Annotated in this window: 38 protein-coding genes (1 of these 38 cut by a window edge); 15 read left to right on the top strand and 23 right to left on the bottom strand. The window is 70.2% G+C overall.

The window, feature by feature from the left end; translation table 11 throughout:
* Window positions 1-2,199: the 5' portion of an MFS transporter gene (locus tag ACG83_RS38625; RefSeq protein ID WP_054571217.1), read on the bottom strand. Its footprint begins 498 nt before the window's first position; the window shows 2,199 of its 2,697 coding nt (coding positions 1-2,199); its start codon is at window positions 2,197-2,199; the stop codon falls past the left edge of the window.
* A 43-nt stretch (window positions 2,200-2,242) separates the two neighbouring features.
* On the bottom strand, window positions 2,243-3,826 hold the full coding sequence (locus ACG83_RS38620) for a N,N-dimethylformamidase beta subunit family domain-containing protein (protein WP_235498463.1): 1,584 nt from the start codon (window positions 3,824-3,826) through the stop codon (window positions 2,243-2,245).
* A gap of 853 nt (window positions 3,827-4,679) precedes the next feature.
* On the opposite strand from ACG83_RS38620, the gene fxsT reads away from it, so the two are divergent.
* Window positions 4,680-7,292, top strand: a complete 2,613-nt coding sequence (fxsT, locus tag ACG83_RS43335; protein WP_083473922.1) for an FxSxx-COOH system tetratricopeptide repeat protein — start codon at window positions 4,680-4,682, stop codon at window positions 7,290-7,292.
* Between the two features lie 416 nt (window positions 7,293-7,708).
* Here fxsT and ACG83_RS38610 read toward each other — a convergent pair whose 3' ends face one another.
* The 12 genes from ACG83_RS38610 to ACG83_RS38555 all read right to left on the bottom strand — a co-directional run bounded on the left by ACG83_RS38610 (window position 7,709) and on the right by ACG83_RS38555 (window position 24,453).
* A complete protein-coding gene (locus tag ACG83_RS38610) occupies window positions 7,709-8,818 on the bottom strand; it encodes an alcohol dehydrogenase catalytic domain-containing protein (RefSeq protein WP_054571214.1) in 1,110 nt (369 codons plus the stop codon).
* 205 nt (window positions 8,819-9,023) lie between these two features.
* The gene (locus ACG83_RS38605) at window positions 9,024-10,043 is read right to left on the bottom strand and encodes a nitronate monooxygenase family protein (protein ID WP_054571251.1); all 1,020 of its coding nucleotides are present in this window, start codon (window positions 10,041-10,043) and stop codon (window positions 9,024-9,026) included.
* 26 nt (window positions 10,044-10,069) lie between these two features.
* Complete coding sequence (locus ACG83_RS38600; protein ID WP_054571213.1) at window positions 10,070-12,232, bottom strand: 3-hydroxyacyl-CoA dehydrogenase NAD-binding domain-containing protein; 2,163 nt, start codon at window positions 12,230-12,232, stop codon at window positions 10,070-10,072.
* 11 nt (window positions 12,233-12,243) lie between these two features.
* Window positions 12,244-13,482: an acetyl-CoA C-acetyltransferase gene (locus ACG83_RS38595; protein ID WP_054571212.1), complete on the bottom strand. Its 1,239-nt coding sequence runs from the start codon at window positions 13,480-13,482 to the stop codon at window positions 12,244-12,246.
* Window positions 13,483-13,513: 31 nt separating this feature from the next.
* Window positions 13,514-14,677, bottom strand: coding sequence for an acyl-CoA dehydrogenase family protein (locus ACG83_RS38590; protein WP_054571211.1), 1,164 nt, complete (start codon window positions 14,675-14,677; stop codon window positions 13,514-13,516).
* Between the two features lie 49 nt (window positions 14,678-14,726).
* Window positions 14,727-15,299 (bottom strand): DUF4334 domain-containing protein, encoded by a 573-nt coding sequence (locus ACG83_RS38585; protein WP_235498462.1) that lies wholly within the window; start codon window positions 15,297-15,299, stop codon window positions 14,727-14,729.
* Entirely contained in the window at window positions 15,296-17,251 is a 1,956-nt protein-coding gene (locus ACG83_RS38580; RefSeq protein ID WP_054571210.1) for a long-chain fatty acid--CoA ligase, read from the bottom strand. The genes ACG83_RS38585 and ACG83_RS38580 overlap by 4 nt, the downstream gene beginning before the upstream one ends.
* A gap of 130 nt (window positions 17,252-17,381) precedes the next feature.
* On the bottom strand, window positions 17,382-19,334 hold the full coding sequence (locus ACG83_RS38575; RefSeq protein WP_054571209.1) for a GMC family oxidoreductase N-terminal domain-containing protein: 1,953 nt from the start codon (window positions 19,332-19,334) through the stop codon (window positions 17,382-17,384).
* 43 nt (window positions 19,335-19,377) lie between these two features.
* Complete coding sequence (locus tag ACG83_RS38570; protein WP_235498461.1) at window positions 19,378-20,184, bottom strand: ABC transporter ATP-binding protein; 807 nt, start codon at window positions 20,182-20,184, stop codon at window positions 19,378-19,380.
* Window positions 20,181-20,948: an ABC transporter ATP-binding protein gene (locus ACG83_RS38565; protein ID WP_054571208.1), complete on the bottom strand. Its 768-nt coding sequence runs from the start codon at window positions 20,946-20,948 to the stop codon at window positions 20,181-20,183. Before ACG83_RS38565 ends, ACG83_RS38570 begins: the two co-directional genes overlap by 4 nt.
* A complete protein-coding gene (locus tag ACG83_RS38560; protein ID WP_054571207.1) occupies window positions 20,938-23,103 on the bottom strand; it encodes an ABC transporter permease in 2,166 nt (721 codons plus the stop codon). The genes ACG83_RS38565 and ACG83_RS38560 overlap by 11 nt, the downstream gene beginning before the upstream one ends.
* 90 nt (window positions 23,104-23,193) lie before the next feature.
* On the bottom strand, window positions 23,194-24,453 hold the full coding sequence (locus tag ACG83_RS38555; RefSeq protein ID WP_054571206.1) for an ABC transporter substrate-binding protein: 1,260 nt from the start codon (window positions 24,451-24,453) through the stop codon (window positions 23,194-23,196).
* Between the two features lie 268 nt (window positions 24,454-24,721).
* On the opposite strand from ACG83_RS38555, the gene ACG83_RS38550 reads away from it, so the two are divergent.
* Together ACG83_RS38550 and ACG83_RS38545 are read left to right on the top strand one after the other, a co-directional pair.
* The gene (locus tag ACG83_RS38550) at window positions 24,722-25,411 is read left to right on the top strand and encodes a TetR/AcrR family transcriptional regulator (RefSeq protein ID WP_054571205.1); all 690 of its coding nucleotides are present in this window, start codon (window positions 24,722-24,724) and stop codon (window positions 25,409-25,411) included.
* A gap of 195 nt (window positions 25,412-25,606) precedes the next feature.
* The gene (locus tag ACG83_RS38545) at window positions 25,607-30,583 is read left to right on the top strand and encodes a diguanylate cyclase (protein ID WP_054571204.1); all 4,977 of its coding nucleotides are present in this window, start codon (window positions 25,607-25,609) and stop codon (window positions 30,581-30,583) included.
* A 79-nt stretch (window positions 30,584-30,662) separates the two neighbouring features.
* Here ACG83_RS38545 and ACG83_RS38540 read toward each other — a convergent pair whose 3' ends face one another.
* Window positions 30,663-31,307 (bottom strand): TetR/AcrR family transcriptional regulator, encoded by a 645-nt coding sequence (locus ACG83_RS38540; protein WP_235498460.1) that lies wholly within the window; start codon window positions 31,305-31,307, stop codon window positions 30,663-30,665.
* Between the two features lie 58 nt (window positions 31,308-31,365).
* On the opposite strand from ACG83_RS38540, the gene ACG83_RS38535 reads away from it, so the two are divergent.
* Both ACG83_RS38535 and ACG83_RS38530 read left to right on the top strand, forming a co-directional pair.
* Entirely contained in the window at window positions 31,366-32,613 is a 1,248-nt protein-coding gene (locus tag ACG83_RS38535) for a hemerythrin domain-containing protein (RefSeq protein ID WP_054571202.1), read from the top strand.
* Between the two features lie 213 nt (window positions 32,614-32,826).
* A complete protein-coding gene (locus ACG83_RS38530; RefSeq protein ID WP_054571248.1) occupies window positions 32,827-33,384 on the top strand; it encodes a gluconokinase in 558 nt (185 codons plus the stop codon).
* Between the two features lie 31 nt (window positions 33,385-33,415).
* Here the strand turns inward: ACG83_RS38530 and ACG83_RS38525 are convergent, their stop codons facing one another.
* Window positions 33,416-34,195, bottom strand: coding sequence for a TSUP family transporter (locus ACG83_RS38525; protein WP_054571201.1), 780 nt, complete (start codon window positions 34,193-34,195; stop codon window positions 33,416-33,418).
* A gap of 633 nt (window positions 34,196-34,828) precedes the next feature.
* Between ACG83_RS38525 and ACG83_RS38520 the strand changes: the two genes are divergently transcribed.
* Window positions 34,829-35,725 carry an alpha/beta hydrolase gene (locus ACG83_RS38520; protein ID WP_054571200.1) on the top strand — a complete coding sequence of 299 codons (897 nt, stop codon included), beginning with the start codon at window positions 34,829-34,831 and terminating at the stop codon, window positions 35,723-35,725.
* Window positions 35,726-35,861: 136 nt separating this feature from the next.
* Here the strand turns inward: ACG83_RS38520 and ACG83_RS38515 are convergent, their stop codons facing one another.
* A complete protein-coding gene (locus tag ACG83_RS38515) occupies window positions 35,862-37,094 on the bottom strand; it encodes an oxygenase MpaB family protein (RefSeq protein WP_054571247.1) in 1,233 nt (410 codons plus the stop codon).
* Between the two features lie 227 nt (window positions 37,095-37,321).
* On the opposite strand from ACG83_RS38515, the gene ACG83_RS38510 reads away from it, so the two are divergent.
* The 3 genes from ACG83_RS38510 to ACG83_RS38500 all read left to right on the top strand — a co-directional run bounded on the left by ACG83_RS38510 (window position 37,322) and on the right by ACG83_RS38500 (window position 41,863).
* Entirely contained in the window at window positions 37,322-38,068 is a 747-nt protein-coding gene (locus tag ACG83_RS38510; RefSeq protein ID WP_235498457.1) for a TetR/AcrR family transcriptional regulator, read from the top strand.
* Between the two features lie 161 nt (window positions 38,069-38,229).
* Window positions 38,230-39,468: a TetR/AcrR family transcriptional regulator gene (locus ACG83_RS38505; RefSeq protein WP_054571198.1), complete on the top strand. Its 1,239-nt coding sequence runs from the start codon at window positions 38,230-38,232 to the stop codon at window positions 39,466-39,468.
* A 448-nt stretch (window positions 39,469-39,916) separates the two neighbouring features.
* Window positions 39,917-41,863, top strand: coding sequence for a long-chain fatty acid--CoA ligase (locus tag ACG83_RS38500; RefSeq protein ID WP_152991637.1), 1,947 nt, complete (start codon window positions 39,917-39,919; stop codon window positions 41,861-41,863).
* A 95-nt stretch (window positions 41,864-41,958) separates the two neighbouring features.
* Here ACG83_RS38500 and ACG83_RS38495 read toward each other — a convergent pair whose 3' ends face one another.
* The 3 genes from ACG83_RS38495 to ACG83_RS38485 form a co-directional block, all read right to left on the bottom strand.
* Window positions 41,959-42,594, bottom strand: a complete 636-nt coding sequence (locus ACG83_RS38495; protein ID WP_235498456.1) for a TetR/AcrR family transcriptional regulator — start codon at window positions 42,592-42,594, stop codon at window positions 41,959-41,961.
* Between the two features lie 120 nt (window positions 42,595-42,714).
* Window positions 42,715-43,512, bottom strand: coding sequence for an oxygenase MpaB family protein (locus tag ACG83_RS38490; protein WP_235498455.1), 798 nt, complete (start codon window positions 43,510-43,512; stop codon window positions 42,715-42,717).
* Between the two features lie 493 nt (window positions 43,513-44,005).
* Window positions 44,006-44,911, bottom strand: coding sequence for an oxygenase MpaB family protein (locus ACG83_RS38485; protein WP_054571195.1), 906 nt, complete (start codon window positions 44,909-44,911; stop codon window positions 44,006-44,008).
* A 377-nt stretch (window positions 44,912-45,288) separates the two neighbouring features.
* On the opposite strand from ACG83_RS38485, the gene ACG83_RS38480 reads away from it, so the two are divergent.
* Window positions 45,289-46,023 (top strand): GntR family transcriptional regulator, encoded by a 735-nt coding sequence (locus ACG83_RS38480; protein ID WP_054571194.1) that lies wholly within the window; start codon window positions 45,289-45,291, stop codon window positions 46,021-46,023.
* Between the two features lie 686 nt (window positions 46,024-46,709).
* On the opposite strand, the gene ACG83_RS43330 is transcribed toward ACG83_RS38480, so the two are convergent.
* On the bottom strand, window positions 46,710-48,107 hold the full coding sequence (locus tag ACG83_RS43330) for a lysine 2,3-aminomutase (RefSeq protein ID WP_083473927.1): 1,398 nt from the start codon (window positions 48,105-48,107) through the stop codon (window positions 46,710-46,712).
* 82 nt (window positions 48,108-48,189) lie between these two features.
* Window positions 48,190-49,500, bottom strand: coding sequence for a peptide ligase PGM1-related protein (locus tag ACG83_RS44930; protein WP_152991636.1), 1,311 nt, complete (start codon window positions 49,498-49,500; stop codon window positions 48,190-48,192).
* Window positions 49,501-50,184: 684 nt separating this feature from the next.
* Between ACG83_RS44930 and ACG83_RS38465 the strand changes: the two genes are divergently transcribed.
* From ACG83_RS38465 to ACG83_RS38445, 5 genes are all read left to right on the top strand, one after another.
* Window positions 50,185-51,369 carry an LLM class F420-dependent oxidoreductase gene (locus tag ACG83_RS38465; protein WP_054571191.1) on the top strand — a complete coding sequence of 395 codons (1,185 nt, stop codon included), beginning with the start codon at window positions 50,185-50,187 and terminating at the stop codon, window positions 51,367-51,369.
* A gap of 364 nt (window positions 51,370-51,733) precedes the next feature.
* Window positions 51,734-52,405, top strand: coding sequence for an NADPH-dependent FMN reductase (locus tag ACG83_RS38460; protein WP_063793351.1), 672 nt, complete (start codon window positions 51,734-51,736; stop codon window positions 52,403-52,405).
* Window positions 52,406-52,549: 144 nt separating this feature from the next.
* Window positions 52,550-53,461, top strand: coding sequence for a sulfurtransferase (locus tag ACG83_RS38455; protein ID WP_054571189.1), 912 nt, complete (start codon window positions 52,550-52,552; stop codon window positions 53,459-53,461).
* Between the two features lie 104 nt (window positions 53,462-53,565).
* Entirely contained in the window at window positions 53,566-54,777 is a 1,212-nt protein-coding gene (metK, locus tag ACG83_RS38450) for a methionine adenosyltransferase (RefSeq protein WP_006541346.1), read from the top strand.
* Between the two features lie 101 nt (window positions 54,778-54,878).
* Window positions 54,879-56,324 carry an FAD-binding oxidoreductase gene (locus ACG83_RS38445; protein ID WP_054571188.1) on the top strand — a complete coding sequence of 482 codons (1,446 nt, stop codon included), beginning with the start codon at window positions 54,879-54,881 and terminating at the stop codon, window positions 56,322-56,324.
* 300 nt (window positions 56,325-56,624) lie between these two features.
* On the opposite strand, the gene ACG83_RS38440 is transcribed toward ACG83_RS38445, so the two are convergent.
* Window positions 56,625-57,560, bottom strand: a complete 936-nt coding sequence (locus ACG83_RS38440) for a sulfotransferase (RefSeq protein WP_054571245.1) — start codon at window positions 57,558-57,560, stop codon at window positions 56,625-56,627.
* Window positions 57,561-57,671: the final 111 nt, after the last annotated feature.

Raw genomic sequence — 57,671 nt, 5'->3', positions numbered from 1 at the left:
GGCGTGGAACCGGTGCCCGTCCCGGTACACGGCGAACTGCTCCAGGTCGGCGACGACGCGGCCGCGGCTCAGGTCGACGAGCACGGTCCTGGTGGAGTAGCTGTCGGTGTTGTAGGCGTCGCCGGCCACGAAGGTGGTGGCCGCGCCGAGCCGTCCGTCCGGGGCGACCCGGGCCCGGCTGGGCAGCCCCTCGGCGGGCAGCCGGGACAGCGCGGCCAGGTTCTCGTCGAAGACCGTGATGCCGCCCTGTGTGTGCACGCGGTCGTAGGTCAGGCAGATGCCGCGGCCCGCCCGTTCGTCCACCCGGTCGCAGACCAGTGCGGCCGGTGCCCGCGGACCGGCGGGCCGGCTCGGGTCGACCGCTTCGAGCCGGCCGAAGTCCGGCCCTTCGGCCGCGTCGAGGACGAGCAGGTGCCGCCCGGACAGCAACGCCGCCGTCAGCGGAACGGTCGGGGTGTCGCGATGCCCGCCGGCCCGCGCGGATCGGCTCACCGCCGTCCGTGCCGCGGCGCCCTCCAGCCGGGCTGCCCGCACCGTCACGCCCACCGCAGCGGTCAGGCAGACCAGCACGACGACGGAGAAGATCACAATCCGGCCACGGACAGGTCGGCGTCGCGATCCGGTCGACGTGGCAGATCCGGTCGATATGGCAGCGGTGACGGCGGTGCCCGCGGTGACGGCAAGGCCCGCGGTGACAACAGTGACAGCGGGGGCCGCAGTGATCTCACGGACGACGGGGGCGGCCGGGCCGACGACGGGGGTGGCCGGGCCGGCGTCGAGGAGCGCGCTACCGGAAAGGAACGGGCGCAGCAGCATCGCCGCGAACAGCGCGCTCACCAGCGTCGCCAGCAGCCCGGCGGTGACGGCGCCGGCCGGCCCGGATCGGGTCCAGACCGCGCCGAAACCGATCGTGGCGACCGCGCGCCCGACGGCCAGCACCAGGCCGACCAGGGCGAGCCCGGTGGTACGGGCCGGGCCGGGGACGAGCCGGCTGGCCAGCGAGGCCAGCACCCCGTCGGTGGCGGCGAAGTACAACCCGAGAAGCACAGGCAGGGCGAGCACCGGCAGCGGGCCGCCGTGCTGGCCAGCCAGCACGGCGAAGCAGCCGGCGAGCACCGCCTGACCGCCGAGCAGAACCCGGCCGGCGCCGACCCGGTCGGCGAGCCGCCCGAACGGCACGGCGAACCCGAGAAAGCACACCGACTCGACGACGAACAGGGAGGGGAACAACCCCGACGACAGGCCCGCCTCGTGCCGCAGGGTCAGGAACAGCATCGAGTCGCCGACGGCGGGCAGGCTCAGCAGCAGGGTCGCCGCCAGCAACCGGCGCAGCGGTCGTTGCGCCCACAGCACCGTCACCGGAGTCCACCATCGGCGCGGCGGCGACGCGGGTGCCGGGACCGAGGCGGCTGCGCGCCCGTCCTGGGCCGGGACGAGCCCCGCCTCCGGGATCGACCCCGGAGGCGGGAACAGGATCGGAACCGGCGGCGGGGGCGGGGGGTTTTCGACGAAGAGGGCGAGCACGGCCAACCCGATGATGGCGATCAGGAAACCCGCCGCGAACACCGTCGGATAAGAGCCGGGTGCGGCCTGCAGCAGCACCAGGGCCAGCAGTGGGCCGGCCAGCGCGCCCCCGGTGTCCATGGCCCGGTGCAGACCGAACGCCTCGGCGAGCCGCCCTGGCGGCGCGGACAGGGAGATGATCGCGTCCCGGGGCCCGGTCCGGATGCCCTTGCCGACCCGGTCGGCGCCCAGCAAGGTCAGTACCGGTAGCCAGCCGGGTGCGGCCAGCAGCCCGAGTCGGGACGCGGCCGACAGCGCGTATCCGCCACCGGCGGTCTCCCGGTAGCGCCGCCACCGGTCGGCGAACAGCGCCCCGACCAGCGCGGTGGCCGCGGCGACGATCTGCAGCAGCCCGTCGGTGGCGCCGAACCGCAGGGCACTGAATCCGAGCCGCATGGTCAGGTACAGCGGCAGCACGGACGCGACCATCTCGCTCGCGATGTCCGTGATCAGGCTGGTCAGGCCGAGGAAGAGCACGTTGGGCGCGGCGATCAGCAGGGCGGTGGCCGACCGTGTGGACGGGGTGTTCCCGGCGGTGCGCCGACGCCGCCCAGGTGGCGTGAGCCGACGCCGTCCAGATGGCGTGCGCCGGTCGCCCTCGCCGCCGGGTAGCGGTGGCCGGCCTGCCACGTACACGACGGCCCCCGCTACCCGTTCCGCCGAGGTCCGCTCACCGCGCTCAGTTCGTCTCGCCCGGGGCGGTGGCCGCACGATCGTCGGCGGGTATCGAATCCGTGGCCGGGTGGGTGCGGCCGGCCGGACCGGCGGCGAAGGCGGTCAGCAGGTTCGTGGTGATCTGGGTGATCGGGACCTGGATGGCCGGCCCGTGTGCGCCCGGCCCGCAGACGTCGGCCAGGGCGCACACCCAGGCGCTGGTTCCGCTGTCGAACACAGCCGCCCCGGACGCCGCGGAGTAGTACGAGACGTCGGAGTAGTCCTGCGCGCCGCGGCAGGTGATCGGAGAGTGGGCGATCACCTCGATCGGCCGCGGGGTGGGATAGGCGAGGTTGACGCGGTCGTATTCGGAGCCGATCAGACCGGGCAGCCGGGCCCCGGCCGTCAGGCCCGTCCCGGCCAGCAGCCACGACTGCGGCCGGACGATGACCATGTCGCCGTGGACGGGGTTGCACTGGTACATCCCGCCGGTCAGCGAGCTCTCCGGATCGGCGCGCGGCGGTGACGGCCAGTTGGCGGTGATCTGCGCGTCGTCGCGACCGTAGACGGGATCCTCCTGGGCCACCTTGTACGCGGTCTCCAGCCGGTCGGGGCCGACCGGCGACGGGTCGAGCCGGATCCGCCGGTACACGGCGTTCGCACCCAGGAAGGCCAGGTTCGTACCGCGGTCGCGGGCCGTGGTCAGCGCGGCACGCATGGCCGGCGAGTAGTACTCGTCGTGGCCCAGGGAGATCACCGCGCGGGCGCCGTCGAGCAGGTGTGGATCGTTGTGCAGGTCGACGTCGGTCGCATAGTCGACCGGCAGGTTCAGCCGTTCGGCGAGGGCGACCAGCGGCATCTCGTTGCCGGTGAAGTCGGCCGCGCCGTCGCCGTAGTCATAGGGCCGGTCGAACGACACCACCCGAGCCCGGTCGGCGAAGCCGCGCGGACCGTGGTACAGGCTGTAGCCACCCCAGGCGTTGTACGCCTGCCAGGTGGTGACCGCGTTGAGGATGACGACCCGACCGGCCGCGCCCGGCCCGCGCACGGTCAGCGGCACGTATCGGTGGTTGCCGTCCGCGGCGTCCAGGCGGAACAGGTAGTTCCCGGGCGGCCAGGAACCGGTGCTGAAGGTCGCGGTGGGCTGCCACGCCGCCGCGGAGATCGTGTTCACCCCGGCGGCATGGGTCGGATCGGCCTGCCGGACGCCGGGGATCGGGTCGGTCGTCGTGATCAGCCGACACGTTCGGCCGCCGTACCAGCCGATGCGGAACACCGAGATCGTGAGCGAGGGCGCCGTCGTCGAGGCGAACAGCCGCACCGGTTCACCCGGCGTGATGCTGACGCGGTCGGTCCAGCCTTCTACGGCGTGCTGCGGGCCCAGCTGGATCAGCCCGCAGTCGGCGCCGGGTCGGCTGTTCTCCGCCCGGACATCGAAACCGGCCGGCGTGGCGGTGGCTCCGGGAGTGGTGCTGGGGGTGGTGCCAGAAGACGGGCCCGCGGTCCGGTGGGCCGGTGACGCACCGCCCAGCGCGCAGCCGGCCACGGTGAACACGGAGACGATCAGGCCGATGCAAGCCGCCACGCGGGGGGACCAACGCCAGGACACGGCTCATCCTCGCAGGGCCTGACCGCGCCAGCTGACCGAGGCCGCCGAACTGCACCCGCTTCTCACGTCCGTACACGAAGGCACCTGGACCCCCTGGGGCCGAGCATGAGAACAAGGAGATCCCGCGGTCGCCTCGAACAGTGCGAAAGTCCAGCACCACGCGGCGGACGGTCGAACCGGCCGCCCATCACTCGAAACGAAGTCCCGCCGGCGCGGCCGGCGTCCACAGCGGACGCGGGAGCGCCAGCCGCGGTAGACGGAAGGGGAAGGCCGAGTGCATCCGGAGACCAGATCCGTTCGGCCATCGCCTGGTGAAGCTGGCCACGCGACTGGACATACGCCTCAACTGGGTCGCCGGCCTCGTACGCACGAAACCTGCTGTCCAGCCCATGCGGTTTCTTGATCCGCGACCGAGCCGGTCGGTTCACCGCGTGACTCCGACGCCGTCCTCACCGACACCGGCCGCTCTGCTGCCGAGACCCTATCCCAGGCTCAGCGAACGAATGGCCCCACGCGGAACGGTTCGTCCGAGCCGTTCGAACCGAAGTCACCGAACCGGATGTCGATCTTCTGTGAGCGGGCACCTGCGCGTTGTTCTGAACGAGTGCGAACGGCACACGACATACGACGACCCCGCCGTAGCTGCAGTCTTCAGCCACCATGGCCTGACCACGGATCCGACCCAGAGACAGATCAAGCGCCAGCCCGCCCCCCGGCGGCCTGATCAACAAATACGGCCAAGTCACTCAAAGCCCAGGTCAACACCGGTGGCCTAGTTCTGACACCCCATGTTCTACGAGACCATGCTCCGACTTACCTACTTGGGAGACTCCAACGTGGGAGCATATGAGACATGACGGACGGGGGACAGGGGTCTACGGAGGCTCCGACATCAGACTTCTTTGTTTCTTATGCACAGGAAGACGTATCCTGGGCAGAATGGATTGCCTGGCAAGTGGAATTAGAAGGATTTTCCGTAATATTGCAGTCCTGGGATTTCCTGGTGGGCCAGAATCGTGTGGCGCGCCTCGACGAGGCACTTGCCGCCTCCACACGAGTCATAGCAGTTGTATCAACGTCATACCTGAACTCTGAATGGGATCTTCTGCAGAGCTACGCAACCCTGGGCAGGGATCCAGGCGGGCGCTTGAGGATGCTTTTCCCTGTTGCAGTCGAGGACTGTAGGATCGAGGGAATCCTCAGCTCTGTAGTCGGTATCGAGATCTGGGGGATCGGCGAAAATGCCGCACGCGAACGTTTACAGCAAGCCGTGCGGTCCCTAGCGACGGATACCCGAGGGAAGCCTGATCGACTGCCTCCGTATCCACTATTGCAGTCGAGGAGCGCCAGATTTCCAGCGAAGAGTCCGATTATCTGGGGAGTTGATTGGCCGCGCAACCCGAACTTTGTGGGTAGAAGCCAAGAGATTTCCTTGCTACGCGAAAGGCTTCTTGAAGATCGCGGGACGGTTTCGGTCCTCCCGCAGGCACTTCACGGCATGGGCGGCGTGGGAAAGACTCAGCTAACAGTCGAGTACGTTTACCGACACGCCCGCTCGTATGACCTGGTCTGGTGGATCAACGCCGAGTTTCCAACCCTCTTTGTCGCCGGCCTGGCCGAGTTAGCCGAGCGCATCTCTGTTCATGTTCCAGGTCAGGCGGAGGAATCTGCAACGAGGGCCATAGAGACACTTCGACGGGGGTTTGACTACCCGTCCTGGCTGATCATCGTTGACAACGTATCCGGGCCAGACGACCTCCAGTCTCTGGATCAGGCCCGTCGCCTCCTTTCGGCGGCGTCGGCAAGCCAGGGCGGACATGTAGTCCTGACCTCGCGCGATAGTAGATGGTCGACCTTCGCTCAGCCTATCGAAATAGACGTGCTCCCACATTCTGAAGCAATTGAATTGCTGAGGGCGCGCGCCCATGAAATCGGGGCCGTAGACGCAGGCACCGTAGCAACCGCCGTGGACGGTCTTCCCCTTGCGCTGGAGCAGGCGGGTGCGTGGCTGGCAGAAACCGGCATGCCTGTCGCCGAGTATATTGGTTACCTGCAGCGACAGACAAAGGAGATCATGTCCCATGGGGCGCCGCCCGGACAGAAACCGATTTCGATGACGTGGTCCGTAGCCTTGAATAAGTTGGATGATCCCGTTGCGGCATCCTTGGCAAAACTTTGGGCCCATTTCGGTCCGGAAGCGATTCCAATAGACCTACTGAAGCCGGAGGCTGCAGAATTTCTTCCCGAGGAGCTTGGCCGGGCCGTGGAAAGTCCATTAAGGCTAAGATCTGCGATCTCGGTTCTAGTCAGGCTCGCCCTAGTGCGACGCATCGGAGATGCCGTGGTAATGCATCGCCTGGTCCAGGCGGTGCTTCGGGAGGAATCGGGCGCCTCCGAGAGGACATTACTGCGCACTGCGGCACATAAGCTACTCGCGGCCGGTCACCCTGCAGAGCGAACGACACCTGAGGGGTGGCGAAGATATGCACGGCTCTACCCTCACGTCATTGCCACAGATCTTGTCAGTGCGGACGATCCAGCATGCCGCGAACTGGTCCTGTGGGTGATCCGGTATCTGAGATCCGCCGGAGACTATACAAGTAGCATTGCGTTTGCCCGGGAAGTACATAATCGCTGGTCGGAATCCATTGGATCGGATCACCTGGATACACTGAGCGCCGAACTCGGACTCGCCCACACAATATGGTCAACAGGCGACTACAGGACTGCCAGAAAGATGGAGGAGCACGTCCTGGAGCGTCGAGTCGAGATTCTTGGAGAGAATCATCCGGACACGGTCAAGGCAGCGGCAAACCTGGGTGCAACCATACGCGATATGGGCGATTACGAAGCCGCCCGAGGCATATTTCAATGGACCCTGGAGCGTCGACGGGAAATCTTTGGAGAAGACCACCCAGACACTCTGACCTCAGCTTCTAATCTTGCTCATGCGCACAGAGTTGGGCGCGACTACGTGGCCGCTCGCGATCTGTACTCGTGGGTCTTCGAGAGACGCTCCGCTGTTTTGGGGGACCTGCACCCCCGCACCCTGAGCGCACAGAACGGACTTGCCGAGTCGCTCTACCTACTCGGAGATTTTACCGCGGCCCGCGAAAGCTATGGAGATTCTCTCGAAAAAAGTAGTGATGTTCTCGGCGAGAATCATCCGGACACGCTGAGAGCGATGGCCGGATTGGCGGAATCGCTGCGTGGCCTGGAGGACCTCACGGCTGCGCGAGCACTGTACGAACGAGTCGTCGAGCGTCGCACCTCCACTCTCGGAAATGATCACCCTGACACCTTGAAGGCAATGGTTGGCCTGGCGGAAACGCTGCGCGGCTTGGAGGACCTCGCGGCTGCGCGAGCACTGTACGAACGAGTCGTCGAGCGTCGCACCTCCACTCTCGGTGCCGATCACCCAGACACGCTGTCGGTGCACCAAAAGCTGATTGAGATAAGTTCCTAGGTTAATGATCGAACCTTCCAGGTTTGGCGGGCCGATAGGCCATATCAACAGACCCTGAAAGGCGCCGCCGGGGAGAGCACGCCGCAAACCGCCCGCCGGCACAGCGGAACGTCGCCTGCCACAATTCTGCTCCTCCGCCCAGGATGGATGTACCCAGACTTCACTACCATGAGCCGGCGTCCCACTGGGCGTGCTGCAGCGACGATCGTAGCACCGACCCCCAAGGCGGACGGTTAGATTCAGAGCACTAACGCAGCTCAGCGGGGGTACGCGGTAGACGTCCGGAGTTTCGCGTTGCTACATCCATTGCCACGCAAAGGATCTTCAATCTGTTCGACAGAGAACAAAAAAACCGGCCGAAGATGGTCGACCAGGACGGGGTCGAACCGCCGGCCTTCCACTTTTCAGGGCGCCGCTCAGAAGGTGATCACAGCTCGGCCAGGTTCGACGCCGAGCTCGGCCATCGCCTGGCCGATGTCCGCCAGGGGGTAGCGGCGGGTGACGAGGCGGTCGAGAGGCAGCCGGCCGGCCCGGTAGAGGTCGAGGATCCGCGGGATGTCGACCTGGGGGCGGATGCTTCCGTTCGTGCTTCCGGTGAGCACCCGCTGGTCGATCAGGTGGTACAGCGGGACGGACACCGTCGCCCGGGGGTCCGCGACGCCGACGACCACCGCGCGCCCGCCCCGGCGCAGCGCGTTGAACGCCGCCGCGGCGGTGCCCCCGGTGCCAACGGCGTCGATCGCGACGTCGACGCCACCACTGCCGACGCCACCGCCGGCGCGGGTCAGCGCGCGGACCCGGGAGACCAGGTTGGTGTCCTCGTCCACCACGATGCTGTCCGTGGCGCCGAGGGCCTCGGCGAGCTGGCAGGCCGCCGCGCTGCGGTCGGCCACGATCACCCGGCCGGCGCCGGCGGTGACCGCGCCGAGCACGGTCGCCAGGCCGACCCCGCCGGCGCCGATGACCAGCACCGTCTCGCCGGCCTCGACGCCGGCCCGGACCACCGCCGCGCCGAAGCCGGTGGAGACGCCGCAGGCGGTGAGGCAGGCGATGTCGAACGGCACGTCGTCGGGCACCTTCACCGCGGACCGGCGGTCGACGACCGCGTACTCCGCGAACGACGACTGCAGCGCGAAGTGGTTGATCCGCTCGGCGCCCTTGGTGAGCCGTTGCTGGCCGTGCGACAGCCGGCCGTCGATCATGTGCGGGGCGGCGACCTCGCACAGGCCGAGCGCGCCGAGCTGGCACTGCCGGCACACCCCGCACCCGGGCGTGATCGTCAGGACGACGTGGTCACCGACGCTGAGGTCGGCGACGCCCGCGCCGACGGCGTCGACCACCCCGGCGCCCTCGTGGCCGAGCACGACCGGCCGCGGGATGGGCATCTTCCCCTCGACGACCGTGAGGTCGGTGTGGCAGACCCCGGTGGCCCGGACCTGGACCCGGACCTCGCCCGGCCCGGGCTCGGGGACGTCGAGATCCTCGATCGCCAGCCGGCCCGCTTCGCGAAGCACCGCCGCTCGCATCGGCAGGTTCCCTTCTGCGCTGGGTGAGCGCCCGTCTCTGTGCTGGATGAGCGCCCGTCCGCGCTGGATGGGCGCCCGCCGATCCGTCCGTCCCGGCTGCGCTCCACGGTGCCGCGCGGATGGCAGAGTCCCGAGGGTGCGGGGCTCCGCGGGTGGCGGATCCCCGCGGAGCCCCGCGGTTCGCGGGCAGCCGGTGACGGGCCGGTCAGGCGCGGAACTTCGCCAGGTTCGCGTGGAGGGCCTCGTACGCCTCACGGACGATGCGGGTGACGATCTCCCCCGCCGGCGGCACGTCGTGGATGAGGCCCTGGACGAGGCCGGCGGTCCAGATGCCGGCCTCCAGGTCCCCGTCGTCGAACACCCGGCGGCCACGGGAGCCCGCGACGAGCCCCTGGACATCCGGGAACGTCCCGCCGTCGGCGAGGATCCGCACGACCTCGACGCTGACCGAGTTGCGGGCGACCCGCGCGGTGTTGCGCAGCGAGCGGAAGATCAGCTCGGTGTCGAGCTCGGTCGCCTCGACGATGCGGCGCTTGACCGCCTCGGCGATCGGCGACTCCTCGCTGCACATGAACCTGGTGCCCATGTTGATGCCGTCGGCGCCGAGGGCCAGCGCGGCGGCGAGCCCCCGCCCGTCGGCGAATCCGCCGGAGGCGAGGAACGGGATGGTCAGCGCGTCGGCGGCGGCCGGCACCAGGATGAGGCCGGGGATGTCGTCCTCGCCCGGGTGACCGGCGCATTCGAAGCCGTCGATCGACACCGCGGCGACACCGACCCGCTCGGCCTTCACCGCGTGCCGCACGCTGGTGCACTTGTGGATCACCCGGACGCCGTGCTCGTGGAAGAAGTCCATGTGCGGCTCGGGGCTGGACCCCGCCGTCTCGACGATCGTGACGCCGGAGTCGACGATCGCGCGCCGGTACTCGTCGTAGGGCGGCGGGTTGATCGACGGCAGGATCGTCAGGTTGACGCCGAACGGCTTGTCGGTGAGCCTGCGGGTCCGCGCGATCTCGGCGGCGAGATCGGCCGGCGTCGGCTGGGTGAGCGCGGTGACGATGCCGAGGCCACCGGCCTCGGAGACCGCCGCGGCGAGCTCGGCCCGGCCGACCCACATCATCCCGCCCTGCACCACGGGATGCTCGATGCAGAGCATCTCCGTGATGCGGGTGCGCAGCCGGGGCGTCGGGGCCACCGACTCCGGCGTTCCGGGCACCGGCAGCGGCATCGCCTTCACCGGTGCGGGCACCGCGGTCACCGGTACTCGTCCCCGCGCTCGGCCCGCTCGACCAGCGACGCCGGCGGCAGGAAACGGTCGCCGTAGGCGGCGGCGAGCTCACGGGCCCGGGCGACGAAGCCGGCGAGCCCGCCGTCGTACTGGTTGACGTACTGCAGCACTCCGCCGGTCCAGGCGGGGAACCCGATGCCGTAGAGGGAGCCGATGTTGGCGTCGGGGACGCTGGTGAGCACGCCGTTGTCGAGGCAGTCGATCGTGTCGAGCGCCTCGGCGAACAGCATCCGCTCCTGCAGGTCCTTCAACGGCAGGACGGTCCGGCCGGAGCCGAACTGCTGGCGCACGCCGGCCCAGATGCCCAGGCGCCGGCCGGAGTCGTCGTAGTCGTACCAGCCGGAGCCCTGGCGGCGCCCGGCCCGCCCCTGCTCGACCATCCAGTCGATGACCGGCTCGGAGGGGTGCAGGTCCCAGGCGCGGCCGGCGGCCTCCTGGGCCTCGCGGGTCTCGATGCGGATCTTCTGGGTGAGGGTGAGGGTCAGCTCGTCCTGCAGCTGCAGCGCGCCGACCGGGTAGCCGGCCTGGGTGGCCGCCTGCTCGACGCTCGCCGGGTCGACGCCCTCGCCGACGGCGGCGATGGCCTCGGCGATGAACTTCCCGATCACCCGGGAGGTGAAGAAGCCGCGGGAGTCGTTGACGACGATGGGCGTCTTGCGGATCTGCCGCACGTAGTCGAAGACCCGGGCAAGCGTCTCGTCGCTGGTCTGCTCACCGCGGACGATCTCGACGAGCGGCATCTTGTCGACGGGGCTGAAGAAGTGGATGCCGATGAACGCGTTCTCGCGCTTGACCCCGCCGGCGATGAGGGTGATCGGCAGGGTGGAGGTGTTCGAGCCGAGGACCGCGTCGGGCTCCACGATCTCCTGGATCTCGCGGAACACCTCCTGCTTGAGCGGCATCGACTCGAAGACCGCCTCGATGACGAGGTCGACGCCGGCGAAGTCGGCCGGGCTGTCGGTGGTCATGATCCTTGCCAGCAGCGCGTCCGACTTCTCCTGGCTGGTCCGCCCGCGGGCGAGTGCCTTGGCCTCCAGGCCGCGGGCGTAGTCCTTGCCCTTCTCGGCCGCGTCCACGGTGACGTCCTTGAGGACGACCTCGATGCCGGCCTTGGCGCTCACGTACGCGATGCCGGCGCCCATCATGCCGGCGCCGACGACGCCGACCTTGCGGGTCGTGTACTTCGGGTGACCCGCGGGCCGGCTGCCCCCGGAGTTGATGTGCTGCAGATCGAAGAAGAACGCCTTGATCATGTTCTTGGCGATCTGACCGGTGGTGAGGTGGACCAGGTAACGCGTCTCGATGAGCGAGGAGGTGTCGAAGTCGACGTAGGCGCCCTCGACCGCCGCCGCCAGCGCTGCCCGCGGCGCCGGGGCCGGCGCTCCCCGCGACTGCTTGCGCAGCAGGGAGGCCAGCGTCTGCAGCGTCGTCGCGACCTGCGGGCTGCGGACGTCGCCGCCGGGCAGGGTGAAGCCCTTGACGTCCCACGGCTTGACCGGCGCCGGGTTCGCCGCGATCCAGGCACGGGCGCGGGGCTCCAGCTCCGACGGGTCGGCGACGACCTCGTCGACGAGCCCGACCTCGGCGGCCGCGATCGGGCCGAACTTCGTGGCCGGCAGGATCACCTTCTGCAGCGCCTTGAGCAGGCCCATCATCCGCACGGTGCGGGAGATCCCGCCGCCGCCGGGGAGCAGCCCGAGGGAGACCTCGGGCAGGCCGATCAGGGTGGCGGGGACGTCCGCGGCGATCCGGTGGTGGGCGCAGAGCGCGACCTCGAGCCCGCCGCCGAGCGCGGCGCCGCCGATGAGCGCGACGACCGGCCTGCCGAGCTTCTCCAGCCGGCGCATGTCGGCCTTCATGCTGTTGATGTAGTCGGTCTCCTCGGCGGCCTGCTCGGCGGAGCCCGCGCGCAGCCGGTTGAGGTCACCGCCCGCGAAGAAGCTCTTCTTCGCCGAGGTGAGGAGCACGCCGACGACGTCCTCGCGGGTGGACTCGAGGCGGTCGACCGCCTCACGCAGCCCGAGCATGAAGTTGTCGTTCATGGTGTTCACCGGCGCGTCGGGATCGTCCATCGTCAGGGTCACGATGCCGTCCGCGCCATGGCTGTACCTGATGCCTGAGCTGACCATCTGTGTCTCTCCTAGACCCGCTGATCCGCGCTGGGACGCGCTGGGACGCGCTCGATGACGGTGGCGATGCCCATGCCCGCGCCGACGCACAGCGTCGCCAGGCCCCGGCGGCCGCCGGTGCGTTCGAGCTCGTCGAGCACGGTGCCGAGGATCATGGCGCCGGTGGCGCCGAGGGGATGGCCGAGCGCGATGGCGCCGCCGTTGACGTTGACCTTCTCGGCCGGGATCTTGAGGTCCCGCTGCCACTTCAGGACGACGGCGGCGAACGCCTCGTTGAGCTCGAACAGGTCGATGTCGTCGACGGTGAGGCCGGCCTTCGCGAGCACCTTCTCGGTCGCCGGGGTCGGCCCGGTGAGCATGATCGTCGGCTCGGAGCCGACGACGGCCGTCGCGACGATGCGGGCGCGCGGGGTCAGGCCCAGGCGCTCACCGACCGCCGCGTCGCCGATGACGACCAGCGACGCGCCGTCGACGATGCCGGAGCTGTTGCCCGCGTGGTGCACATGCTCGATCCGCTCGAGCTGGTGGTACTTCTGCAGCGCGACCGCGTCGAAACCGGCCTGGTCACCGAGGGCGGCGAAGGACGGCTTGAGCTTCCCGAGGCTCTCGACCGTCGTGCCGGCCCGGCGGTGCTCGTCGGTGTCGAGCAGGAGCACGCCGTTGAGGTCGGTGACGGGGACGATCGACCGGGCGAAACGCCCCTCACGCCAGGCGGTGTCGGCGCGTTCCTGGGAGCGGACGGCGAACGCGTCGACGTCCTCGCGGGTGAAGCCCTCCAGAGTCGCGATCAGGTCGGCGCTCACACCCTGCGGGACGAAGTACGAGTCGTACGCCGTGGTGGGGTCCTGCACGTAGGCACCGCCGTCGGAGCCCAGCGGCACCCGCGACATCGACTCGACGCCGCCGGCGAGCACCAGGCTCTCGAAGCCGGAGCCGACCTTCTGCGCCGCCAGGTTGACCGCCTCCAGGCCGGACGCGCAGAAGCGGTTGACCTGCACACCGGCGACGACGTCGGGCAGCCCCGCGACGAGCGCCGCGGTGCGGGCGATGTCGCCGCCCTGCTCGCCGACCGGGGAGACGACGCCGAGGACGATGTCGTCGATCTGGGTGGGGTCCAGGCCGGGGTTGCGCTCAAGCAGCGCCTGGATCAGGCCCACCACGAGGTCGACCGGCTTGGTGCCGTGCAGCGCCCCGCCGCGGTTCTTTCCGCGGGGGGTGCGCACGGCATCGTAGATGAACGCCTCGGACACGAGGTTTCCTTTCTCAGCAGGTCTTTTCGCGTCACAGACCGAGGTCGCGGCCGACGATCTCCTTCATGATCTCCGTCGTGCCGCCGTAGATGGTGGTGATGCGCGAGTCGAGGTAGTCCTGCGCGATGCGGTACTCGAGCATGTAGCCGTAGCCGCCGTGCAGCTGCAGGCAGCGCCCGACGATGTCGACGAGCTGCTCGGTGGTCCAGAACTTCGCGGCGGCGGCCTCCACCGCGGTCACCTCGCCGGCCGTGTGCCGGGTGATCAGGTCGTCGATGTAGATGCGGCTGACCCGGGCCGCGGTCACCATCTCCGCGAGCTGGAACCGGGTGTTCTGGAAGGTGCCGATGGGCTGGCCGAACGCCTTGCGGTCGGTGACGTAGGACAGCGTGCGCTCGAGCACGCCCTCGGTCGCCGCGATGGCGCCGGCCGCGATCGAGAGGCGTTCCTGCGGCAGGTTCCTCATCAGCCCGAGGAAACCGCTGCCCTGGGCGCCGAGCAGGTTCTCCACCGGCACCCGCACGTCGCTGAAGAACAGCTCGCTGGTGTCCTGCGCGTGCAGGCCGATCTTCTCCAGGTTGCGGCCCCGCCCGAAGCCGGGGCTGTCCGCCTCGATGACCATCAGGCTCAGGCCCTTGTGCGGGTCCTCGCTGGTACGCACCGCCGTGACGACCAGGTCCGCGTTCTGCCCGTTCGAGATGAACGTCTTGCTGCCGTTGACGATGTAGTGGTCGCCGTCGCGCACCGCGCTGGTGCGGATGCCGGCGAGGTCGCTGCCGGTGCCCGGCTCGGTCATGGCGACGGCGACGATCAGGTCGCCCTTCGCGATGCCGGGCAGCCAGCGGGCCTTCTGCTCGTCGTTGGTCAGGTCGATGAAGTACGGGATGACGATGTCGTTGGACAGGCCGACACCGGCCATGCCGTCGGAGACCGGGTTGCGGCCGAGCTCCTCGGCGACGATCGCGTTGAAGCGGAAGTCCTTTGTCCCGCCGCCGCCGTACTCCTCCGGGATGTTGAACCCGAGGACGCCCGCGTTCCCGGCCTCCTGGAACAGCCAGCGGTCGACCTTGCCCTCCGCCTGCCAGCGCTCGGCGTTCGGCCTGGCGTACTTGTCGACAAAAGCACGGACAGTGGAGCGGAACTCCTCGTGCTCGTCCTCGTACAGGGGGCGACGGGTCGCGTAGACGCCACTCATCGAATTCTCCGTTCAGCGATGTCGTCTCGTGGTCCGGGCCGCGGACGACTCAGTCCCGTTCCAACCCGAAATAGAAATGCCGGCCGTTGTCCAGCACCAGGCCTGGCCTGCCGTTCATGATGCCCATCAGGGTACGGTCGTCGACCTTCTTGAAATGGTCGAGAACGGCCATTCCGTCGTAGACCATCGTCGCTGTCACCTCGCCGCGGAACTCCACGTTCCACAGGCTCGCCAGGCCCTTGCCGGACTCGACGTCGGAGAACAGCTCGCCGTCCGGGCCGACGCACAGCAGCGGCACCGCGTCGTCCAGGGCGACGAACCGCTTGCCGTACCAGCGGCTGCGGACCAGCAGCCGGCCCATCCGATGCCCGGTGGGGAAGGCGAAGCCGCGCCACTGGCCCAGGATGTCGCCCGCGTCGACAGGGGCGAGCGCGGCCCACAGGTCGTCCAGCTCGGTGGGCTCGATCGGCCCGGCGGACTCCCGCAGCGCCGTCCAGCGCCGGACCAGATCAGTCTGCGCGGCAAGGTCGGCCTGCGCGGCAAGGTCGGTCTGCGCAGCGAGGTCGGTCTGCTCCGGCTGGTCGGTCTGCTCCGCCGGGTCGGTCTGGGAAGGATCGGTCATGCCATGCGCCCTCTCTGGTAGAGGTCGGCGATGACGTCCTCGTATCGGCTGATCACGACCTTGCGCTTCAGCTTCAGCGTGGGTGTGAGCTGCTCGCCGCCGATGGTCCACTCCTCGGTGAGCAGCTCGTAGGCCTTGATCTGCTCGGGCCGTGACAGCCGCGCGTTCGTCGCCGCGACGACCGCGGCGACCGCGTCCAGGATCGCCGGGTCGACCGCGAGCTCGGCCACCGTCGTGCCCTCGACGCCGAGCCGCCGCGCGATGATCGGCGCCGTCTCGCCGTCGAGGGTCAGGATCGCCACGAGGTACGGGCGGCCTTCACCGATCACCAGCGCCTGCCCGATCAGCGGGCTCTCCTTGAGCGCGTTCTCGATGTTCGACGGGGCGATGTTCTTGCCCGATGAGGTGATGATGATGTCCTTCTTGCGGTCGACCACCCGCAGGAAGCCGTCCTCGTCGAGCTCGCCCACGTCCCCGGTGTGCACCCAGCCGTCGGGGTCGATCAGCTCGGCGGTCGCCGTGGGCTCCCGGTGGTAGCCGGGTGTCGTGATCGGCCCGCGTACCAGGATCTCGCCGTCGTCGGCGATGCGTACCTCGATGCCGTCCTGGGCGGTGCCGACAGTGCCGAGCCGGAACGCGTCCGGGCCGCCGGCCGTCGCCGAGGCGGTCGTCTCGGTCATGCCGTACACGTCGTAGACGCTCAGGCCCAGGCCGGCCAGGAACCGGGCGATCTCCACCGGCATCGGCGCGGCGGCGCTGGACGCCCACTCGATCCGGTCGAGGCCGAGGGCGGCACGCAGCGGCCGCAGGATCGGCCCGTCGACCGCCTCGAACCGCGCCCGCAGCTCCGGCGGCGTCGTCCGGCCCGTCTGCGTGGACTCGACATAGGCCTGCCCGATGGCGAGGGCCTGCGCGACGGCCTCGCGCTTCGCCGCGTTCGGCTCGGCCGCGAGCTTCGCCCCGATCCCCGCGCGGATCTTCTCCCAGACCCGCGGAACCCCGAAGAAACGGGTGGGACGGATCTCGGCGAGCGCGGGGGCGAGCGCCGCCGGATCGTCGATGAGGTGGACGTGGCCGCCCTGTAGCTGCGGGATGTACAGGCCGAGGATCCGCTCGGCGATGTGTGCGAAAGGCAGGTAGGACACCGAGATGCCCGGCCCGTCCAGGTGCGCCTTGCGGGCCGAGACGGCCGCCTCGAACCAGATGTTGCGATGGGTGAGGACGACGCCCTTGGGCCGGCCCGTCGTACCCGACGTGTAGAGGATCGTGATCGGGTCGTCCGGCTTGATGGCCTCGCCTCGGATCGCCAGCTCCGCGTCGCGGTGTGCCAGCGCCCTCGCGCCGTCGGCCGCCGCCTGGTCCCAGGTGACGACCCGCACGTCGGCGGCCACCGCCACCGCCACGGACCCGGCGGCAGCGGCAGCGGCAGCGGCGTCGGCGTCGGCGTCGGCGCTCGCGGTCAGCGCGTCGAAGGCGGTGCCGAACGCGATGACCTGGCTCACCGTGGACTTCTCCGCGAGCACCGCGGACCAGCGAGCGGCGTGGTCGGCGGTCTCGAGCACGACGATCCGCGGCTCGACATGCCCGGCGACGTAGCCGACCTGTTCGGGCGAGAGCGTGTTGTAGACCGACACGGGGATGCCGCCGGCGAGCACGGTGGCGATGTCCGCCACGACGTGCTCGATCCGGTTGGAGGCCATGATGGCCACCGCCTCGCCGGGTGCGAGGCCCGCGTCCAGGAAGCCGGCGGCCAGCTCACGGGCACGGTCGACCAGCTCGGCCCAGGTGACGGTCCGCCAGCCGCGGCCGTCATCCGCCCCGTCGGCGAGGCGCCGGTCGGAGTAGGCGGGCTCGGTGCCGCGCTCGCGCACCGTGCGTTCGAGGACCCCGACGAGGGTCAGGCCTTCGATCTCGGCGTCGATCGCTGCGCGCTGTAACGCGATGTCGGTCATCTCTTCGCTCCTCCTGGGATCCATCGGCCGCCGGTAAGGCCACCAATCACGGACTCGTTCCGGCCCCTTGCCCTTACCCAGCACCGATGATCTGAGATGAAGACGGGGGTCCGTCAGGCAGTGCCGCCCGTCACGCAAGCCTGGCGGCCAGTCGTCGGGCATTCATGTAGGCGATCGCCTCGATGGAGACCATGGGATTAACTCCAGGCGAGGTGGGAAAACAGGACGCATCCGCCACCACGACATTCGGCAGCTCCCAGATGCTGCCATCCGGGTTGGTCGCGCTCATGTCCGGGGCGTCACCCATTCGCGCCGTACCCATGATGTGCAACGCCGCGATCGAGCATTCACCCGGACCATAACCCGCATTGTGGCAGGCGGCAACGAATTCACCGTGTGACCCGCGCCGGCCCGGTTCATAGGATGGGCCGGCCTGATGAGCCGAGTATATCCGGTGTGCTCCCGCAGCCTCCAGAATGCGGGCGGCGCCCTCGATTCCCGTCTTCACGTGCGCGGTGTCGTGGGCCGAAAGCCGATAGTGCGGCACGGGTTCACCGTCCCGCCCGACCCGGACCTCACCGGGATCGCGGTCACGGGTGATGATGCCGACTCCCGCGGTGTGCGCGAGATCCTTCATCGCGGCGAGGTGTGCCCCGCCGCCCCGCCAGTTCATGAAGCCCTGCAGGGCGCCCGGGTTGCCCGGGCCCGTCTCGTAGATCACGCCGTACCCGTCGCCGTCGAGGTCGCCGTGCTCCAGGGAGTAGCGCGTCTGCATACCGCCCTCCCAGGGGCGGATCGGCTCGTCGAACACGCCCCAGACGGCGGTCGCCGGGTGCAGCCGCAGGTACCGGCCGATGTTCGGGTTGGACAGGCCCGACCGGCGCAGCAGCGCCGGTGTCTGGATGGCGCCGGCGGCGGCGACGACCGCCCGGGCACGCACCTTCACCGCGTGGCCGTCCGGGGTGACACCCTCCACGCCGACGGCGCGGCCGCCCTGCACGTCGATGCGGCGGACGTCGACGTTGACGACCAGCCGGGCACCGTGCGCCTGCGCGTCCGCGAGCCAGGTCTTCGTGACCGACTGCTTGGCACCGAGGCGACAGCCGAGACCACACCGCCCGCATTCAACGGCCATGTCACAGCCGGTGACGTTGCGCGGCAGCGCGTCGACGTGCCAGCCGAGCGCGGTGAGCCCGCGTTCGAGCACCGCGTCCCGCGCCGAGGGGAGGCTGTGGTCGGTGTTGACCGACAGCCGCTGGTTCACCGCGTCCAGCGCCTGCGTGAACTCGTCGTCGTCGAACTGCTTGGCGCCCAGCCCCGCCCACTCGGCCCGGATCCGCGGCGGGGTCGGCAGCGACGTGGACCAGTTGACGACCGTCCCCCCGCCCAGGCAGGAACCCGCGACCAGGGCGACCTGGCCCTCCGCCGTCGTCGCCGGCCCCGCCGCGTACATCCGGCTCAGGCCCGACAGCTCACCGCCGTCGAAGTCCGCGTCGTCGTAGTACCCGCCGCGTTCGAGGACGACGACGTCGAGGCCGGCACCGGCGAGCACCCCGGCCGCGGTGCCGCCGCCCGCACCCGACCCGACGACCACCACGTCACAGTCGAGGGTGGTGTCCGCGGTGGGCGTCAGCGGCGCCAGCGGGGGGCGCGGGGCACCGTCGCGCGGGCCCAGCGGGCCGGGGTAGCCGATCGCCTCCCACGCCGGCGACGAACCGGTCGGACCCGGGGCGAAGTAGTACGACGAGGTGGCGAGCATCCGCAGGGCCTGGAACAGCACCCGCTTCCGCTCCGCCGGCGACTCCCCCAGCCGCAGCAGGACGTCCTGCCGGGCGGCGGGGTCGAGGGTGGAGAACCGCCTCGGCCCCGCGCCGAGCAGGAGGCCACCGAGGCGGGTGTCCCACACCGACAGCAGCGTCGCGAGCTGCCGACGGTCCGCGGCCCGGGGCAGGCCTGCCGCCACCGCCTCGGCGATGTCGACCGCACCGAGGGCGCTGGCCGGCGGGAGGCCCGCGCCGTCGCCGGGCGCGAACGTGTCGCAGATGGCGGCGAGCGCTGCGCGCTGTCTGGGTCTGAGTGTCATGCCCCGGTCCCGGAGGTGTGGTGGGTGTCGTCGGCCGGCGGCATCAGCGGCCGAAGTAGGCGCGCTGGATCTGTTGACGGTCCTCGCGCAGCGCCGCCGCCGGGCCGCTCAGGGCGACCGAGCCGTGGTGGAGGACCACCGCGCTGTCCGCGATCGACAGCGCCTGGTCGATGTGCTGCTCGACCAGCACGATCGCCAGGTTCGTCTCGTCGGCGAGCTGGCGCAGCGTGGGCAGGATCGCCTGGATCGCGATCGGGGAGAGCCCCATGCTCAGCTCGTCGATGAGCAGCACCCGGGGCTTGCGCATGAGCGTGCGCGCGATCGCGAGGCTCTGCTGCTCACCGCCCGACAGCAGGCCGCACCGGCGCCTGAGCAGCGGCCGCAGCTGCGGGAACCGCTCGAGCGCCTGGTCCAGCTCGTCGCGGCCGCCGGCGAGACGGAGGTTCTCGGTCACGGTCAGGCGGTGGAACAGGCCCCGGTCGTCGGGGATCAGGCTGACGCCGGCCCGCGCGGTCCGTTCGACCCGGCCGCTGACGGGGGCCCCGAGCGCGGTGACGGTGCCGCTCAGCGGGGTCAGCAGGCCGGCGGCGGCGAGCAGGGTGGTCGTCTTGCCGGCACCGTTCGGGCCGAGCAGCGCCAGGATGTCGCCCGGGTCGACCCGCAGGTTCACCCCGCGGATGGCGGGCACGCCGCGGTAGCCGGCGCTGAGGTTCTCGATCACCAGTGCCGGCTCGACCGCCGGGTCCGTGGCCGTGGCGGCGGCGGTCGCGGTCGTGCTGGCGGTCGCGGTCGTGCTGGCGGTCGCGGTCTCCACCGAGGTCTCGGTGTCGGCCGGGGTAGGTGTGGTCATGCCACCGCGCTCCCGAGGTAGGCGGCCACGACACGCTCGTCGGCACTGACCTCGGCGGGGGTCCCCGCCGCGATGATCCGGCCGAAGTCCATGACGTAGACGCGGTCGCAGACGTCCAGAACGAGGGTCATGTCGTGGTCGATGAGCAGCACGCCGAGGCCGCTCGCGGACAGCCGGCGCAGCTCGCCGCCGAACGCCACGCTCTCCTCGGTGTCCAGGCCCGCCGCCGGTTCGTCCAGCAGCAGCACCTGGGTGGTGCCGACGATCGCGCGGGCCACCCCGACCAGCTTCTGCTGGCCCAGCGTGAGCTGGTCGGGCCGGTGCTCCGCCAGCTCCGAGAGCCCGACCAGCTCCAGCGCGTTCCACACCGCCTGGTCGGTGCGCCGGCGGCGGCCGAACACGTCGGTGAGCGCGCCGCGGACACCGCCGCCCTCGACCGCGACGATCAGGTTCTCGGCGACGGTGAGATCACCGAAGAGCTCGCCGGCCTGCCAGGTACGGGCCAGGCCGGCGCGGCGGCGCCGGTGCGGGCCGGCGTCATCCAGGCCGGTGCCGCCCAGCTCGATGGTGCCCGTGTACCGGGTGAACCCGGTGATGGCGTCGACGAACGTCGTCTTGCCGGCGCCGTTCGGCCCGATGAGGCCGACGATCTCCCCGGCGTCGACGGCGAGTGTGATCTCGTCGTTGGCCCGCACGCCGCCGTAGTGGACCGAGACGCCGGTGGCGGTGAGCAGGCGCTGCTTCGATTCGGGTTCAGCGGGCATCGGCGGACCTCGCTGCTATGGACGGCGCCGCGTCGCCCGCCGTCACGGTGTCGGAGGTGGAGCTGGTGGAGTCGGTGGAGCTGGTGACGGTCGCGGCGCTGGTCGCGGCGGTTTCGGCCGAGGAGGCGGCGGGGGCAGCCGAAACAGAGCCCGCTGAAACAGAGCCGGCGGTGACGGAGCCGGCGCCGGTGGCCAGGGCGGGCGTTCGGCGTGGGAGCCTGGCGGCGAGCCATTCCTGGAGGGGGCCGCCGTCCGGCGGGAACACCACCGCGCGCAGCAACATGCCGAGCGCGGCGATGAGTGTGTAGTACTTGCTGAGGTCGAGACTCTGGTTCAGGAAGAGATAGAGGACGCCGAGCGGCCCGGCGAGTCCCGCGATGACGGCGCCGGTGATGGTCGTGATCCCGCCGACGTACGTCATCGCCAGCACGGTGAGCCCGACCAGCACGGTGAACGACGCCGCGGACAGCTGACCGCTGCTGTAGCCGATCAGCCCACCGCCGATACCGGCGAGGAACGACGCGATCGCGAACCCGAGCAGCTTCGTCGCGGCCACGTCGACGCCGGCGCTCGAAGCCGCCCGTTCGTTGGAGCGCACGGCCAGGAAGGCCCGCCCGGTGGCTCCGCCGAACAGGCGTGCCACCGCGATCAGCAGCAGGACCACGACCGCGAGCACCAGGTAGGAGAAGCGCAGCGTGATGATGTTCGTCCCCTCGCGCACCGCCAGCGAGTAGCCGAACAGGGACGGATCCTTGATCAGCGCGCCCGAGTACGGGGTCAGCGACGGGTTGTTGAAGACGAAGGCCTCGATGGCCAGCGCCGCCGCGACGGTGGCGACGGCGAGCTGCGCGCCACGGATCCGCAGCGCGGGAACACCGACGACGATCCCCAGCAGGGTCGACACGACCGCGGCGAGGAACAGCGAGAACGGGAACGGCACGCCCGCGTTCGTCGTCAGCTTCGACAGCGCGAACCCGGCGGCACCGGCGAAGGCCATGGTTGCCAGTGAGATCTGGCCGAGGTACCCGGTCAGCAGCACCACGGAGACCGCGATCAGCGCGAAGATCGCCGACATCACCAGGCTGAACCGCCAGGTGCCGGACGTCAGCGTTATGACCAGCCCGGCGACCGCAACGGCCCCCGCCACCGGCAGCGGCCGCAGCCGCGGCACCGACACCCGCGGGAGCCGCCCCACCCCGGCGCTCCCGCGTTCGGGGATGCCACGGCCGAGCGCGAAGAGGGCGACGACGACGATGACGAACGGAATGGCGTCACCGACCCCGGCCTGCGCCCAGGACGGCCACCAGTCCTTGGTGGTGCCGAACAGCAGGATCTGCTGGAGCGCGCCGAGGCCCAGGCCCGCCGCGCACACGATGCCGACGGAGGTGAGGCGGCCCACGAGGGCGACGGACAGCGCCGGGACGACGTAGAACATGTAGCTCGTCGGGTCCAGACCGCCGATGGCCGGCGCCGCGAGCACCACGATCAGTCCGGAGACGAACCCGGTCGCGCCCCACACCAGCGCCGCGAGTCGGTCCGGTGAGTAGCCCAGCAGGCGCAGCGCGCGCTCGTCCTCGGCACCGGCCCGGGTGGCCGTCCCCATCCTCGTGAACCGCAGGTAGGCCCACATGCCCGCGGCGATCGCGATGGCGATGCCGGCGAGAATCAGGTTGCTCACCGCGATGGTGGCACCGGCGAGGGTGAAGGTGTCGGACGGCAGGATCGGCATCGGGATCAGGACGGTCGGGTCGAGCCCCAGGGTGTCGGCGTCGAACCGCAGGGTCACCAGTGCCTGCAGGAGCAGCATCATGCCCACCGACGCGACCACCTGCCCGAGGACAGGCGCCCGGCGCAGCGGGCGGAACACCAGGAAGTGCGCGAGAACCGCCCAGACCAGGCAGCTGGCTGCGCCGATCAGGAGGGCGGGCACCGTGTCCGTCGGGCCGTCGGTGAGCTTGAAGCTCCCGACGGGCAGGACCAGCGTCCCGTTGGCCTGCAGGGCCGCGGTCTGCCAGACGCCCCACAGCGCGAGCGAGCCCTGCGCGAAGTTGATGATGCCGGTCGCGACGTAGATGCTGACCAGCGAGGACCCGAGCACCGCGTAGACGGCGCCGGTCGAGAACCCGAGAACGGCGAACTGCAGGATGTCGCTCATGAATGCGGCGTCACAATGGTCATCGGCCGAACCGACGTCCGCACCGCGCTTTCCGGTGCGGTGCGGACGTCTTGCTCCTTCCGTTCAGCTTCAGCTCGCGCCCGGAATCGCGGAGAGGATCTGCGGGGACGGAACGATCCAGGTGTCGCCCACCGGCTTCAGCGTCAGGTCGTCCTGAACGCTGAACAGCAGCATCTGGGTGGTGCAGTTCGGGCTGGTCGGCTTGCCGCAGGTGGCCGGCGAACCGAGGAAGGTCGGGAAGTCCTTCAGGCCCTTGAGCGTGGTCAGCACGGTCTCACCGGTGAGCCCGTCAGCTGACGGCGCGGTCGCGAGGCCGGTGGCGAAGTCCACCACGGTGGCGAACTGGCCGTAGGCGAAGAAGTCCTTCGACCCACCGGCCGCCTTGATTTCCTTCGCCGCCGTCTCGAGCTGCTTGCCGGCCTCCGCCGGGGCGTACTTCTCCGAGCCCGGCAGCCAGCCGGGGGCGTACATCATCGCGCCCGGGGCGTCCTTGGGTGCCGCGTCGATGAAGCCGGTGCAGGCCGCGAGGAAGACGCCGCCCTTGTACCCGAGCGACCGCAGGTTCCTGACCAGCTGGGTGCAGACCGACTCGTTGGGCGAGGCGACGAGCCCGGCGACGTCAGGCTTGGTGGAGACGATCGTCGAGGCCAGCGCGCTGAAGTTCGGGTTGGTGGCCGAGAAGTAGACCCCCTCCGCCTTCAGCCCCAGGGCGGTCGCGAGCGGCTTGAGCTGGTTGTCCACGGTGTTGTGACCGGACGGCGTGTCCACCAGGGTCATGGTCACCGCGGTCATGCCCTGGGCCTTGAAGCCCTGCAGCGCGCCCACGAGGAACGAGGCCTGCGGCGCGCCGAAGAAGACCCGGCCGTCGGCCTTGCTGCCCGTGATCTGGTCGAACGCGATCTGGCCGACCAGCGGAATCTTCGCGTCGACGAGAATGTCGACACCTGCGCTCGAGCTGTAGTTGAAGCCGTCGAACGCCGCGACGACCTTGTCCTGCACGAACTTGTTGGCACACGAGATCGTCTTCTCGGGCGTGCCGTCGATCGGGCAGCTGACGACCTCGAGCGGGTGACCGTCGACCCCGCCGAGCTCGGTGTTGACGTACGAGACACCGGCCTTCATGCCGGCGACGGCGCCGGGGAGTGTGTTAACCCCGCCTTCGGGGCTGAAGAAGCCCACCTTGATCGGTGTGCCGGTCGCGGTGTTCTGGCCCGTCGACGCGTCGTCCGAATCCTTCGAATCGCCGCCGCAGGCCGCTGTCACCGTGAGCACGAGGCCCAGTGCCAGACCGACGGCAACCCTTGATCGCTTCCGCGCGATTAATCGCATGAAGTGCCCCGCTTCTCGATGCCAGCTCGTGTGACGCGGCGCCCCCGCACCCGGCCCCACCCTCGGCCCCTCGGTGTGAAGCGCGTCACCGGCCAGGAAGTTAGACCAAAACTGAGGATGACGTCAACCTCTTGATTGGAAGCGGCCGAACACGCTTGACTGGGCGGGCTGCCCCGCCGCGACATCCGGGCTCGTACCATCGCTGCAGCTTGCGGAGGCGTCCAGACCCGCCCGCGCCAGATCAAACGACGACGAACGAGGAGTGGTTGTGCCGACGCCTACCGCTGGCCGGAAACGCGGGAACACTCCGGAGAGCCCCCGGCGAACCCGCAACGACCCTCGGCGCGAGACCACGCCTCGGCGGCTCGCCGAGGCGGCCCGGGTCGTCTTCGAGCGGGACGGGTTCTACAACGCCCGGCTCTCCGACATCAGCGCCGAGGCGAAGGTGGCCTCCGGAACGCTGTACAACTACTACCGGTCCAAGCACGACCTGCTGCACGAGGTCATGAAGGACGTCTCCGCCGAGCTGACCACCCTGGCGCCCGATCACGTCAGCACCCAGCTCGACCCGGCCGGCAGCGTCGAGGAGGTCAACCGGGCCTACATTGACGCCTTCCAGCGCAACGTCCACGTGCTCCGCGCCGTGTACCAGGCCCGTGACGACGACGATCGCCTCAAGGCCCAGTGGCACGAGGTCGCCGAGCACTTCCAGGGCAGGGTGACCAGGGCGATCAGCAGATGGCAGGCGGCCGGGCTGGCCTATCCCGACCTGGATCCGCGGCACACCGCGCACGCGCTGACCCTCATGGTCGAGCGGATGGTCATGGCCTGGACCTACGAGGGCGCCGACTACGACCGGGAGATCCTGCTCGACACGATCAACAAGATCTGGGAGCGGTCGCTCGGGCTCCCCGAGCGCGGGACATCACCGGCCTCGACCCGGGCCACCTCGGCATGAGCTGAGCCCAGCGCGCCGCCTGGGCGAGGATCCGGCGGGAGATCCCCACCAGGCCCGCATCACCTGCGCTCGAAGCGACACACGCCCCGAGCCACACCCCCCGGCGCTCGCCGGCGACCGCGCCCGTTGGTTCCGTTGTGTTTGCGGGCAGATTAGACAGGTGAGCTGGTCGTGGTGCGGCGTAAGGGCGAACACATGGCTGCCAGGCGGATGACCCCGGGCCGGGATCCGCCGACGGTGACGGCGCGATCAGTGCTGTTGCACGCCTCGGACCGGACCCGGGTCAGCCGGGTCGTGCTGCCGAAGGGACCAGTGATCCAGAAGGAGCCGCTGGGCCCGGATGCACAGCAGCGGTTGCGTCACGAAACAGAGATCCTCGAACGGCTGGCGGGAGTCGAGGGTGTCGTTCAGCTCGCCTCCGGGCCGGCGGGGTGCACGGGATCGATCCTGCTGGCCGATGTCGACGGCACCGCGCTGTGCCCACAGGACACCCCGCTGGAGCCGGACCCGCTGATCGCTCTCGCCGAATCGCTGGCCCACGCGGTCGCGGGGATGCACCACCGGGGTGTGATCCATCGGGATATCTGCCCGGCGAACATCGTGGTGGCCGCGGAAAGCGGGGCGCCCTACCTGATCGACTTCGCGCTCGCCACGACGTGCCCGGTGGTCCGCCCGGAGCCCGGATACCACGGCGCGACCGTCGGGACCCTGCCCTACCTGGCACCGGAGCTGATCGGGCGGACCGGCCGCCCGGTCGACCAGCGAGCCGACCTGTACGCGCTCGGGGCCACCCTGTACGAGCTGGCCACCGGGGCGCCGCCGTTCGGCACCGGGAACCCGTTCCGGATCATTCATGATCATCTCACTCGGGTCCCGACGCGGCCGGGAACAGTCAATCCGTCCGTGCCCGCCGGCCTTTCCGTCATCATCATGCACCTGCTGGAGAAGGAACCCGACGACCGCTACCAGTCGGCCGACGGGCTGGCGCACGATCTCGCGCTGGTGCGTCGCGGCGCGATGGCGGTGCGCCCCGGCGAGCACGATCTCCCGATGCGCCCGCTGGCGCCCTCCCGGCTGGTCGGCCGCGACCGGGAGGTCGACGAGCTGGACGCGGCATTCGCCAAAGCCATCACCGGGGGCTCGCACGGGGTCCTCGTCACGGGTGCGCCGGGCGTCGGCAAGACGTCCCTGGTCAATGCGCTGCGACCGATCGTGGCCGGCGACAACGGCTGGTTCGTGGCGGGCAAGTTCGACCAGTACCGCCGTGGCCAGGACTATGACGGGGTCCGACAGGGGCTGCGCGCACTGGGCCGGCTGTTGCTGGCCGAGCCCGAGGACTACCTGGCGCAGGTGCGGGAGCGGATGCTGCGGAGGTTGGGTTCCAACGCCGGCCTGGTCACGGCCACCGTGCCGGAGCTGGCAGCGCTGCTGAGGGTTCCCCCCGAGCCCGGAGACCCGATGACGGCGCAGGTGCGGCTGTCCCGTACGCCGGTCGAGGTGCTGCGCGCCGTCGTCTCAGCCACGCGGCCGGTGGTGTTCTTCATCGACGACCTGCAGTGGGCCGAGCGTACGCCGCTGAGCTTCATCGACCTGGTGTTCAGCGGTGAGGAGCGGATCGCCGGGCTGTTGCTGGTCGCCGCGTACCGGGAGAGTGACATCGACGCCGCTCATCCCCTGGCGCCGATGCTCGCCCGCTGGTGCGGCCAGCGGACCGGCCCGCAGCGCCTGCGGCTGCGCGCCCTGTCGCCCGCGGACCAGACGTCCATGGTCGCCGACATGCTGCACCTGGCTCCGGAACCCGCCGCGCGGCTTGCCCGGGCGGTCGCGCCGTCGACCGGCGGCAATCCGTACGACGTCGTGGAGCTGCTCAACTCGTTGCGGCGCGACGGCATCGTGGCTCCGGGTCCGGGCGGATGGCGATGGGATGCGGCGGTACTGCGCCGCCGGCTCGACCGGGTGGAGGTGACCGCGCTGCTGGCCGCCCGGGTGGCGACGCTGCCACCGGACACCGCCGAGCTCCTGGCGGCGATGGCGTGCCTGGGGGGCCAGGTGGAACTGGATGTCCTGGCAGCCGCGACGGGGCTGCCGGCGGAGGAGGTCGAGCGGCTGCTCACGCCCGCGCTGGCCGACGGTCTGCTGGTGCGGGAGTCCGACGGCCATCCGAGCGTCCGTTTCCACCATGACCGGACGCGGGAGTCCGTGCTGGGCGGTCGTCCCGCGAGGGAACAGGCCACCCGGCGGCTGCGCCTGGCGCGTCGGCTGGCGGCCCGGCCGGAGCTCTTCGCCGCGGCAGCCGAGCAGTACCTGCCGGTGGTCGACGCCGTACAGGGAACCGAGGAACGACGGGCGGTGGGCGCGCTCTTTCTCCGCGCCGCGGAGCAGGCGAAGCTGCTGAGCAACTACCCGCTGGTGGAGCGGTTCCTGGCGGCGGCGGTCGAACTCGTCGACCCCGCCGACACCGACCACCTGATCGCGGTCCTCACCGAGCGGCAGGCCGCGCTGTACAGCCTCGGCCGGCTGGAGGACGCAGACGACACCTACCGGACCATCTGTCGGCTGTGCACCCGGCCGACGCAGCTCACCTCCGCCACGGTGGTGCAGGTCATCAGTCTCACCAACCGGGGACGCGCCATCGAGGCGACGCGGCTCGGCCTCGGCCAGCTGCGGCGCCTCGGCGTCTCCGTCCCGGGCGAGGACGCGGTCAGCGCCGAGACCGACCGTGGCCTTGACGAGCTTCCGCGGTGGCTCGACACGACCAGCGAGGCAGATGACCTTCGCAAGCCCGGTGTCACCGACCAGAACGAGCTCGCTGTCATCCGGCTCGTCAACCGGCTCATGGTCGCGACGTTCTTCTGCGACCAGACGCTGATGGCCTGGCTGAGCATCAAGATGCTCGAGATCTGGGCGCAGCGCGGCCCGGATCGCACCCTGATCGGCCCGGTCAGCCACCTCTCCATCGTGTCCATTGTCCGCAGGGGTGACTACCGCACCGGGCACCGCATCCTGCAACGGATACTTGCTGTCGGGAAAACCCTGGGCTACAAGCCCGAGATCTGGCAGGCACAGTTCATCTATGTGATCACCAGCAGCCACTGGTTCGCGCCGCTGGAGGACATTCCGCCCCAGGGCCGTCAGGCGCTGGAGGGCCTCGTGCGGGGCGGCGACCTGCAGAACGCCTGCTGGGTCCACCAGGCCCTGCTCGGTGCGCTGTTGGACAGCGCGCCATCACTGGATGTCGTCGCCGCGGCGGTCGACGAGGCGCTGGCGTTCGCCGCGCGCACCGGCAACAGACACGCCGAGGGAGCGTTCCGGGAATACCTGCGGCTGATACAGGCGCTGCGCGGCGAGGCCACCGAATCGGCCGGTGACGAGGCGGCCGAGCTGAGCCTGTTGGCCGGCGACCCGTTCTCCGTGGCCAACCTGCATGCGGCCCGGGCACTCCTGGCCACGATTCTGGACCGCCCGGCCGACGCGGCACGCCACGCCGCGGCCGTGGTGCCCTGCAGGTTCGCGATCGAGACGAACTACTCCGCGGCGGTGGCGCGGCTGACGCTCGCGATCGCCCTGGCGGCCCAGGTACGGGCCGCGGGTGCGCAGGATGCGGGTGCGCAGGATGCGGAGCAGCACGACACCCCCCTGCGCGAGCTCGACACGTCGATCGAATGGCTGGCCGCGCGCGCGGCCGACGCACCATCCAACTTCCTGCCTCTGCTGCGCCTGGTGGAGGCGGAGCGGGCGTGGGCCGTCGGGAACTTCCATGAGGCGGCGTACGCGTTTGACGTGGCGCTCAGGGAGGTCTCCGTCCGGATCCGCCCGTGGCACCGGGCCCTCGTCCTGGAGCGCGCCGCACGCTTCTACCTGGCACATGCCATGGAGGAGGCCGGCCATGCGCTCCTGGCGACCGCCCGGCGCCAGTACCTCGAGTGGGGCGCGACCGCGAAGGTCAGCCAGCTCGACTGGGCCTACCCGGGGCTGCGGAGCAGCACCCTGGCCGAGATCACGCCCGCGACCCAGGAGCCGACCGTCGCCTCGGCGGCGGAGCGGCCCGGCCGCCGCTCGGCGGTGGCGATCGGCACCGTGGACCTGCTCGCCGTCGTCGCCGCCTCGCAGGCTCTCAGCTCCGAGACCAGCGTCGCCGGTCTCCAGACGAAGGTCGCGGGCATTCTCTCCGAGATGACCGGAGCCACCAGCGTCCATCTGCTGCTGTACGACCAGGAGCAGGACACATGGCTGGTGCCGACCGACTCCGGCGACACCATCACGCTCTGCGAGGCCGGCCGGCGTCGCGTGCTGCCGTCCTCCGTCGTCCGCTACGCGGCCCGTACCCACGAGCCCGTCGTCGTCGCCAACGCCGCGCGGGACGACCGCTTTGCGCGTGACGCCTATTTCGCCGGCCTCGAGCACTGCTCGCTGCTCACCATTCCGATCACCATCCGACGCACCCTGCGGGCGATGCTGCTGCTGGAGAACCGGATGATCCGTGGTGCGTTCTCCACCGAGCGCCTCGAGGGCATCATGCTCATCGCCGGGCAGCTCGCGGTCTCGCTCGACAACGCCCGGGTCTACGCGTCGATGGAACGCAAGGTGGCCGACCGGACCAAGGAGCTTGCCGCGACGAACAGGCAGCTCGCCGCCGCGAACCGCCAGCTGGAACGGCTGTCGGTCACCGACCCGCTGACCGGGCTCGCCAACCGGCGGCGCCTCGGGGAGGTCCTGAAGGCCGAATGGCAGCGCGCCCGGCAACACGGCACACCCATCGCGCTCGCGATGATCGACATCGACCACTTCAAGCTCTACAACGACCACTTCGGGCACGCCGCCGGTGACCGATGCCTGCAGCGCGTCGCCGCCTGCATCGAGAGGAACGTCGGCGACGCGCTGCTCACCGCGCGCTACGGCGGGGAGGAGTTCACCGTCGTGATGCCCGACACCGACCTGGTCACCGCGGCCCGTCTCGGCCGGCGCCTCTGCCGCGCGGTGGAGGACCTCGCCGAACCACACCCGCTGACGGCCGAGTCGATCATCACCGTCAGCATCGGGGTCACCGCGGCAACCCCCGCCGACGACGATGGCGAGACACCAGGCGACGGCGTGGCCACCCTGACCAACGCCGCGGATGCCGCCCTGTACCGGGCGAAGAACGGCGGGCGTAACCAGGTGAAGGCGGCCTGACCCGGGACCTGCCGGGGAGCCGCGGCACGCCGCCGATCAGGTGCAGATCGGGTGCCGATCGGGTGCTGTGGGCCTGGGCTCACGGCAACAGCAGCGCGGCGGCCGTCCCCTCGAACCACGCGGCGACCGAGGCCTCGTCGCGGTCGGGTTCCGCCTCGTACAGCAGCCAGGCCGTGTACCAGTTGCACGCGGCCCACAGGTGAGTGGCCGCGCACTCGACCGTGAGCCCGGGGCGTAGATCACCGCGCGCGGCCACCGCCTCGACGAACAGGCGCATGTCCTGCAGCCGGCGCCGCTCCTGCTCGTGCCAGGCCGCCGCGATGGCCTCGTCCTGGGCCGCGGCCTGGACGTAGGCGCGGCTGATGGCGGCGTAGCTCCTCGCCCGGCGCCCGGCCATGACGCCGAACAGTCGCACCTGATCACGCTGGTCCTCGGCGTCGAGCGCGGCGCGGAAGGACTCCTCCTGGGCGAGTGGGGTGTTCTCACCCGCGACGACGGTCCGCTCCAGCGCCAGCTCCAGCAGCCTGGCCTTGGGCGCCAGCCCGTAGACGGACTCGACGGCCACCCCGGCCTTCGTGGCGATCGCCTGCATCGTCGTGCGGGCATAGCCGTCCGCGCAGAAGAGCTCGACGGCGGCGTCGAGGATCGCGGCGCGGGTGGCCTGGGCCTGCGCGGCGCGGTGCGGCGAGCGGTAGGCGCGGGTCGGCTTCACGACCAATTTCACTCCAGTCGACCTGGGTTCAATACCGTCACCCTACAACGATCTCAGGGAGGACGTTCCCATGGCCAATCCGAACGCCTATCTTCTGATGCACGACGGCATCCGCCTGGAGCTGCGTCGCATCGCCGACTTCGCTGCGTCGCTCGCCGCCGGCCGCCGCGTCGCCGGCCCGGCGCAGCTCACCGCGCTGCGAGTGCACGTGAGCGAGGCCCTCGACGCCCTCCACCACCATCACGTCGCCGAGGACGACCATCTGTGGCCCCTGCTGCGCCAGCGCGGCCTCGGCTCCGGCGACCTCGACACCCTCGACGCCCTCAGCGCCGACCACGACCGGCTCGATCTGCTGATCCAGCGCCTGCGCACGACGCTGGCCGACCTCGCCGGGCCGGCCGAGAGCTCCGGACGTGCCAGACCCAACCGACCCGCCGGCCCCACCGGCCTCACCGGGAACAACCGGAACGACGGGAACGACGGGAACGACGGTTCGAGCGTGGCGGCGCTCGCCGCGATAACCGCCAGCCTGCACAGCCTCATGGCCGAGCACCTCACCACCGAGGAGGCACTGGTCGTGCCGGCCATCGAGGACCGGATCTCCGACGACGAACTGACCCAGCTCGAGAAGCGGATGAGCCGGGGCGCGAAGATGCGGCTGTCGTTCGTGCTGCCGTGGCTCGCCGCGGCGAACCCCGAGCGCGCGGCGGACGTCGCCGCCGGTCTCGGGCCCGTCCTGCCGCTCCTGCTCTCCGCGAGCCGTTCCGGCTACCAGCGTCGCCTGGCCACCGCCTACGGAGACCTCGTGGTCGACCCGGGCCCGGTGCTCCTGCGCGGCTCCGCCGAGATCTTCGTGCCCGCGCCGGCCGACCAGGTGTACGCGGCGGTGGCCGACGTCGTGGGCATGGCCCACCACAGCCCCGAGTGCTACCGGTGCGTCTGGCTCGACGGCGCGTCCGGGCCCGCCGTGGGCGCCCGCTTCCGCGGCTGGAACCGTTCGCGCGGGATGCGCTGGTCACGCGAATGCGAGGTGGTGACCGCCGAACCGGGGCGGGAGTTCGCCTACCGCACCCGGCGGACCAGGAGCAAGCCCGACAGCACGCTCTGGCGCTTCCAGCTCCGCGCGCATGACGGCGGCACCCACCTCACCCAGACCTTCGAGCTGTCGCCCTCCGCGCTGGTGCTGCGTTTCGAACGGCTCAGCGGCCGGGACGTCAGCACGCCCGTCGCCATGCGCCAGACGCTGGAGCGGCTGCGTGACGAGCTGACCCGCCGGCCCGCCGACGTCGACGCGGCCCGCCCGATGATCGGCGTCTGACGGGGGGACCGGCGTGCGCATCCGACCATCGCCCGGGATGATCAGGAGCGATCGAGGCGGGGTGAATCCGGAACTCGCCCCTCCTCGCCGACCCGTGCGGACGGCAGACTGTCGCACCGGCCACCGGGACCGGGCCCGTTGGCGCAACGAGTTCCGCCGGTGAGGAGAGACGTGACCCTGTCTGGACGCGCGCGAAGGACCATCGTCGTGGTGATGGGGGTGAGTGGCAGTGGCAAGACCACGGTCGGCCAGCTGCTCGCGGACCGGCTCGGTGTCGACTACGCGGAGGCGGACGTGTTCCATCCAGCGGAGAACATCGCCAAGATGAGCTCGGGGCAGCCGCTGAACGACGAGGACCGGCTGCCCTGGCTCGTCTCCATCGCCGTGTGGATCACCGACCGGCTGGCCGCCGGCGACGGCGGCGTCGCGTCCTGCTCGGCGCTGCGGGCCCGCTACCGCGACGTTCTCGGCCAGGGCGGCCCGGGCACGTGGTTCCTGCACCTGGACGCACCCCGCGAGCTGATCGTCGAGCGCGTCTCCGGCCGGCGGGACCACTTCATGCCGGTGTCCCTCGTCGACTCCCAGTTCGCCGCGCTGGAACCGCTGCGCCCCGGCGAGGCGGGCATGGCCGTCGACGCGTCTCTCCCGGTGGACGAGATCGTGAACCGCGCCGTCGACGGGCTCACCGCCTACTGGGCGTCGACGCGGCCCGAACCTCCGCCAGGCTCGTTGCCGCATCTCCCCGTCCCGTCGCACCGCGCGCCTCGGTGACTCCGCCGCGCGGGGACCAGGTCGGCTGCGGTCAGGTGGCCCGGGCGAAGTAGAGGATCGCCAGCATGATCGCCAGGGCGCCGAGGAGCAGCCGCAGGGCGGCGTTGGGAAGCCGCGGCTGCAGCCGGGCCCCGAGGTAGCCGCCGAGCAGGCCGCCGAGGCCGCAGGCGAACCCGAGCGCCCAGTGCGGGGCGATGCTGCCGGGCGCGGCCAGGGCGAGCAGCGCGTACGTCACCGCGCCGGCGATCGAGGTGACGAGCGTGGAAGCGAGCGTGGCGGGCGCGACCTGCGCGATCGGCAGGCCGCGCCCGACGAGGATCGGGCCGAGGATGGAGCCGCCGCCGATGCCGTAGAGGCCGCCGACGAAACCGACAACGGTCGCGAGTGGCCTGACCGCGCGCAGTCCCGGCGCGGCGGCGTGCGCGCCGCGGGGTCGGGGCGGGCGCAGGGTGCGCACGCACAGCCAGGTCCCGAGCGGCAGCAGCAGGCAGGCGAGCAGCAGGCGGAACACCCCCGCTCCCGGGGCGAACACGACCCGCACGACAGCCCCGAGCACCACCCCGGGCAGGGTGCCCACGACGAGCCGGCGGGTCAGCGGGCCGGCGAGCTGTTTCTGCTGCCGGTAGCGGAGCAGCGATCCCGGCGTCGCGATGACGTTGAACAGCAGGTTCGTCGGTGTGACGGACGGGTTCGGCACGGACAGCAGATCAAGCTGCACCGGCAGGAGGAACATCGCGCCCGAGACACCGACCGGAGCGGTGAGCGTCGCCAGCACAAGCCCGGCGACGAACCCGGCGAGGAGCACGCTCACCCCGGCCGCCCCTCCCGCGCATCCCGACCCGCCACATCCTTCATGCGTCATTACCTGGGCGTTCACGGGTCTCCCGCGCAGCTGTGAGGTATCCCCCGCCTTCACATCGGCCCCCGAGGGCTGCTGCCTGCCAGCGGCTGACAGGACGATGAGGCGGCGAGGCTGTCCGGCCGGCACATCCAGCCACCCCGGATGCCGGCCGCGCACCGCCCCACGCTCCGACCGGAGGGCTGAAATCCCGGCCACCTCTTGTCAGGCGTTACCACCGGAATTTCCAGTAATTCCCGCGGTGAATGGTTGACGCGGCGCACTCCTCCGGTCATGCTGATCAAACTAAGCAAGCGCTTGCCAACCAGCGCGACGGCCGCCCCTGCCCCAGGGCGGCCACCACCATCACGCCGGCTTCTCGGGCACGCACGTCCAGCGCCGCACGAATACCCCGGCGCCCCTTCCTAATTTCAGGAGCCGCAGGTCCACCAGGACGCCCAACCGGCGTTCGCGCACACCTGAGCATGTTCACGGATTTCCGCCGAAACGTCGCGTCATCACCGACTGCCCGCGTATCGGCGTCTTTGTGCTGGCCGCGACCAGGTCCGGTCGCGGTTCGGAGAACCCACGACGAGAGGATTTCTCATGCGCACCGGGAAAATTCTGGGGAAAGCCCGTAGAATGCTACGGCTCGCTCTTGCGAGCACCGTCGCGGCGGCTTTATGCGCCGGCGTCGTGGCCGCGGCGCCGGCCGCGCAGGCCGACGTCAACCCCTATGCGAAGGGGCCCAACCCGACGGAGGCGAGCGTCACCGCGACCACCGGCCCGTTCGCGGTGACGACCTACAACATCTCGTCCCTGGTCGCCGGCTTCGGCGGAGGCACCCTCTACTACCCGACCGACACCAGCCAGGGCACCTTCGGCGCGATCGCGCTCTCGCCCGGCTATACCGCCAGCTGGTCCAGCATCTCCTGGCTCGGCCCGCGGCTGGCCTCGCAGGGGTTCGTCGTCATCGGTATCGAGACGAACACGGTTCTCGACTATCCACCGTCGCGGGGTGACCAGCTGCTCGCCGCGCTCGACTGGGCGGTGGAGGACAGCCCGGCCGCCAGCCGGATCGACCCGAACCGGCTCGCCGTCGGCGGCCATTCCATGGGCGGCGGCGGTTCACTGGAAGCGGCGTCCGACCGGCCTTCGCTGAAGGCCGTGCTGCCGCTGGCCCCCTGGAACACGGACAAGACCTGGAACGAGGTCAGCGTCCCGACGCTCATCATCGGCGGCGAGGCCGACACCGTCGCCCCGATGAGCACCCATTCGACACCCTTCTACAACTCGCTCAGCGGCGAGAAGAGCCTGCTCGAACTCAACAACGCGAGTCATTTCTTTCCGCAGGCGGCGAACAGCCTGGTCGCCAGGATGATGATTTCCTGGGCGAAGCGGTGGGTGGACAACGACACCCGCTACACCCAGTTCCTCTGCCCCGGCCCGACCGCGAGCGCCCTCGGGGACGTCGAGGAGTACCAGGCCACCTGCCCCTTCTGAGAGAATCCGCCCACATATCCAGGAAACCACGTCTCCCGACCATGGCCGTGACCTGAGAAAAAAGACGTCACGCGTGTTGGCCGGACAGCGGGAACGGCGTCTGGCCAACACGCATTCCGGTCGCCCAGAAACTCACTCATGACGGCAGGGCGCCGACCTCCGGCGTGGCCGCGCCGAACATCGCCCGCTGGTTTCGGCGCGCGAATCGGCGACTGGCCCGTTCGAGGTACCGCCGCCCGGCGGCGGTGCGCACCAGCAGACCGGAGCGCACCAGGTTCGCGGCGACGATCGGCGGCACCGCCCAGGGCACGGCCGAGGGCAGGCCGAGATCACGCAGCCCCTGCGCGCCGAGGAAATACCGCAGCATGCTGAGCAGGCGGGCCCGCTCATAGCGGTTACGCAGCACCGTCAGTCTGCCCCGGTCGCGGGTGAGCTGGCCTTCGACGAGCGCACGGGCCAGCGCCGGGCCTGCCGAGGTGGGCTCGGCCTGCACCAGCACAAGGTGATAGTTGTGCCGGTTCTGCTCCTGTTCGGTGTCGAACAGCCAGTCCTCGTCGACGCCCATCAACCAGCCCACGTACTTCCACAGGTGCATGACCGCACGCGACTGGTCCGCGGTCACGATCCAGCCGAGCGCCCGGATTCCGAGCAGCAGTGTGCTGTTGAACAGCCCGAGAGTCGCCGACGCGTCGGTCTGGTTGATGGGCAGGCCCCAGCGGTCGGCGTCCCAGCGGCCGTTCGTCTCGAACTCGTGGTTCACCAGCGCATGCATGACCCGTACGTGGACGGTGGCCACGAAGCCCGCCCCCGTGCGGCGCATCCCGTTCGGCTCCAGCACCGACAGCGCCCACTTCTGGGTCTCCCCGAGCCGGCGCATGGCCGTGGCGCCGACCAGTCCGCCGGTGGCGACCAACAGGTCGGGGGGCCCGCCGAACCGGTAGCCGCCGATCAGCGCCAGCTGCAGCATCACGTCGTCGACCGAGCGCCCCATCTCCCGCATGATCCGCGCACCGCGCTCGACCCGGTCGAAGTCGACCCACTCCGGTACCGCGTCGACCACGGCGAAGAAGCGGGCCAGCGCGGGCGGCGGGTCGTCGACGGCCCCGATCCCGTGGTGCAGCGCCTGGCGCAGCTGGGCGAAGGTCACCCGCTCGGGATCGTCCCGATCCCGGATACGCATCGCCCGGGCGAGCTGCGCCCCCAGCTCGTCCCGGGTGCGCAGGCGCCGGCCGATCTCGTGCAGGAGCTCCTCGTCGTCCGTCTTCACCCGGGCCACCCTCCGCAGCGGGCGCGCGATTCGGTGCGACCGCTCGGGTGCGGACCGGAAGCGTGCCGGGTAGTCGCCCGGCACGCTGCCCGATGGCGACATCTCGGTCGCGGTCGTGATCTGGATGGGTGTCCGCGCTGTCGTGGCCGGCGCCGCGACGACGACAGCCTGCGGTGCGGTGGCCTGCGCCGCGGGCGGGACGGCGGTGTTGCACGCGGTCACGCGAAGGATCATGGACGGATGTTGACACGACTAACCATTCGTGTTCAATTCGCGTCCGTGCCCTCCCCCTCACCGCCACAGACCGGCCCGCGGGCCGGCGTCACCCAGTGACCGGCAAGCCGTGGGTGCCCACCCGCAAGGAGCCGATGCGCCGGGCACCACGCCAGGACCGGTCCCGCGCCATGGTCGAGCGCATCGTCACCGCCGGGCGCGAGATCCTGCTGGAACGCGGCTACGAGCGCACCAGCACGAGCCGCATCGCCGCCCGCGCCGGCATCAGCCCCGGATCGCTCTACCAGTACTTCCCGAACAAGGAGTCGATTCTCGACCGGGTCGTCGAGGTCTACGCCGAGCAGCTGCGTGCTCGCATTTCACACGCCTTCGTCGCGAACCTCGGCACCTCGGTGCCCGAGATGGTCCGCGCGAACGTCGTCGCACTGCTCGACGCCTTCGAGGAGGACTCCGGGCTGCTCCGGGTCCTGTACCAGCTGCCCGAGACGGTCGACGTCCAGCGGGCCGGCTTCGAGCGGCACATCGACGAGCTGGTGACGGCGACGCTGGCGACGCTGCTGCCGCGCCTGCCCGGCGAGGGTGCCGCCCCGGAACCCACCCGCGGGACAGCCTGGACATCCGAGGTAGCCGGGACGCCCGAGCCTGCCGGGACGTCCGAGACAGACAGAGATGTCGGAGCGGCCGGGAGTGCCCGCGCGGTGGGAACCGTCGCCTGGATCCTGGTGCGCACGGTCGAGCACGTCACGATTCGCTACGTCCTCGACCAGCCGCCCATCCCGCGGGCGGAAATCGTCGACGAACTCACCGCAATGATCGTCATCTACCTGCGGCAACGGGTCTGAAAGCGAGATGTTCCTCGGCTGGGGAGGACTGGAGCGCGCCGGTGCCCGTCCGGGTGATGTCACCATGGGACGGACCCGCGGCCGATGAGGGTGGACGGGTTGGGCGAGCCGGCCAACCCGGTCGGCGACGAGCGGAGCCGTGCGGCGGCGAGGGGACATAGGTGCAGGCGACGTCGACAGCTCGGACCACGCCGCAGCGGCCGCGACCGAGAAACCGCAAGGCGCAGATCGCCCTCGCCGCGGCGGAGCTGTTCTGCGAGCGCGGCTACCACGGGGTCGGCATCGACGAGATCGCCGCCGCGGTCGGCATCAGCGGCCCGGCCGTCTACCGGCACTTTCCGAACAAGTACGCGATCCTCCTGCACGCTTCCCGGGAGCTGATCGACGCGCTGGTCACCGCGGCCGACGAGGCACTGGCCGAGCGGGACGAGCCCGCCGAACGCGCCGAAGCCGCCGAGCGGATGGCCCGCCTGCTCACGGCGACGGCGCGGGTGAGCGTCCAGCGTCGCCGGGTGGGTGCGCTCTACCAGTGGCAGGCCCGCTACCTGGAACCGGCGCACCAGGGCGAGGTCCGGGCCGCGCTGACAGCCCTGGTGCACCAGATCACCGACCTGCTCCTGGAGCTCCGCCCCGATCTGCCGCGGCCGTCCGCCGAGCTGCTCGGCCGAGCGGCGCTCAGCGCGATCGGCAGCATCTCGACGCACCGCGCCGCGATCGCCGACAGCCGTGCCGAGCAGATCCTGCGCACCGCCGCGTGGACTCTGCTGACGACGGACCTGCCCACGGCGGTGCGGCACGCGACGGCCGGTGGCAGCGAACCCGCCGGCGGTGGTTCCGCGTCGATGCGGCCTGGCTCCCGGCGGGAGGCGCTGCTGACCGAGGCCGTCCGGCTGTTCGACCGCCTCGGGTACCACGCTGTCAGCATCGACGACATCGGGCGGGCCGCGGGCATCAACGCCTCCGGGGTCTACCGGTACTTTCCCGGCAAGGCCGATCTGCTCGCGGCGGTGTACTACCGTGCCGCCGAGCGCCTGAGCGCGAGCACGACGAGTGCGCTGGCCACCGCGAGCAGCCCGGCGGACGCGCTGCGGCGGCTGATCGACGCCTATGTGGACCTGACGTTCGCACACAACGATCTGGTCTCGGTCTACCTGGCCGAGAACAACAACCTGCCGACCCCGGACCGGCACGAGCTGCGCCGCCTCCAGCGGGAGCATGTCGAGGAGTGGGTCCGGCTGCTGGTCACGATCCGGCCGGAGCTCGCCGCGAGCGAGGCCCGGCTGCTGGCACATGCCGCGTTGAACCTGGTCATGGATCTGGGGCGGACCACCAGCTTCGACCGGTCCGACGGGTCGGAACAGCTGGTGCGGTTCCTCGCCCTGCGCATGCTCGTGCCCTGACCCACCCCGGGGCCGGCATCACCTGCACACACGACCGGGCCGCACGACCGGGCCGGAGACTTCCCATGTGACCCCGGTCACGACACACTGAGGCCACCGGACGGAACATGCGGCCGAGACGCCCGCGGGCCCTCGGGTCGACCAGCCCGACGTCCCTGCCGGCCGCGCTCTCAAGTTAACGGACATTCACAGTTACCAGGGCCTGCCGCAAACGCATCGACTAACCCGATTTGAGTTGCAGGGAAGGCTATTCAAGCCAGGGGACCCTTGCACATAAGTTAACGATGGTTCTACAGTTCCGGCCATGAGCGAGGGACTGTTCGACGAGCCAGCCGTGATCCGTCGTGTGGGACGGGAGGCAGCCCTCTTAGCCGGCGACGGGTGTGCCAGCCAGCAGAAGGCCGGCTCCCGCGTCCCCGCAGCGGCCTGAGGGGAATCGGCGCGCATCATGACCGGCCCCGCCACCACAGTCATCTCCGGCGACAGCTCCGACGCCGTCGCGGCCGACCATCCGCTCACCGAGCTTGAGGCCGAGTGCGCTCGCCGCGCCGCCGACCTGACGGTGCCCGCGCTGCTGGAGCGCAACGCGCTCGAGTTCGGCGATCTTCCCGCCATCAGCGTGATCGGTTCCGAGGAAGCTCCACTGACCTGGGCATCGGTACGCACGCGCTCCCTCGCCCTCGCCCGGGGTCTGTACGAGCTGGGCCTGCGGCCAGGCGAACGGATGCTGATCGCGATGTCGAGCCGGCCTGAGCACTGGCTGGTCGACCTCGGCGCCGTGCACCTCGGCGCGATCCCCTCCACCGTCTACGCCACGCTCAGCACCCCACAGCTGCAGTACGCGGCCGAGCACAGCCAGGCACAGGTGCTGATCCTGGAGGGCGCCGAGCAACTGGAACGGTGGGCACCGGTCCTCGCCGGGCAGACGTCCATCCACTCGGTCGTCCTCGTGGACGCCGACGCGCTCCCAGCCGACGCGCTCCCAGCCGACCCGCTCTCCGCCGACGAGGCCCGCCTCCGCCCCCGCTTCCACACCCTCGCCGAGGTCGAGCGTGACGGCGCCGCCCGGCACATCGCGGACCCGGGCGTCGTCGACCGGCTGTGGCGCGCGGTGCATCCCCACCAGCCCGTCGCCCTCCTCTACACCTCCGGCACCACCGGCACCCCCAAGGGTGTGGTGCTCAGCCATCACAACGTCCTGCACCAGTCCGTCGCGCTGGAGGCGCAGGTCGACCTTCCCGCGCATCCGGTGACGGTCGCCTACCTTCCGCTCGCCCACATCGCCGAGCGGGTCCTGGGCATCTACGCGCCGATCTACCGCGCCGGCCATGTGCATATCTGCGCGGACACCGCCGCGGTCGTCAGCGCGCTCGCCGCGATCCACCCCCTGTCGTTCTTCGGCGTGCCGCGGGTGTGGGAGAAGCTCGCCGCCGGCCTGCAGACCATGATCGCCCTGGCGGACGACGAACGCCGCGGCGCCCTTGCCGCCGCGCAGGCCGTCGCGTTGGAGGTGCACAACCTGACGGAGGCCCGCGCCCCGGTTCCCGAGGACCTTGCCCGGCACTTCGACGACGCGCAGCTGTCGGTGCTGCGGCCGCTGCTCGGCACGCTCGGGCTGGACAGGATGATCTGGGCGTGCAGCGGCGCCGCCCCGATCCCGGTGGCGGTGCTGCGCACGCTGGCCGGTCTGGGCATCGAGGTTCGCGAGGTCTGGGGCCTGAGCGAGACCACCGGCACCGCGACGATCAACACCCTGGACGTCTTCCGCACCGGCACGGTGGGCCGACCGCACCTCGGCATGCGGCTGCGCCTGGCCGACGACGGGGAGATCCTCATCCGCGGGCCACTGGTGTGCCTGGGCTATCTGCGGGCCGACGGAACGATCGAGACGATCACCGATGCCGACGGCTGGCTCGCCACCGGCGACATCGGCACCCTGGACGACGCCGGGTACCTCACGATCACCGACCGCAAGAAGGAACTCATCATCACCTCGACCGGCAAGAACGTCGCGCCGGCACAGATCGAGAACCTGCTGCGGGCGCATCCACTGATCGGTCAGGCCGTCGCGATCGGCGACCGGCGCCCGTATGTGACGGCGCTGCTCGTGCTCGACGACGAGGTCGCACCGGCCTGGGCCAAGGCCGCCGGCCTCGACGCGGCCGGCCCGGACGCCTCGGCTCGGCTCGCCGCGCACCCCGCTGTCCTGGCGGAGCTGCAGAGCGCGGTCGACGCGGCGAACAGCCAGCTCGCCCGGGCGGAGCAGGTGAAGAAGTTCCGGGTGCTACCCGTCGGCTGGACACCGGAGAGCGGCGAGCTCACCCCGACGCTCAAGCTGCGCCGCCGGATCATCAACGAGAAGTACGCCGCCGAGATCGACGACCTCTACTCCTGACATCTCCCGTCCGAAGGCGGAGGCTCACCGAGCCTTCTCCGTCGTCGGCTCCGGCCTGCGGTTACAGCGCTCGACGAACGCGAGACGGAAAATGCTCACCGGTCACCGGCGAGCCCCACGCCGGTGACCAGGGGTGCGAGAAAACAGCGCGCGAAGCTACGGACCTGCTCCGGGTCGTCGAGATCCAGCTGACTTTCGGGAGTCAGGCAGAAGGACAGCGTCATGCGGGCGAGCACCTCGGCGACGATGTTTATATCGACCTCCCCCGATATCTCCCCGGCCTCCTGCTCACGGCGAAGCTGCATCGCGATGAAGTCGGACACAGCCCGCAGGAAAGCACCCCCATCCGTCGTGAGGAAGGGCAGGATGACCTCGGGCTCGACCTCGATGAGGCCGCCGAAGAGCGGGTTCACGCGAGCCGTCCGCAGCGCCAGGCAGAATCCCTCGACCAGCCTTTCAGCGGCGGACTCGGCTCTGCCCACGACAGCCCGGAAGCTGACGAGGAAGGCGCGCAGGTCACGTAGCAGAACCTCCTCGACGAGCACGTTCTTCGTCGGGAACCGGCGATACACGGTGATGCGGGAGACGCCGGCACGGCGCGCCACGTCCTCAATGCTCGTGCGCCGGATTCCGGACCGCCCGAAAAGCTCGGCCGCGGCGTCGAGCACACGGTCACGTATCTCGTCACCGGAGCCGACACCGGCGAGGGAGGCCCCGAGCGCGCGTTCCAACAATGGTTCCCCGCTGGACCGCGGGCCTTCGGCCGGCAGTGTTTCTCCGGGAGAGCGGCCCCCTGTCTGAGGGCGGGGATCTCCAGCAAAGATCATGAGGCCTCTACCGTACCGCAGCGTTCAACGGGCACCGTCTCGCCGGGCGGACGCCGGGCGGGCGGCCTCCAGCTGCCGCACGTTCCAGGTCGCGGCGACGATACCGCCGACGATCCGCAGCGGCGGGATCAGGAACATCATCAGCACGCGCACCAGCCGGGCGAACCGCCCCAGCCAGCGCTGCTGGCGTTTCGACCAGGTCAGGCCCAGCCGCTCACGCAGCACCGGGGGCAGTGTCCCCACGGTGACGAGGTAGAAGAGCCGGCCCAGGCCGGCTCCGGCGGGCCGCCACAGCCGGCCGGGGATGAGCCGAAACGGCTTCTTCGGCACGCGCATGCTCTCGAGGACATCCCAGACCGCCTGGTTGGCCTCGAGCCTGGCAGCGATCTTCTCCTCGTAGTAGGTCCGAAAGCTCGGATAGTCCACGGGCAGGTGCTGCTCGGGTATTCCGAGCATCCGGCCGACGTCACGCATCCCCTGGTAGTAGCCGTCCAGCTCGGCGGCCGGCAGGCCCGGGCCGAAGACACGATGGCCGTCGAGAGCGCCCTGGACGAGGGTGGCATGCACCCAGGCATATGCCTCGGGGTTCAGCGCGTGATAACGCCGCCCTTTTTCGTCGACCCCACCGATGGCCTTGTGAAGCTCGAACAGACGCTCGCCTTCCAGCGCGGCGCCGCGCTCGCCGCCGTAGATCACGGTGGACAACGAGAGCAGGGTACGCAACAGGCGGCCCCAGGGATCCTCCCGGAAGCTCGAATGCTCCAGAACACCCGCCCCGACAACCGGGTGCGCCACCTGGAGCACGAGCAGCTGCGGACCCATAAGCGAGTTTCTCGCATCGCCGAAGTAACGCCACACCGCGGAACCCCGCACCGGAGCCAACCGAATGCGCGGAGTGCCCGATGGGTCACGCAGGCCATCACCCACGCCCTCCGCGGGGCCCGGATGGACATTGAGAACCGATGACGAGCCCACGACCCACACCTCCCGCACACGCTGGGCGACACCAGGTTGCCGAGACACGACTATACGCCAGCCATTCCAATGCGCCAAAGCAGGTATTCGCATGCATTTTCCCGGCCGCACGCAAGGTCTTCCGAGGGGCTATTGATGTTCGTCGATGTGTCAGCGGGAGGAGCGAAAACCGATGTGGAGCAGGAACTCGGTGGCGGCGATTCACATTGATATTCGTGCTGCCGGCGGCCGGCCACCGGATCCCCCCCGACCCGTCCGGCCCGTCCGGCCCGTCCGGCGTGTCCGAGCTGACCGGCCTGACCGGCCTGACCGGCCTGACCGGCCCGGAGGCTGTGGCGTGCTACGCGCGCGTGCCAGAGGGGTTCCGCCACCTCTCGTCGAGGTTCTCCGGCGGCGGCGGGGCGCCCAGGTCCCGCGGCTGGTAGCCCTCGGGATAGCCGGGATAGGTCCGGACCCTGGGATTCCAGGCGAACTTGACCTTCTTCCGCGGCGGCAGTTGACGCACCACAGCCGAGCGGGCACGCAGCGAGCCAGCCGCGGCCCGGCTCATCCACGCCGGTGCCGGATCGAAGCCGAAGGCCGTCAGCATCGTCTCGTCGAGCAGCGCACGCACCCCTAGCCGGACCGCCGGCCGCAGCGGCCCGGGGAACCAGTTGGCGAACATCTCCGTCGTGTACGTACCGATCTTGCGGTTGCTCTCGGCGAAGCGGAAGGTCTCGCGCTCGTAGGCCCGCTTGAAGCTCAGGAACTCGTCGAAGCCGGCAGGAATGTCGCGAATTCCCATCCGGATCCCGACCTCGCGGTAGAAGTGGAAAGCGGCGAGGGTCTCGTGCTCGGTCAGCCGGCGCCAGCCGTGCGCGTTGATCCAGTCGATCGGCTCGTAGATGAACGTGGTCAGCACGTAGCGCATGTCGTCGTTGTCGATCGCGTAACGACCGTGCATCCGGTTGATCACCCGCAGGGCCTCACGGCCTCGCGGCGAGTCGTAGCCGACGGCGGTGAGCTCCCCCATCAACACGGCGGTGTCGTCATAGCGCTTCTGCGGCCGGTCCCGGAACTCGCCCGTCGCCTCGAGCAGGGCCGAGATCGTGGGGACGCAGTAGGTCCGGAACAAAGCGAACTCGAGCGCCCGGCGATAGTCCCACGGAAACTCGTGGCCAGAGGAGATCACGTAGATCTCGTGATGGTCGGCCACCGGATCGAGCTCGAGAATCCGGCGCTTCCACCTGTCGCGGTCGGTAAACATTCAGCCCACCTCATGCCGTCCTTCGGATCGCCATGGTCATCCGGCGACTTCCCTTCGACTGGTCCCGTCCCGGTTCACGCCACCCCCGAGAACCTGCGAACCTGCGGGACCGCGGGCCCGGGTCAGCGCGTCCGTGCCGCCCGCCTCCCATCCGTCCCGTCACCTACGCCGCCCGGCTGGCCTCACTGCACGGGCTGCCGCGCCTGGGGCGCCGCCCGCCACCGCCGCGCGGGCCGGGCATCCGCGAGATCCCACGCCCACCGCCATCCATTTCATATATTTGATAGGCGACTTTGGCCATGACCAACCCGCCAGAGCTACGGTCAGCCTGACCGGCCGCTTGGGCACCTCACGGCAGACACCCGGAAAGGCGGCACATGACCAGGCCAGCCGGAACACGACGCGCCCGTGGTACCCCGCTGACCCGGGCGCCCCAGCTCGCCGACGAGGTCGCCGCGCATCTGCGCGACCTCATCATGTCCGGCGAGATCTGGCCCGGCCAGTACATCCGCCTCGACGACGTCGCCCGCGAACTCGGCGTCAGCGTCACCCCCGTCCGCGAGGCCCTCGTCCGCCTGCGCAGCGAGGACATGGTCGAACTCGAACCCCGCCGCGGCTACGTCGTCACCCCCCTGTCCCAACAGGACGTCCGCGACCTGTTCAACCTCCAGGGCCACATCGCCGGCGAACTCGCCGCCCGCGCGGCCACCACCATCGACCCCCCACACCTCACCCAGCTCCACGACATCCAACAAGCACTCCGCAACGCCGTGGAAACCGAGAACGTCGACCAGATCGAACAACTCGAGTTCGAGTTCCACCGGGTCATCAACCGGCTCGCCCACGCCCGCAAACTCTCCTGGTTCCTCCACACCGCCAACCGCTACACACCCGCCCGCTTCTACTCCACCGACCAGGCCTGGCGCGCCGACATGCTCCAACGCCACGACGCCCTGCTCACCGCACTCGAAAACAAGAACACCGAAGAAGCCCGCGCCATCACCGTCCGCCACTTCACCGACGGCGCCGACCGCCTCATCAACCACCTCGCCAAACTCGGCATGTGGCGACCACATCCGGTCACACCCCCACACCCACGCCCGCCGGTCTGAGCCGGAGAACCGGGCACCTGTAGCCACGGCCGTCATCACCAGCCCCTCGGAAGGCATCCAATATATTTGGTATCCGGTACGATACAGACTTCGCGGTGGACGTGGGAGCCTGTGTCGAGAGCGAGATCTGAACCCGCGTCGGATCCACGTGTTCGCCAGCGCTCTCGCCGTGCGTTTCGTACGAGGCGGACTCCGACCGCAGCCGCGGCGGTGGCAACTGGCCGCACGTGACCGGCCGGTCAGCGCGGACGTCGGCTCCGCGATGCCGCCGATCAGACCGCGAGCTGTCGCGGCGCTACCGGGTTCGTGGTGGCAGATGCCGAGGTCGGCTCCGGATCGGCGGGAGGCCGGGTCTCCACGGGCGCCGGGGCGGGGCGAACAGCCCGGCCATCGCGGCCTACGTCACCTTGGCGCTGTACGGGCAACAGGGCCTGCGCTCCCATCCTGGGCTCGACCCACTCCGAGCGACGGCGCCGCTCCCAGGCTGAAGCCCGTTCGGCGGGACGGGGATCGCGTCGCGGATCTCCTTGGCCTCCGCCGGGGTCAGCGCGGCACCGTCGGTACGCTGCCGCTCCCAGCCCGATTCCCAGCCGGCACACTTCCCCATGCTTCACCTCCACGGCATCCCGCGACAACCTGCCATCCCAGCCCAGCAACCCGGGCCGACACCTTCGGACGAATACCGGTCACGCAGGAGACCTGCCCATTTCCCTCCACCACTGCCGACCGGCCTCCGGCAAGGTGTTTATCGGATCATAGTAACTATGCGGGTCTGTAAGGCTTTCCGAATCGTCGCGGTCGAGCGGAGTCCTATGGTTCTTACGCCATGAGGAGATTCCTTTTTCTCGGTCATATGCCACCGCCTGATGGACCCAGCGCTTTCCGACGAACGGGACGTCACATACGATCCGGGGTGTTGCAAATCCCGGCAGATAGCCCATGATGGAATCCTGAAGAGTCTGGGCTCGCCCGAGCGGAATCCGCCAGTGCTCAACCCCCGGCACCATATCGCAGAGATAAAAATAATACGGCAGTATACTTGCCTCATCGCGCAGCGCAAAACAGAGATCGAGAATATCATTCACCGTCGCGTTCACCCCCTCCAGTAGCACACTCTGGTTGCGTATCTCGCCAACCCCGGCCTCCAACAGTCCCCGGGAGGCCTCGGCGACCAGCGGAGTCAGTTGTTGAACCGCGTTCACGTGCGTGTGCACCGAAAGGTTTACATTGCGCGCCGAGGCCATGTTCGCCAGTTCGGCCATTCCCTTACGGACCTCGTGCGCGAGCCAGTGTTGCGGCAGACCGATCAAACCCTTGGTTGCCAGCCGGACATCCCGAACGGAACCAATCTCCAGGAGTTGCTCAACAAACCTTCGGAGTCGCGACCACGGCACGTTCGCCACATCGCCGCCGGAAACCACCACGTCTCGGACCACGGGCCTACTCCTCAGGTATTCCACGATGGCGTCAGTCCGATCGGCGGTATGCATACTGAATCGATTCTTCGCGAACCCGGGAACCGAGGTACCGACTAGATCCATCCGCGTACAATGTCCGCAGTACTGGGGGCAGGTCGATGTTAATTCGGCCAGCACCTTCGTGGGGTAGCGGTGCACCAGCCCTTCGACCATCCACATCGCACGCTCGCCAAGCGAATCGCGGGTGGCGAGCGGGTGGCTCGGCCATTCCGACTGCCGGTCCGATGCCGCCGGAAGCATATAGCGTCGCACTGGATCCATGTACCAGCCGGCTGTGCTGGGCTCCGCCCGTGGACTGATAGTGTTCATCAGTTGAGGAGTCAACCGGAGCGGCATTGTGGCATACCGCTCCTGGTCCGCCGCCAGATCGGCGAAGAACTCCTCGCTGAGACCATCACCGCACACTTCTCGCAGTTGACGCAGATTCCTGACGCTGTGCGCGCGCTGCCACATCGGGTCACGCCATTCTGCTCTGGTGACGTTCCGCCAGCCGGGGAAGCGTCGCCAGTCCGGTTCGACCAATTCTCGCCGAGAATACTCGTAAGGCTGACAGATCGTCGTCTTCGCCCGCTCGGGGGCGTCGACTCCGAGGGCAGGTTCGTGCATTGTCTCCTCGAATTTCAGCTCGGCCACGCGGAGGGAGCCTCTATCGCAGGAATTTTTGCCGTCAGCTATTTCTCTGGAGCTTCTATTTTCGAGAAATCGCTGAGGTGAATTTGAGAGTGCGGGCGACCGCGGACTCGATTTCATCTGCACGATGGTCGGAGCGCGCGACCACGAGGTACCGCCAGGTCCGGTCGTACGCTAATGTGTCGTTGACCAGGATTACACCCTCTTCATCGCCTGGTCGCCAGGCGATGCCCGCGTCAACCAGCCGGTCCAGTCCGGCGGCAAAATCGACAGCGAGCCCCTTTTCCGCACCCAGGATCCACGACATACCCGAGGCCTCGGGGCCGAAGAAGTGTCGGATGATGAAATCGGCATACGTCGTACCGGTCTGCCTGATGTTGCACTCCGTCGTCAGAAGATGGCCGTCGGGCGAGATTCCTCCATCTATGTCGAACGGTCCCCGGTACCCGCTCTCAGCGAGATAGTCACCCAGCCTCAGAGCAATGGCTTCCAGCTGGGGCGCATGGGTGGAGCTACGCCTCATCGGAGTAACCTGGCCGCTGAAGATGCCTCCTGGAGTCCTCATCTCGCCAAGATGGGCAACCCGGGGACCATCCGCCTCGACTACCATCTCCGCTGTCACGACCTCGGTGAAGGCCACTTTCTCTTCGACAACCCAGCCGTCAGGATGATGCGACCCGTCTCGGTACTCGGCGAGGAGGTTCGGCCTGCTCCGCAGATCGCGGCGCGTGACGAAGGTGAGGCCATGGCCGAGACAGGAGCGCGTCGGCTTGACCACAGCACCACCGGTCCGTGCCACAACATCGACCACCGCTTCTTCAAGTTCTTCCCATGACTCACAGACGACGCCGTCTGCCATGGGAATACGCAGTCGATCCGCAACTTCGCGATAGCCGTTCTTCGCGTTCAACCCGCGCGCGACATCCAGAGCTCCAGGAGGCACTCGACCTTGATAGGGAGAGATCCCGGCACCGATCGTCGCAGAGAACTGCAAGGCGGACTCATCCAGCGCGTACGGCAGCAGTTTCACATCCGATGACCGCCGCAGAACCTGCCGTATCCTGCCCATGAGACGGTGGTCGTCCACCGCACGCGAAAGTTCCGTCAACCCGTCACTGGGTGCTTCGATTATCTCGACCGATTCCGGTCGGATTTCCATCAACGAAGAGACGTAACACCAGAACGCCTGAGGCATTTTCGTCGGCAGGATGATGGTGTCCCCCGGCCTGGCATACCATCCCATCCGCAGGGATGCGGCATTCAGGGAGTTACCAAGGCTCGCGATCGGACGCGACAAGATAATGCCGTTGACGAAGTTCGGAAAGATGACCTGAGTGATGTGGTCCGCCGGCAATCCGCCCCCGTTCACCGAATCCTGCCCAGAGGTTAACCGGTGTCCCGCGCTCCCACAACGGCTTTACTGCGGATTTTTTCGCACATCATGGGAGTCGATTGACGGGCGCCGCGCGACGGAAAAGTGGTATACCGGAGGCTCGCCTGTTCCCCCTCGGGCAGGTCTTGTGGCAACCGCAGCTGCGTGATCGATGTCACGATCCTCGGTCGCACGTGACGAAGAAGGATCTTCTGCTGCCCCAGCGGACCGTCCCGCGCATGCCAGCCGAGATGGGCTGCACCCACCGGTGCATCTGGGCCGCGGGTGTCGTTTCCCATGTCGATGACGCATCCGGCATCTCGACGGCCCGACGAGGCTGAGGAGAAATGGTGGTTGTCGCGATCGGACGGACGGCCTCCGAAACTTTACCCGTCGGGGTGACAGGAGTGCCACCATGGGTCTGTGTTCGCTGCAAGCCAGGCCGGGGCACCGCCCGCGCCGGCGCTGACGCGCCGTCGGTGGCTCGACTTCGTCCGGCTTCACCGCGGCTTCTGTGCTGTTTCGGCTGGTCGGGCGGCGCGTTAACACGTGCGGGCTCTGACTCGACGTCGGACCCGCACTCGTTTCAGCGCCCTCACGCGCCCACGCCTGGTCGATCAACGCGCCCCGTCCAGTTCAGGACGGCGCATTCCTTCGCCGGAGCCCACCGCGAGAGGAACCATGAGCCACGACACCTCGCATCCGCTTCCCGTTCCCGACCGTCACAGTTCCGGTGTCGGTGTCGGTGTCGGTGTCGGAGTCGGCGCCGGGCCGGCGACTCCGTCCACACCGGCGGTGCCGGTGCGCTGGGGCATCACGCTGCCGTTGGCGGGGGTGCCGCTACGTGAGCACCAGCCGATCGTGACCGGACTGGCCGCAGCCGGCTACACCGACGTCTGGACCGCTGAGGGCGGTGGCCTCGATGCCTTCACCCCGCTGGCGGTCACCGCCGCGTGGGCCCCGCAGCTGCGGCTGGCCAGCGCGATCGTGCCGGTTCACACCCGTGGTCCGGCCGTCATCGCCCAGACCGCGGCGACGCTCGCCGACCTGACCTCCGGGGGGCTGGTGCTCGGCATCGGATCCTCGGTGGCCGCGCATGTCACCGACATCAACGGCATCGAGTTCACCGAGCCGTTCAAGCGGACCAGGGACGTCCTGCGTTTCCTGACCCGGGTGTTCGACGGCGGGGTCGTCAGCGGCACGTTCGACACGTTCGCCGTCCGGGGGTTCGCGCTTCGCGACGCGCCCAGGATCCGCCCGAAGGTCATCCTTGGCGCACTGCGTCCGCGGATGCTGCGCCTCGGCTTCGCCGAGGGAGATGGCGCGGTGACGAACATGCTGTTCGCCCGGGACGTCCCCACTGTGCTCGGGGCGGTGGGGCCCCAGCCAGCCGGCAAGGAGCTGGTGGTCAAGGTGTTCGTCTGCCCGGTCGAGGATCCGGTGCTGGCTCGGCGGCTGACCCGACCGTTCCTCGCCTGGATCCTCAACCAGGAGCCCTATCACGCGTTCCACGAATGGCTCGGCAACGGTGATCTTCTCGCCGCCAGCTACCAGCGCTACCTGGCCGGGGACGCGGCCGGCGCCGAGCGCGAGCTGCCCGACGAGGTCGTCGACGGCCTGTTCGTCCACGGCACGCCGGAGGAATGCCGCCGCCGGATCGCCGAGTACGTCCAGCCCGGGGTGACCGCCATCCAGCTGTATCTGCAGGCGCCGCGGCTCGGCACGTTCGGCGGGCCGCGCAGCCGGGCCCTCGCCGGCGCTCCCGGCGCCCTGGCGGGCGCTTCCGACGCCTTGGCCGCGCCGGGCGCGGCTGGCATCTCCGTCGCGGACGAGGCACTCGCACTGCTGCACACCCTGCGGTCCTGACGTGACGTGGGCCACTTGTTCATCACTTGACTGAACAATGTCGGTCAGCGAAGGTGGAGCCACCTGGTGATCGCGATGGACGACAGCATCGCGATGGACGACGGCCCCGTCTCGCCGGGCCGGCAGCGCGACCGTGGCCGTGCACGGCAGGCTACGCCGCGCCGTGTCGGCACCTGGTCACCGCGGTCGCCTGACGTCCGCGGGCAGGCGCGGACTGGCGCGCCCGGCGCGGCCACCCCACCGCAGGTCGGGCTTGTCACCCGCCTGACCGGCGGGGCGAGCCCGCGGCGGGTCCCGGCGGTCCGGTCCTGTGGCCGTGGCCATGGTCACCAGGCCGACCGCGACTCCAGAGAGCGAGCCAACGATGAGCGCCCCGCCCGGCCCCCGCGGCACTCTCGCGCCGCGACCCTCACTGGTCGTTCTGGACGGAAGCCCGCAACCGGCGTCCCGCACGCTGACGGTGGCGCGGTTCCTGGCGCACCGGCTGGCGACGTCGCTGCCCGCGCGCCCACCGGCCGCCTTGGGCCCGGAGGGCACCGCCGCGGCCGAAGGACTCGACCCGTCCGGCGCTTCCGGAACGACCGGTGCGGGCAGCGGCACGGTGGAGCTGGCCCGGCTCGCCGGCGACCTGTTCACCGACGCCCACGGCCTGGTCCGGGCCAGGCTGGCCGAGGTGCGTGACGCCGAGGTCCTCGTCGTGGCGACACCGGCCTACAAGGGCCAGTACACCGGTCTGCTCAAGGCGTTCCTGGATCTGCTCCCCCCGGGAGCGCTCGCCGGCACGCTGGTGGTGCCGGTGGTCGTGGCGAACGCACCCGAACACCGCGTCACGACCGACGTCGCGCTGCGCGCGGTCCTCGCCGAACTGGGCGCGACGCTGCCGGTTCGCTCGTTCACCCTGGTGGAGGCGGCCCTCGGCGAGGTCGAAGCACACGGCGAGCGCTGGCTCAGCGCTCATCTGCGGGTACTGCGCGCGGTCCTGACGGCACTGGCACCACCGACCGCCCCGCTCAACGGCAGCCGCCCGGCCGCCTGATCCCGCAATCCCCCGTTAGCCTGCGGGCTCGCGGACTTGCGGGCCCACGCACCGCCGCGCCCCGGCATCTGCGCACTTCACAGCTGTCCCGAGTATCCACCTGTCCCCGCGAATCCGCGTATTCATCCGACGGAAGGTCGCCCTGTGAGCGGCACCAAGACTCCCGGCCTCCCCGGCAGCGACCAGGCCCACCCGGCGGCGGTCGGCGTCGTCGACCCGACCGACCTCGCCAGCCGGCTGGACGCAGGCGAACGCATCGTCCTGCTCGACGTGCGCTGGGCCCTCGGCGACGACCACGGCCACGAGCACTACCTGGCCGGTCATCTCCCCGGCGCGGTGTTCGTCGATCTCGAGACCGAGCTTTCCGACAAGCCCGGCCCGGGCACCGGCCGCCATCCGCTGCCCGCGGCCGAACGCCTGCAGGCCGCAGCCCGGCGGTGGGGCCTGCGTGCCGGCGACGAGGTCGTCGTCTACGACAACAGTGGCGGTCTCGCCGCCGCCCGGGCCTGGTGGTTGCTGCGCTGGGCCGGCCACCGGCAGGTGCGGCTGCTCGACGGCGGCCTCCCGGCCTGGCTCGAGGCCGGTCTGCCGGTGCAGACCGGTGAGGTGACCGCCCCCGTGGGTGACGTGGTGCTCTCCCCGGGCCAGCTGCCGGCGCTCGATGCGGACGAAGCCGCCCGGCTCGCGCGCGACGGCGTGCTGCTCGACGCCCGGGCAGGCGAGCGTTACCGTGGCGAGACCGAACCGATTGACCCGCGCGCCGGCCACATCCCAGGTGCGCGCAGCCTGCCCGCGGCCTCGCTGCTCGGGGCCGCCGGTCGCGTCCTGCCGCCGGCGGAGCTGAACGCCGCGCTGGCGGCAGTAGGCGTCACGCAGCCCGGGCCGGGCGAGGACGCGCCCGCCGTCGGCGTGTACTGCGGCTCCGGTGTCACGGCGTCCTTCCTCGCCGCCGCCCTGGCCACGGTCGGCGTGGAGGCGGTGCTCTACCCGGGTTCCTGGTCCGAATGGTCCGCCGACCCCGCCCGGCCCGCCGCCACCGGGGCGCAGCCCGGCTGAGGGCCCACCTCCCTGCCCCGCACCGTTCCTCCCGGTTTCCTCCGTCTTCGCCGTATGCGCACCCGTCGCCGCGGGAGCGCCGTCACGACATCGAGGTCATGCCAATGCCGCGTCGCCTGTTCACCTCCGAATCAGTCACCGAAGGGCATCCCGACAAGCTCGCCGACCAGATCAGCGACGCGCTGCTCGACGCCTTCCTGGCCGGCGACCCACGCTCGCGGGTGGCCGTGGAGACCTTGCTGACCACCGGGCATGTGCACGTCGCCGGGGAGGTCACCACCGCGGCCCACGTCGACGTCACCAGCGTCGTCCGCCGCACCCTGACCGAGATCGGGTACGACGCCGCGACCGGCTTCGACGGCGCCACCGTAGGTGTGCTGGTCTCGATCGGGTCGCAGTCCCCCGACATCGCCCAGGGTGTCGACCGGGCCCACGAGGCCCGGGTCGAGGGTGCCGACGACGCGCTGGCCCAGCAGGGTGCCGGCGACCAGGGCATCATGTTCGGCTACGCCACCGACGAGACCCCGGCCCTGCTGCCGTTGCCGATCACCCTGGCGCACCGGCTGTCCGCCCGCCTCGCCCGGGTACGTCACGACGGCGTGCTGGACTACCTGCGCCCCGACGGAAAGACCCAGGTCACGATCGAGTACGACGAGCACGGTCCGGTCCGCCTCGACACCGTCGTGGTCTCCGCGCACCACGCGCCCGGGGTCGACCTCGACCTCACGCTCAGCGCCGACATCCGCGCCCAGGTCGTCGAGCCGGAGCTCAAGCGGCTCGCCGAGGAGAACCTCAACCTGGAGGTCGACGGCTACCGGCTGCTGGTCAACCCGACCGGCCGGTTCGAGGTCGGCGGGCCGCAGGGTGACGCCGGCCTGACCGGCCGCAAGATCATCATCGACACCTACGGCGGATCGGCACGCCACGGCGGTGGCGCGTTCTCGGGCAAGGACCCGTCCAAGGTCGACCGGTCCGCCGCGTACGCCCTGCGGTGGGCGGCCAAGAACGTGGTCGCGGCGGGGCTGGCGCACCGGGCGGAGCTGCAGGTCGCGTATGCGATCGGGAAGGCCGAGCCGGTCGGGCTGTTCGTGGAGACGTTCGGCACCGAGACGGTGCCGGTCACCCGGATCGAGCACGCCGTGACCGAGGTCTTCGACCTGCGGCCGGCCGCGATCATCCGCGATCTCGACCTGCTTCGGCCGATCTACCGCCCCACCGCCGCCTACGGCCACTTCGGCCGCGACGAGCCGAACTTCACCTGGGAGCGCACCAACCGCGTCGAGGAGCTGCGCGCCGCCGCGGGCAGGTCAGCCTGACGCCGTCGAGCGCCGCCACCGCTGCCGCCACCGGCGCCAGCGGTGGCGGCGGTGGCGGCAGCGGTGGCGGAGCCGGCCTGCCGGAAGGCTTTCTGCCCGCGTTGCGGGCCGCCACCAGCGCCGGCAGCGTCAGCCAGGACCCCGCAGACCTGACCGCGGCCCGGGCAGACCGGTCCGGATGGCCGTCACCGGCACCGCCGGCGGTCGTCGTCCGGGCCGCCGGCGTCGACGACGTGCGCGCGGTGCTGCGCCTGGCGCACGAGTACCGCGTCCCGGTCGTGCCACGCGGCGCCGGGACAGGGCTCGCCGGCGGCGCGGTCGCCGGCCCCGGCGAGCTGGTCCTGAGCCTGGAGCGGATGAACCGCATCCGCGAGCTCTCCCCCGCCGACATGATCGCCGTCGTCGAGCCGGGCGTCCGGGCCGCCGAGCTGGACCAGGCCGCGGCCGCGCACGGCCTGCGCTACGCACCCGACCCGGCCAGCCACGACATCTCCACCCTCGGCGGGAACATCGCGACCAACGCCGGTGGCCTGCGCTGTGCGAAGTACGGCGTCACCCGCGAGGCCGTGCTGGGGCTCGACGTGGTGCTGCCGGGCGGGGACCTGCTGCGCACCGGCCGGCGCACCGTCAAGGGCGTCACCGGCTACGACCTCACCGCGCTGCTCGTCGGCTCGGAGGGAACCCTCGGCGTGGTCGTCGCGGCGGCGCTGCGGCTGCAGCCGATTCCGCCCGGGCAGCCGGCCACCGTCGCGGCCTACTTCCGCGACGCGCACGCCGCCGCGGCCGCCGCCGGCGCCGTCCTCGCCGCCGGTGTGACCCCGGCGCTGCTGGAGCTGCTCGACGCCCGTTTCCTCGCCGCGCTCGACGCCTGGCGCGGGACGGACCTGCGGGCACGCGGGCAGGCCCTGCTGCTCGCGCAGACCGACGGCTCGGGCGCCGAGGCGGACGCCGACCGGCTCGCGGCCGCGATACGCGAACACGCCACCGTCGTGGAGATCAGCACCGATCCGGCGAGCGCCGACGAGCTGCTCGCCGCCCGCCGGCTGGCGCTGCCGGCGATCGAACGTCTCGGCCGGCCCCTGATCGAGGACGTCGCCGTGCCCCGCTCACGCCTCGCCGACATGGTCGAGGCGATCGCCCGCATCGGCGAGCGGCACGACGTGGTGGTGGCCGCCCTCGCCCACGCCGCCGACGGCAACCTCCACCCGATCTTCGTCGTCGACCCGGCCGAGGCCGTGGCCGGCACTGGCACTGGCACTGGCCAGGGTGGAGCGGAGCTGGGTGGCGCCGTTCTGGACCCGGGCGCGCCGCAGGTGCCCGAGGCGGTGTGGCGCGCCGCCGACGAGGTGTTCACCACCGCGTTGGAGATGGGCGGCACGCTCACCGGCGAGCACGGCGTCGGCCTGCTCAAACGCCGCTGGGTGGCGGCCGAGCTCGGCGACGGCTCCGTCGACCTGCAGCGGCGCCTTCGCGCCGTGTTCGACCCGCGCGGAATCCTCAACCGGGGCAAGGTCCTGCCAGACCCGGTGAGCACGGCGGCCGTGTAGTCCCGCCCACCCGCAGTCCCGCCCACCACGGTCCCGCCCACCCACAGTGCGGCGCATCCACAGTGCGGCGCATCCACAGTGCGGCCCACCTGCCGGGATCCCACACCGCCGCGCAGCACCCGCAATTCATACCAATAGCGACAAAAAGAGCAGTGGCTCACTTGGCAATCCGCAAGAAGTGCGGATTGCGGTTGCCGCAGCAGCCAAGATCCGCAGTTCTTGCTCTGAAGCAGCGGCGGCAGTGGAATCCCGAGGCTCGTCGGGGGCCGCCACCGCGCTCAGGTCCTCAGCGGTCCAGCCCTAGTCGATGACGTCCGGTTCGAGGCCTACGGTAAGCCAGTCCGCGTACGAAAGGCCGGCCAGCTCCTCCAGACGGGCGATGTCGGAGGTGAAGTAGGGCAGCACCGCGGCCCGCTCGGCCGGAGTCAGCTTCGGTCGCCCGCCTCGCTCACGCTGCAGGAGCGTGAGCAGCGGGCCCCGCACCGCCCGGCGCACCGGCACCGGGAAGTGCTGGCCGAACCGGCCGCCCGTGCGCAGCACCGCCCGCAGCACCGCGTTCGGCCGGGTGTCCGCCACGAACGGGGTGACGTTCTGCGAGGGCACGACGTCCAGCAGCCCGGTCTCGACCTCGAGGAACTCGCAGACCCGGTCGAGGGTGGTCACCGGATCGTCGCGCAGGTCGCGGTAGCGCAGCAGGAGCACCTGCTCGCGCGGGAACAGCTCGAACAGGTGGGCGAGCTGTTCCCCGTAAAGCCCCTGCGAGACGTAGTGCCAGAAATGCGCCCACCCGGCGGCGCGGCGGCTCTCCTCCAGCGCGCAGGCGCGGACGAAGTCCCGCTCCGGCTCGAGCCCGGCGGCCCACAGATGCGTCCAGTTCGAATGGGCCCGGTCGACCGGGTTGCGCAGCAGCACCACCAGCCGCGCCTTCGGCAGCAGCCGGCGGATCCGGTTCTGCGCGTCGAGATCGTAGAGATAGAACGGGGTCGCCTCGCCGCGCAGTGCCCCGGGCGGCGCCTGGTCGAACAGCGCCTCGTAGTCCGCGGGCCGCCACACGTGTTCCTGGCTGGTCTGGACGTCGCCGGGCCCGCGCCAGGCGGGCGGCGGCCCGTCCGAGAGGAAGAACTTCGGCTCCTTGACCTCGGACAGGAACAGCTGCGGGTGCCGACTGAGCGCCGCGTGGATGGCGGTCGTACCGGCCTTGGGGACGCCGATGACGAGGAAGTCGGGCAGGGGCATCTCGACACGCTCCTGGTGGGGCGACACGACACAGAATCTGTGTAACGACAGGTGACGACCCGGCGTCGCGTCGTCGTCCGGAGCATAACCGGTAAGTCCGATAGAGATAGT

It is taken from the genome of Frankia sp. R43 (assembly GCF_001306465.1).
GTDB lineage: Bacteria > Actinomycetota > Actinomycetes > Frankiales > Frankiaceae > Parafrankia > Parafrankia irregularis.
The sequence above is the reverse complement of the archived record's forward strand: the minus strand, read 5'-3'. Positions and strand labels throughout refer to the sequence as shown.

Bases quoted from the DNA above. Each gene is read 5' to 3' on its own strand.
- ACG83_RS38560 (WP_054571207.1), bottom strand. From the start codon at position 23,103: ATGAGCGACATCCTGCAGTTCGCCGTTCTCGGGTTCTCGACCGGCGCC.
- ACG83_RS38555 (WP_054571206.1), bottom strand. From the start codon at position 24,453: ATGCGATTAATCGCGCGGAAGCGATCAAGGGTTGCCGTCGGTCTGGCA.
- fxsT (WP_083473922.1), top strand. From the start codon at position 4,680: ATGACGGACGGGGGACAGGGGTCTACGGAGGCTCCGACATCAGACTTC.
- ACG83_RS38600 (WP_054571213.1), bottom strand. From the start codon at position 12,232: ATGGTCAGCTCAGGCATCAGGTACAGCCATGGCGCGGACGGCATCGTG.
- ACG83_RS38440 (WP_054571245.1), bottom strand. From the start codon at position 57,560: ATGCCCCTGCCCGACTTCCTCGTCATCGGCGTCCCCAAGGCCGGTACG.
- ACG83_RS38535 (WP_054571202.1), top strand. From the start codon at position 31,366: ATGGCCAATCCGAACGCCTATCTTCTGATGCACGACGGCATCCGCCTG.
- ACG83_RS38575 (WP_054571209.1), bottom strand. From the start codon at position 19,334: ATGACACTCAGACCCAGACAGCGCGCAGCGCTCGCCGCCATCTGCGAC.
- ACG83_RS38580 (WP_054571210.1), bottom strand. From the start codon at position 17,251: ATGACCGACATCGCGTTACAGCGCGCAGCGATCGACGCCGAGATCGAA.
- ACG83_RS38570 (WP_235498461.1), bottom strand. From the start codon at position 20,184: ATGACCACACCTACCCCGGCCGACACCGAGACCTCGGTGGAGACCGCG.
- ACG83_RS38490 (WP_235498455.1), bottom strand. From the start codon at position 43,512: ATGGGTCCGCAGCTGCTCGTGCTCCAGGTGGCGCACCCGGTTGTCGGG.
- metK (WP_006541346.1), top strand. From the start codon at position 53,566: ATGCCGCGTCGCCTGTTCACCTCCGAATCAGTCACCGAAGGGCATCCC.
- ACG83_RS38565 (WP_054571208.1), bottom strand. From the start codon at position 20,948: ATGCCCGCTGAACCCGAATCGAAGCAGCGCCTGCTCACCGCCACCGGC.
- ACG83_RS38585 (WP_235498462.1), bottom strand. From the start codon at position 15,299: ATGACCGATCCTTCCCAGACCGACCCGGCGGAGCAGACCGACCAGCCG.
- ACG83_RS43330 (WP_083473927.1), bottom strand. From the start codon at position 48,107: ATGCACGAACCTGCCCTCGGAGTCGACGCCCCCGAGCGGGCGAAGACG.
- ACG83_RS38530 (WP_054571248.1), top strand. From the start codon at position 32,827: ATGGGGGTGAGTGGCAGTGGCAAGACCACGGTCGGCCAGCTGCTCGCG.
- ACG83_RS38545 (WP_054571204.1), top strand. From the start codon at position 25,607: ATGGCTGCCAGGCGGATGACCCCGGGCCGGGATCCGCCGACGGTGACG.
- ACG83_RS38460 (WP_063793351.1), top strand. From the start codon at position 51,734: ATGAGCGCCCCGCCCGGCCCCCGCGGCACTCTCGCGCCGCGACCCTCA.
- ACG83_RS38500 (WP_152991637.1), top strand. From the start codon at position 39,917: ATGACCGGCCCCGCCACCACAGTCATCTCCGGCGACAGCTCCGACGCC.
- ACG83_RS38605 (WP_054571251.1), bottom strand. From the start codon at position 10,043: ATGCCGCTGCCGGTGCCCGGAACGCCGGAGTCGGTGGCCCCGACGCCC.
- ACG83_RS38515 (WP_054571247.1), bottom strand. From the start codon at position 37,094: ATGTCGCCATCGGGCAGCGTGCCGGGCGACTACCCGGCACGCTTCCGG.
- ACG83_RS38480 (WP_054571194.1), top strand. From the start codon at position 45,289: ATGACCAGGCCAGCCGGAACACGACGCGCCCGTGGTACCCCGCTGACC.
- ACG83_RS38465 (WP_054571191.1), top strand. From the start codon at position 50,185: ATGAGCCACGACACCTCGCATCCGCTTCCCGTTCCCGACCGTCACAGT.
- ACG83_RS38520 (WP_054571200.1), top strand. From the start codon at position 34,829: ATGCGCACCGGGAAAATTCTGGGGAAAGCCCGTAGAATGCTACGGCTC.
- ACG83_RS38590 (WP_054571211.1), bottom strand. From the start codon at position 14,677: ATGAGTGGCGTCTACGCGACCCGTCGCCCCCTGTACGAGGACGAGCAC.
- ACG83_RS38610 (WP_054571214.1), bottom strand. From the start codon at position 8,818: ATGCGAGCGGCGGTGCTTCGCGAAGCGGGCCGGCTGGCGATCGAGGAT.
- ACG83_RS38485 (WP_054571195.1), bottom strand. From the start codon at position 44,911: ATGTTTACCGACCGCGACAGGTGGAAGCGCCGGATTCTCGAGCTCGAT.